Origin of the sequence: Aliiroseovarius sp. Z3, from assembly GCF_029105185.1 — a bacterium.
Classification (GTDB): Bacteria; Pseudomonadota; Alphaproteobacteria; order Rhodobacterales; family Rhodobacteraceae; genus Aliiroseovarius.
The window spans coordinates 111,881-167,687 of the sequence record NZ_JAFMZK010000003.1 but is presented as its reverse complement, the minus strand read 5'-3'; the positions used below and the strand labels follow the sequence as shown (position 1 = coordinate 167,687).

Here is a 55,807-nt window from a genome sequence, read left to right as displayed (position 1 = left end):
CCAATTCGCGCATGAATAGGGTCGAAACCCGTTGTGAAACCGCCTTGCGGCTTGCGATGTGGGAAGAACATGTCGTCCAACCTGCTGCACGCGAAGTGCTGGGCAGCGAAGTCGCCGCGATCACCCAGATTGGCAGCTATAATTGCCGCAAGATGCGCACCAGCCGCGGCACAGAAGGGCGATGGAGCAGCCACGCCAAAGCAAATGCGATCGACATCACAGGCGTGCGACTGGCTGACGGTCGCCAGCTATCATTGTTAAAGGATTGGGATGGTGACGGCCCCGAAGCTGCGTTCCTTCGGCGCATCTGGCGTGGGTCATGTGATTGGTTTCGACTGGTGCTTGGACCGGACTACAATCAACTGCACGCCGATCATTTCCATCTGGAGAACACAGGCTGGGGATATTGCCGATAGGATGGCCCCACATCATCTCGGATGCAGGGCCAAGCTGGGTTAGTCACCAAACCCGAAGGTTTCGGTCACATAGTCGATGTCCTTGTCACCGCGCCCTGACAGGTTGATCAGGATCGACTTGCCCGGATTTTTCGGGGCTTCCCGCATCGCAAAGGCAACGGCATGGGCGCTTTCCAGCGCCGGGATGATGCCCTCGTGCCGGCTTAGCGCGAAGAACGCGTCCAATGCCTCTTTGTCATTTGCAGCAGTGTAGTTGGCCTTGCCGATGCGATGAAGGTGGGCGTGCTCTGGCCCAACGCCCGGATAGTCCAGACCCGAGGCGACGGTGTGCACGGGGGCAGGTTCACCGTTTTCGTCTTTCAGAACCATGGTGCGGAAGCCGTGAATGTCGCCGTCTTCGCCGAAGGTGATGGTCGCGGCGTGTTCACCCAGTTTCGACGAGGTGCCCATTGGCTCGACGCCATAAAGCGCCACATCATCATCGTCGATGAAGCCCGAAAACAGGCCCATCGCGTTTGATCCGCCACCGACGCAGGCGGCAACCATATCGGGTAGACCGCCGGTCATCTCGACAAACTGCTCGCGCGCTTCGACACCCACGACGTGCTGGAAGTCGCGGACCATCATCGGGAACGGGTGCGGACCCACGACGGATCCGATGGCGAACAACGCTTGGTCGGCTTGCTCCATATAGCTGCCGAAACAGCTGTCCACCGCCTCTTTCAGCGAACGTCCGCCGAAGCCCACCGGCACGACCTCGGCGCCCAGCAGCTTCATGCGGGTGACGTTGGGGGCTTCTTTGGCGATGTCGATCTCGCCCATGTGAATTTCACATTCCAAGCCGAAATAGGCAGCAGCGGTGGCCAATGCGACCCCGTGTTGCCCCGCGCCGGTTTCGGCCATCAGCTTTGTCTTGCCCATGAACTTGGCCAGAAGACCTTCGCCCATACAGTGGTTCAGTTTATGCGCGCCGGTGTGGTTCAAATCCTCGCGTTTGGCATAAATCTGCGCGCCGCCTGACAGGTTCGACAGGTTTTTCAAATAGGACACCGGCGTCGGACGCCCCTGGAAGTGCTTGCGGATGTGGCGAAGCTCGGCGATGAAATCGGCGGACTTCGAAATGCGATCATACGCTTCGCGGATTTCCTTGAAGTGTGGCTCAAGCGGCGGTGGCAACATAGCGCCGCCATAATCTCCGAACATGCCGTCACGGGTGGGGGTGGATTTCAAATAAGATGCCATCGACTTTCTGATCCTCGCTTGCAGGTTTCTGCGGATCAGACAGCGACTTGTCTTTTGCCACAAGGCGAAAATTGCCGCAGGGGTTGATTTTGCAAGCAAAAACGGCCCGCAGGTGAGCGGGCCGTTCTGAATACTATACGTCTGTCTTAGCCGGGGATGCGCAGGTTCTGGCCCGGATAGATCAGGTCAGGATCCTTCAGCATCGGCTTGTTGGCTTCAAAGATCTCTTTATAGCGTGCGCCGTTGCCAAGTGTTTTCTCGGCAATCGCCCAAAGCGTGTCACCTTTTTCAACCGTGTGGAATGTCGGTTCGTTGTCCAGATCGGCTTCGACCTCGGCGACGCCTTCGACATTGCCGACCGCCAGAATGACCTTTTCGCGATCTTCCGCGCTCAGGTTTTCACCGCCTTTGACGGTAACCTTTTCGCCGTCTACCTTGATATCCAAACCGGATGTGTCGATGCCCAGATCAGCCACTTCCTTGTTCAGGCTGTCTGCCGAGGCTGTTTCATCCCCGCCACCGAACAGTGATTTTCCTGCGCCCTTCACAAAACTCCAAAGACCCATAGTTTCCTCCATTACAAAAAACATGCGATCGGTGACATCCTGCGTGAAATCGAACCAGATGCCTAGGGGGAATACGGCGGCAAACTTTTCCTTTGACCAATTTAAGATTGTGCTTAGTCTCGTTGACGAATTGGGCCTCGGCCTATTGGTAAAATTTATGGGAGACCAAAATGGGTAAACGTGACGAACTGATTGCTAAATATGCCGATGATCTGAAATCGAAATGTGGCATGACACCGGATATGGATCTTCTGACCAAGGTGACCATTGGTTGCGGCCCTGCGATCTATAATGCCGATGCGTCAACCGTTGCAGCCGGTCAGGACAGCGAGCTTGAGACCGTGAAAGACAATTTCCTGGTCAAGAAACTGGGGCTGGCCGATGGTCCGCAACTGATGGATGCAATCAACGCCGTTATCGACACTTATGGCCGGAGCGAGCGCAACAAGTATCGCGCCGTCGTGTATTACATGCTTGTCAAGCATTTCGGTAAGGAATCCGTCTACGGCTAAGCTGTAAAGACGTGATGCGAGGGCGCTGCCATTTCGGCGGCGCCTTTATTAATGAAGCATTAACTTATTGATTTCGAATAATATTGTATACAAAGCATGCTTGCGCGGTGATGCGCAGGCCGCTAATGTCCAACTGAAGGCTAGGATGGCTGGACCCGAATTTCAAAGTCGCTTGTGGTGCTGGGGAGCACGTGGGGTGGAAAGGAGGGGCCGAGACGTCAGCCCCTCCTTTCTTGTTTTTCAGAATATCAGAACAGGGCAAGCACCAACCCGATCACCGCACATCCGCCTGCGGCATAGCCACCGTCGATCCAGATCAGGCTTTTGTCGCGATTGCCAAACATCACATTGTTCGCGATCCAGGGTGCCACAACAAACAGACCCAGCCCCAAGCCTGTGATCAGGCCCTTCCCGACCGTATCAATGCCCGCCATGACGAATATGTGCCGCATCATTCCGGCAACGATAATCGCACTGATGAATGCAACGATGAACGGCACCGGTGATTTGTCGACGGGCTTTCCGTTTTCGTCGACAGCGATACCGGTCGCTTTTACCCACTGCTTGGCCAGCGCCATGTACCACACCGCACCAAACGCGTATCCCGCGATGGCGGCAATTAACACCTGCAACATAAACTCTCCTCCTGTGCGCGTTTATGGTGCGGATATGATTGCACAAAATCTATTCGCTGTCGCCGGAAAGCGAAAGAATGGTGTCCCATTCCTTTTTCGTCACGGGCTGAACTGACAGTCGGCTGTTGTTGACCAGTACCATATCCGCAAGGCGCGGGTCTTCTTTGCACATGGCCAGCGTCACCGGGTTTTTCAGCGGTCGCACGGCCTTGATGTCCACGCAGTCCCAACGCTCATCATCGGTGGTGCTGTCGGGATGGCTTTCGGCGATAACCTCGACGATGCCCACGATCTCTTTTTCCTTTTGCGAGTGATAGAAGAAGCCCAGATCGCCGATCTTCATGTCCCGCATATGGTTGCGCGCCTGATAGTTGCGCACGCCATCCCATTCTTCGCCTGCGTCACCTTTGGCGACCTGTTGATCCCAGCTCCAGGTCGAGACTTCGGATTTGAAAAGCCAGTATGCCATTAGCCCACCACCTTGTTCCATTGTTCGATGCGGACGTTCGAAAACAGGCCCGCCTTGGCATAGGGGTCGCCGTCAGCCCAGGCCTGCGCCGCGTCGCGGTCAGCGACATCCAAGATCACAAGCGATCCGCACATCACACCATCAGCGTCCAGAAACGGCCCGGCCTGTGCCACAACGCCGGTGTCCTTGATATAGGCCAGATGGGCGTCGCGGTTGGCTTTTCGGATATCAATCGCACCGGGTTTGTCGGTGCAAATTAGCGCTGTCAGCATGTTATTCCTCCTTCAAGGGCCGCGTCAGCAACATGTCCGCAGCTTCTTTCACAGTCAGATGTTTTTCAAGAACGGCGACGACCATATCGGCAATGGGCATGTCCAGACCCAGCGTTTGGGCAAGGTTAGAGACTGCTTTTGCTGTTGCCTTGCCTTCGACGGTCGTGCCTTCGGGCACCGGTTCGCCCCGACCAAGGGCAAGGCCATAAGCGAAGTTTCGTGATTTTTCGGATGAACAGGTAAGCGCAAGATCACCAAAACCTGACAGTCCAGATAAGGTTTCCGGTCGGGCGCCGCGTGACAGGGCAAGTCGCTGCATCTCGGCGAAGCCTCGTGTCATCAACGCGGCGTGGGCACTCTCACCAAGCCCTGCACCAAGCGTAATGCCACAGGCGATGGCCACCACGTTTTTCAAGGCGCCACCGATTTCGACTCCGATCAGATCCGAGCTGCGATAAAGGCGGATGTTTGGGGTGGACAGGGCAGCTTGCAGCGCGTGTCCATCTTCGACCGCCAGTGTCAGCGCCGTTGGCAAGCCAGCGGCGATGTCGACGGCAAAGCTTGGCCCCGACAAGATGGCGGGGATCGCTGCGGGGCAGGTGCGGCGGATGATCTCGGCCGGACCAAGGCCCGTGGTCAGGTCAATGCCTTTACAGCAGGCCACAAGGGTCTTGCCGTTCAGAAGCGCTGCGTGCTCTGACAGGAACCCGGCAAGGGATTGCATCGGGACCGCCAACAGCAGGATGTTGGAGTGGGCAGCGTCAGACAGGTTGTCTGTGACGTCCAGTGTTTCAGGAAAGGTGAAGCCCGGCAGGCGGCGGGTGTTCTCGCGTGCTGTGTCCATTCCGGCCAGATCGCGCGCCCACAGCGTCACCGGTTGCCCGGCGCGCGCCAGTGAGATTGCCAGGGCGGTGCCGAAGGCGCCCGCGCCCAAGACTGAAACACTCATGCTTTTGCCCCTTTCTTCCCCGATCCAAGCATGGCGGGGGCGTGCTGGTCCAGAGGCCATCTTGGCCGGGCCTGCAGGGTCATATCGTCGCGCGCGCCTGTGCGAAACCGTTCGATCCCGGCCCAGGCGATCATCGCGGCATTGTCCGTGCACAAGGCAAGCGGTGGGGCAAGAAATGCCACGTTGGCTTGATCACAAACAGTCTCTAACGCACCACGAATGGTCATATTAGCGGCCACACCGCCAGCCACGGCGAGCGTGGGAGAGGACGGCGCCAAGGTCAGATATTCTGTCAGCGCCCGGCGTGATTTTTCGGCCAGAACGTCGGTCACAGCAGCCTGAAACCCGGCACAAAGATCGGCGCGGTCGGTGCGGCGCAACCCGCCATGTTCGCTGACCAACCGGTCCCGTTCCCGCAGCAGGGCGGTTTTCAATCCTGAAAAACTCATGTCACATCCCGGCCGGTCCAACAGTGGGCGGGGGAACCTGAACCGTTCAGGGTCGCCGTTGCGCGCCTCGACCTCGACCGACGGCCCGCCGGGTTGCGGCAGGGCCAGAAGCTTCGCGGTCTTGTCGAACGCTTCGCCGGGGGCGTCGTCGATGGTGCCGCCGAGCCTTTGAAAGTCCTCCGGTCCCTTTGCGATCAGAAACTGACAATGGCCACCGGACACCAGCAGCATCAGGTAAGGAAACACGGTTTGATCCGTCAGGCGTGGGGTCAGGGCATGACCGGCCAGATGGTTTACGCCGATCAGCGGTAGGCCGGATCCGGCTGCCAACCCTTTGGCGCACATAACACCGGCCACGACCCCACCGATCAGCCCGGGCCCTGCGGTGACGGCGATCCCATCCAAGTCTCGCAGTTGCAGATTCGCCTGCAACAGAGCCTCTTCCACGCAAATATCCAGTTTTTCGGCATGGGCGCGGGCCGCGATTTCTGGCACAACGCCACCGAAATCAGCATGTAATGCGGTTTGCCCCGCCACGACGGACGACAAGATCTGTGGCGCTTGGCCGGGCATATGCCGCACCACCGCCGCCGCCGTGTCATCGCAAGAGCTTTCCAGCCCCAACAGGGTAATCGTGTCAGTCATCGCGGTCTGGTCCAAACGGGATTGGTTGCGGAACGGCCTTTGGTCGGGGTAACACCACAGGACAAATCAGACAATCCCGGCAGGCTTATCATGTCCACCCCAAAGACGCTGGTTCTGACCCGGCCTGAGCAAAGCGCCGACCAACTGTTGGATCAGATCAGAGAAACCTTGGGTCGCGATGTGCCGGTTGTTCGCTCTCCGATCATGAAAATCACGGCAACCGGGGACTGGCCCGACCTTACAGGTGCGGATGTCATCATCGCCACGTCAGCCCACGCAATTCACGGGCCCCTTGATGGCAGGCCTGTCCTGTGTGTCGGTGCGCGCACCGCCGAGGCGGCAAGGCAGGCAGGGGGCGACGTGCGCCATTGCGCGCTGGATGCGATGTCGTTGCTTGCCTGGATGGAAATCCAGCCCGATCCGGGTTTCGTGCTTTACCTACGCGGAACGCATGTGGCCACGGATATCCCGGACGCGCTGGCAAAGCGGTCGATCAAGGCCCGTTCCGTTCAGACGTATCAGCAAGAAGACCTGCCGCTGACCGATGCAGCCCGAACCGTTTTGGAGGGGGAGAGACCATCAATCCTTCCCCTTTTTTCGCCGCGTTCGGCACGCTTGGTTGGGCAGGCGGTTGATCGGGTCGGGGCCGATGTTCATGTCATCGCGATCAGCAGCGCTGTTGCCGAGGTCTGGCGCGCCGAGACAGGTGGACCGTGCGAAGTCGTTTCCTCGCCCACCGGGGCGGCGATGGCGGATCGGATAATAGCGGCCTGCGACACTGACCTTGCTTGAGCCACCGGGGGTCGCAAGTTAAGCTGAAACCACAGACGTGCCGTGTTTTTCTTTAAGAGATTCGAGAGGTTCCGAAATTGGCCAAATCCCGCAAACCAGCCAAGGACACGCCCGAAACGGTCGAGGATGCAGTTGTCGTTGACGAACCCCAAACCGTAGAGGCGGAGAAGAAGAACGAGGCGTCTGAACCCGATGCGTCGGATCAGGCAGGGTCTGACATTGAAAATCCAGGCGCGGACACATCGAAGCCTGAAACTGATCTAGAAGCGGTTGAAACCGATATCGACACTCAGCTTGCCGAAGACGCAACTGCCGAAGTTCACGAGCGGCCAGCCGCGCGCGGCGGATCGACATTTTTGCCGCTGCTGTTGGGTGGGGCGGTGACGGCGGCGTTGGGTTTCGGTGCGGCGCGCTATCCCGATCAATGGCCCTTTGTCAGCCAACCCGAAGTGGACCCGGTCGAGGTCAAGCTGACGGAACTGGGCGATCGGGTGTCGGGTGTCGAGGATACAGCGGCGACGCAATCCTCTGCGCTGACCGAATTGCAGAGCGATACCGGATTGGATCAGCTTCGTGGCGAAATGACCGGTCAACTGGACCAGCTGCGCGTCCAATACGATGCAATGTCTGAGAAGCTGACGGATCTGGAAAACCGCGTTCACACGGTCGAGAAACTGCCGCAAGGATCCGGCATGGAAGCCGCCGCTGCAGCGGCAGCGGCGTATGAGCGCGAGTTGCAGCAGATGCGCCAGATGCTGGACGCAGAGCTTGAGCGCATTGGGAATGCGCAGGATCAGGCACAAACGCTTGAGGTTAGCGCCGCCGAGGCTGCCAAAGCCGCGGCTGCACGGGCGGCGATGTCGCGTGTGTTGGCATCACTGGAAAGCGGGCAACCCTATGGCGATGCGCTGTTCGATCTGACCGAGAATGCGGGTTCTAACGCGCCTGTCGCCCTGTCCGCTCATGCGGAAACGGGGATCGTGACACTGGCCACCTTGCAGGCACGTTTTCCCGAAGCCGCACGCGATGCACTGGATGCGTCGATCCGGGCGGCTGTTGAGGGGGGTCAGATGGATCGTGTAACCGCGTTTTTACGCACGCAGCTGGGCGCCCGGTCGCTTGAACCGAAGGAAGGGGATGATCCAGACGCGATCCTGTCGCGCGCCGAAGCCGCGTTGAAGGATGGGCGGATCGCCGCGGCACTGACCGAGCTTGAGGCCATGCCAGACGCCGGCAAACCCGCGCTTGACGGCTGGATCGAGCAAGCCACCGCCCGCAAAGACGCGCTTGAGGCTGCACAAGCCCTGGCCCAGCAAGTGAACAGCAATTAAGGACGCGCCGATGCTTTGGTCTCTTTTCAAGATTATCCTTTTCGTGACTGCCATCGCCTTGCTGACACTGGGGGCTGGGTTCCTGATGGAAACCGAAGGCGGCATTCGTATTGCCGTTGGTTCAACAGAGTTTAACCTTGAGCCGCTTCAGGCTGTGATCGCCGGGGTTCTTCTGGTGGTGGCCATCTGGCTTGCAATCATTGTGCTTGGTCTGGTCGTGGCGTTTATCCGGTTCGTAAACGGCGACGAAACCGCAATTTCACGCTATTTTGACCGGTCGCGTGAACGCAAAGGATACGAGGCTTTGGCAGAAGGTATGATCGCGCTGGCGTCTGGCGAAGGCAGCACCGCCATGTCGAAGGCCAGCCGTGCCGAGAAATATCTGAACCGTCCTGAACTGACCAACCTTCTGACGGCGCAGGCCGCCGAGATGACGGGCGACAAGCGGAAGGCGGGGGAAGTGTATCGCCGTTTGTTGAAAGATGAGCGAACCCAGTTTGTCGGTGTGCGCGGCATCATGAAGCAGAAGCTGACCGAGGGGGACACCGAGACCGCGATGAAGTTGGCGCAAAAGGCGTTCGCTCTGAAGCCTCGCCATACGGAAACGCAGGATGTTTTGCTTGGCCTGCAGGCCCGCCACAATGACTGGTCGGGTGCGCGCAAGACGCTGGGCGCCAAGTTGAAATACGGCGACCTGCCGCGCGATGTGCACAAACGTCGCGATGCGGTCTTGGCGTTGTCCGAAGCCAAGGGGGTTCTGAACGAAGGCAATGACATCAAGGCGCGCGAAGCCGCGATCGAAGCCAATCGTCTGTCGCCCGATCTGGTGCCTGCCGCCGTCATGGCAGCCCGCACCTATATTGAAACGGGGAAGCCACGCTATGCCACGCGGGTTCTGGTCAAGGCCTGGACGGCCCAACCACATCCGGATATTGCCGCCGCCTTTGCCGAGATCGTGCCGGACGAAACACCCGCTGAACGGCTGGTGCGGTTCCGTGCGCTGACCAAGCATCGTGATGGCGACCCCGAGACGCGAATGCTGCTGACCGAGCTGAACATCGCGTCCGAGGACTACGCAGCAGCCCGTGCGGCGCTGGGCGATCTGCCGGATGTCCTGCCCAGCCAGCGTGCCCTGACGCTTCTGGCGGCGATCGAACGCGGTGAAGGGGCCGATGATCAGACGGTGCGCGCGCTGTTGGCCCGTGCTGTTACAGCGCCGCGTGGTCCGCAATGGGTGTGCGAGAACTGCAATCATGTCCATGCGGCGTGGACCCCGATCTGTGATGGCTGTGAAGGCTTCGACACACTGGCTTGGAAACCCGCGCCGGAAACCGATCACGCAATGCAGGGCGGTGCCGAGATGCTGCCGATGATCGTCGGGGCCGATGAGGACGTTGATGACTCAGCCGAGCTTCTGGACCCGGATGACGGATCCGAAGATGCGGTTTTAGAGGCCGAAGTGCTTGAACCTGAAACGGCATCGGCAAGCGATACGCCAAAACCCCAGTGATCGTCGCTGTTGGATGATTGATGGTGTCGCATAAATCTGTTGCGACCCGTCTCGATTGCGTGAAATTCGCTTGCACAGCGCCTAACCCGCGTCTAAAACCCCGATCGCTGCTGCGTCGTATCGGCCCGGCAGCCATCTGTGGGCCGCTGTAGCTCAGCTGGTAGAGCACGTCATTCGTAATGATGGGGTCGGGGGTTCGAGTCCCTTCAGCGGCACCACCGGAATAGCCCAGACATCCTTAGCCCAGCTTTCAAGACATGAGCCGTTGCGCGAAGCCGTAGCAGCATGTTGCGTGTCGACGGGTGCCTGACGTCGCCGGACAGGACCAGTTGCCATTCCGAGTGGCATCTGCGGCTAGGATGCAGCGTGTAACGTGGTCTCAATACCCGTCACGGGCGTATCGCGAACCGATTCGTCAACCACCTTCCAGACGCCCGACTCACCCGCCGAGACTCATGATATGAGCAGATCATTCTCGCCAAACTAGAACGGTTGTTCTTCTGATTCGAAATGTGGCTACTTTAGGGCGAAATTGTGCGAAAAGCGTGGACTACCCTGTTTGATCGGTGCGATATACGGACAGTTTAGAGTTTCGTGGAGTTTGATTATGTTTAATAGAATTAAAGCATTAATACCAATTGTTGCCTTGGGAATGGCTGTTTCGCCGGTCATGGGCAACGCAGCGACAGTAATTAATTTCGAGTCTGGATATTTGGACAATCAGGTTTTGGGTGACGGCGAAGCATTGCTTGACTCCAATGGTGTCGCGTCCAACGTTCAAATCTCAACCGCTTCCAACAACACGATGTCGGTAGAAGCAAGTGGCGGTGCTGATGGCCAGCGCCAAGGGTTTATGAATGACCCGATGGGGGCCTATGATGCTGAATCTGCCTCTGCGACCAGCTCGTTGGGCGGCTTCTTTCTAAGATCGACGACCGCGCTCTCGGGCAATCTGGGGCAGGTCAACCCGGTCTTTTCGTTGACGTTCCTTGGTGGAGCGTCAAGCGTCACCGCCGAGATCTGGGACATTGACGGAAACAGGTCGCAAGGGTCCGAAGGTTGGGAAGTGGTCGCAACGCATAGGGATGGGCTCACGTCCAGCATCCTGAGCCCGACATTCATGAACACAAGCGACGCAAGGTCGCTGAATGGTCAGGCTTGGTCATTTTCCTTTGACGCTGCCGAAAACAGCATCATGTCGATGGATTTCGTGTTCACCGGTACCAAGACGCGGGGTATCGGTGTTGCCTTTGACAACCTCACTGTTGCACCCGTGCCGGTGCCCGCGGCTGGTCTGATGTTGATCGCAGGCCTGGGCGCACTTGGTGCGCTTGGCCGCCGCCGGAAAGCTTAGCTTCCCGACACAACACAAATTAAGAAGGGGCTGACATAAGTCAGCCCCTTCTTTGTGACTGTCGGGCAATGCCACGCGCAGCTCAAAACCCTGGAAGATCAGAAATCCAGATTTTCGACCGACAGGGCGTTTTGCTGGATGAATTCGCGGCGTGGTTCCACGACATCGCCCATCAGTTTGGTGAACAGATCGTCGGCATCCGCCAGATCTTCCACCTTCACTTGAAGCAGTGTGCGGGCTTCGGGATCCAGTGTGGTTTCCCACAGTTGGTCCGGGTTCATCTCGCCCAACCCTTTGTATCGCTGCAGCGTCAAACCTTTCTCGCCTTCCGCCAGAATGGCCTGCAACAGGTCGATCGGCCCCTGCACAAGAACCTCGCGGTCCTTGCGAATAAGGTTAGAGCTGTTGCGATAAACATCGCGTGTCTCTTTCGAGACTTCGGACAGGCGGCGTGCCTCGCCCGAACGAAGAACAGCACCGTCCAAAGTGCGGATCTCTTCGACCCCGCGCAGGATACGTGCCAGACGAATGCCGTGGTCTTGGGTGATCCGACCCTGCCAACCGCGTTCATACTCCACAGCCACCTTGTCCAGTCGTGCCGCCACGCTTTCAGCCACGGCTTGCAGGTCGGCATCGGCGCGACCGGGGTCGAACCCGCCGGCAAGGGCGGCCTGTTCCAGAATGTTGCGCGGATAATGGGTGGGGAAGGCGTCCAGAATGCGGCGGAAGCTGCGTGCGGCTTCGACCACGCGGGTCAGATCGGCACCGGCGATTTCTTCGCCGTTCGCAAGCCGCAGGACTGTCCCGTCGATGCCTTGCGTGATCAGGTAATCTTCCAGTTCGACCTGGTCTTTCACATAGACCTCGGACTTGCCGCGGCTGACCTTATAGAGCGGCGGCTGCGCGATATAGAGGTATCCGCCTTCGATCAGCTCTGGCATCTGACGGAAGAAGAAGGTCAGAAGCAGGGTGCGGATATGCGCGCCGTCCACGTCCGCATCGGTCATGATGATGATCTTGTGATAGCGCAGTTTCGAGATGTCGAATTCATCGCGCCCGATGCCAGTGCCCAAAGCGGTGATGATGGTGCCGATTTCCTGGCTGGACAGCATCCGGTCAAACCGCGCGCGTTCGACGTTCAGGATCTTGCCGCGCAAGGGCAAAACAGCCTGATTGTGGCGGGATCGACCCTGTTTTGCCGATCCACCGGCGGAATCCCCCTCGACCATGAACAACTCGCGTTTCGCCGGATCACGCTCCTGACAATCGGCCAGTTTGCCGGGCAGCGAGGCCACGTCGAGCGAGGATTTCTTGCGCGTCATTTCGCGCGCCTTGCGGGCGGCTTCGCGGGCCAGTGCGGCTTCGATGATCTTGCCGACGATCATCTTGGCGATGTTCGGGTTTTCGTCGAACCACTCCTGCAACTTCTCGTTCATCAGCCCTTCGACCGCGGGCCGCACTTCGGAACTGACCAGCTTGTCCTTGGTCTGGGACGAAAACTTGGGATCGGGCACTTTGACTGACAGCACGCAGGTCAGACCTTCGCGTGCGTCGTCACCGGTGAAGTTGACCTTTTCCTTCTTCGCCAGCCCCGTCGAATTGGCATAGAGGTTCAGGGTCCGCGTCAGCGCACCGCGAAAGCCTGCAAGGTGCGTGCCGCCATCGCGTTGGGGGATGTTGTTGGTGAAGGGCAGGACGTTTTCGTGATAGCCGTCATTCCACCACATCGCGACCTCGACCCCGATGCCGTCTTTTTCGCCGGTGACGAAGATCGGCTCGTCCATCAGCGGTGTTTTTGACCGGTCGAGGTATTTGACGAACTCCTTCACGCCGCCGTCATAATGCAGTTCGGTGCGCAGTTTCTCGGCGGGGCGTTCGTCTTCGATGATGATCTTTACGCCCGAGTTCAGGAAGCTCAACTCGCGCAGGCGGTTTTCCAGCGTCTTGAACTGGTAATCAAGGTTCGAGAACGTATCGGTCGACGCCAGGAACCGAACCTCGGTGCCGGTGCGATCGCCGCAATCACCGACCACCTTCAGGTGTTCGACGGTTTCGCCGCGTTCAAAGCGGGCCACGTGCTCTTTGCCACCACGCCAGATGCGCAGCTCAAGCCAGTCGGACAGCGCGTTCACCACGGACACCCCAACGCCGTGCAAGCCCCCTGATACCTTGTAGGAGTTCGAGTCGAACTTACCGCCAGCGTGAAGCTGGGTCATGATAACCTCGGCGGCGGATACGCCTTCTTCCTGGTGGATGTCGGTGGGAATACCCCGTCCGTTATCGGACACCGAGACCGAGTTGTCCGCATGAATTGTGACATTCACGGCGTCCGCGTGACCGGCCAGGGCTTCGTCAATGCCGTTGTCCACGACCTCGTACACCATGTGGTGCAGGCCCGACCCGTCATCGGTGTCGCCGATATACATGCCCGGACGCTTGCGAACCGCCTCTAAGCCTTTGAGAACTTTAATGGATTCGGCGCCGTACTCGGCACCGTTCTGCGCGTCATCAGCCATGAGGGCCTTCCTGTTATTTGTTCCGGAAAATATAGTGATTTTCAGGGGTGTTGTCACCTAGCCGACACAAGATTTGGTGTCAAACATACCGGTTTTCCGCTCACGTAAACGGGATGACGATTCCGACCAGAATCAGCATGCTGCCCGCCGCCATATTCATGCGGCGCAGGCTTGTCGGGGATGACAGCAATTTGCGGGCGCGGTCGATGAAAAATGCCATGGCGAGGTTGCCGGTGAGCGGCACGATAAACGATGCGGTGCCAATCGCGACAATGTCCGTCGTGGTCAGACGGGACAGATCAAAAAATCCGGGCAGGACACCCATGTAGAACAGAATGGCCTTCGGGTTGGCCAGGATCACGATCAGCCCCGCGACAAAGCCCGCCCAGATGCCCGGGCGCGTCAGCTTGCGATCCTTGGTGATCTTGTGATCGGCCGAGCGGATGATCGTGACGCCAAGCCAGATAAAGAACAGCGCCGCCACGATCTTCAGGACCAGCATCGCACCACCAAAGCTGGAGGCCACCCAACCCATGCCAAGCGCCGCCAGAACCGACCAGAAGATGTCCCCTATGGCGACGCCCATCGCCAGGGGCCAGGCCTGCGCAAACCCGCCAGCCATGACGCGCGCCACCAGTGCCACCCAGACCGGGCCGGGGGTCAGGAACAGGATGTATAGGCCGACGATGTAAAAGCCGAGCTCGGCCAGCGTTATGGTCATTTCAGATGGCCGTCCTCATCCAATTCCCAAAACGGGTTCATGGCGTATTCCCACAGATGTCCATCGGGATCGGCGATGTAACCGGAATAGCCGCCCCAGTTGGTTCTGGTGGGCTGCGTGACGACCGTCGCCCCTGCACCGACCGCTTTGGCAAAGGCGGCGTCGACCTCGGCTTCGCTGGTGAAATTCTGCGCCAGTGTCATCGCCCCGGTCTTCAGATCTTCTTTCGGGCGTCCGGTTTCATTTGCCAGCCCGTCGAGCGTGAAAAACCCCAACTTCATGCCGTTCATGTCGAAGAACGCAACCTCGGGCAGGATCTCTGACGGCTCCCATCCGATGGCCTGATAGAATGCGCAGGCCCGCTCGATGCTGTCCACGCCTAGGGTGATCAGGGTCACGCGGTTGGTTTTCATATCGTCACCTCATCAATGCGCGAGCTGCCGTCGGCTTCGCTGACTTCAAAATGGCTGGCGCGGTGGCCGAGTTCTGCAAATAATTCGGGGCCTGTGCCCGTCATGAAAGCCTGTGCCCCCAGCGCGCAAACCTCGTCATAAAGCGCGGCGCGGCGGCCTGCGTCAAGATGTGCCGCGACTTCGTCCAGCAGCAGGATGGGTGGTGCGCCAAAATCCCGCGCCAGCGCGCGGCTGTTGGCGAGGATCAATGACACCAAGAGCGCTTTCTGCTCGCCGGTTGAACAATCCCGCGCGGCGACACCTTTCGCGGAATATATGGCGGCCAGATCCGTACGATGCGGGCCGATCAGGGTGCGCCCAGCCAGCAGATCACGGGGGCGGCTGTCGGAAAACGCTCGCGCGAGATCGGTCTCTGTGTCCGGCAGTTCGGCCTCATCGGGCTGGATTAGAGACAATTCTGCAGCGGGAAAGGCGGTTTCGGCTTCGGCCTGCGCCGTGATCAACAGCGATAAAGCCTCACGTCGGTTCATGACGATTTCAGCGGCGGCACGCGCCATCTGCGCTTCCAGCGCATCGTACCAATGGCCGTCACGCTGTCCGTCTTTCAGAAGGCGGTTCCGCTCGCGCATCGCCTTCTCATAGGTCAGAACAGAGACTGCGTGTTGCGGCTCAAAGCTCATGGTCATCCGGTCCAGAAACCGCCTGCGCCCATCGGCACCTTCGACCCAGAGCCGATCCATCACCGGAACCAGCCAAACCATGCGGGCAATCCGACCCAGAGCGACCTGGGGGGCGGATTTGTCGTCAATGCGCACCTGCCGCGCGCCGCCCTGTTCGACCCATGTTTCGACTTCGTGCATCTGGTGCAGGCTTTGCAGCGTGGCGGTGACCTTCCATCCGACGCCTTCGGGGCGTCGGATCATCTCGTCCGCCGTCGCGCGCCGCAGTCCGCGCCCCGGTGACAGCATAGATATCGCTTCAAGGATGTTGGTCTTGCCGGCCCCGTTACGGCCGTGGATCGCGACAGGGCGACCGTCAAGCGTCAGTCGTGCAATCCGGTGGCTTCGAAAATGGCTGAGTGTCAGCTCCCGCAAGGCCAGCATCACTTGCCCCGCCCTAATGTCTTACCGGACAAAGCCCCGGTCGGGGCATGGGATCGTGATCTGATTCCGGTCACACCCGCATCGGCATGACGACATAGACCGCGCTGGTGTCATTGCCTTCCCGCATCAAGGTCGGGTCGCCGGACGAGTTAAACATGAACACAGCGTTTTCGCGGTCCACCTGGCTGGCGATCTCAAGCAAGTATTTGGCGTTGAACCCGATTTCCAGCCGCTCGTCCCCATAGGCAACGGCCAGCTCTTCTTCCGCGGCGCCGGCGTCCGGTGCGTTCACGGACAGGATCAGGCGATCCTCGTCCAGTTGCAGCTTTACCGCGCGCGAACGTTCGCTGGACACGGTTGCGACGCGGTCGACGGCCTGAGCAAACTCGGTCGCGTCGACCTCAAGCTTGCGGGTGTTGCCCGTGGGGATGACGCGGGTGTAGTCGGGGAAGGTGCCGTCAATCACCTTCGACGTCAGTGTGATCGCAGGCGTTGCAAAGCGGATCTTGGTTTCCGACACCGACACGGCGATGGTCGCATCGTCATCATCCAGCAGCTTACGCATCTCGCCCACGGTCTTGCGCGGCACGATGACGCCGGGCATCCCCTCGGCGCCTGCGGGCAGGTCGGCGTCGATGCGGGCAAGACGATGCCCGTCGGTGGCCACGCAACGCAGCACCTTGCCACCCTCGGCATCCGTGACATGCATATAGACACCGTTCAGATAATACCGCGTCTCTTCGGTCGAGATCGCAAATTTCGACTTGTCGAACAGTCGGCGCAGAACCGGTGCGGGGGCCGAAAAATTAGCCGTATACTCTGACGACGCCATCACCGGGAAGTCTTCTTTCGGCAGCGTCGCCAGCGAGAAGTTCGAACGCCCAGCTTCGACCGTCAAGCGACCCGTTGCGCCATCATCGGTCAGTTGCACCAAGGCGCCATCCGGCAGCTTGCGCACAATCTCGTGCAGTGTCACGGCGGAAACGGTGGTGGCCCCGGCGCGTTCGACCATGGCATCGGTCTTGTCGACCACTTCGATGTCCAGATCGGTGGCGCGGAACGACACGCTGTTGCCTTCGGCTTCGATCAGCACATTGGCAAGGATTGGGATGGTGTTCCGGCGTTCAACAACAGATTGCGCCTGTGACACGGCCTTAAGCAGCGCGCCGCGTTCGATACTGATCTTCATGTCCCACTCCTGACAGATACCGGGGCGGGGAACATATCACGTTCGCCGCCCGGCTCAATTTGTTATTGGGAATGTCTGATTCTTTCGCGGGCGGGTCAAGGGGATAGGCCCCAAAACCCGCCGTTGTGGTGCCAATTCAGGCCTCAAGCGCACGGCGCAGAAGTTCAAGATCTTCGGCGATCTGGTCGTCGGCGCTTTTTAGTTCGTCAATTCGCTTCACCCCATGCATGACGGTGGTGTGGTCGCGTCCGCCGAACCGGCGGCCGATTTCCGGCAATGACCGCGATGTCATATGCTTGGCCAGATACATGGCAATCTGACGCGGACGGGCGATGGTGCGCACGCGTTTGGGGCCGATCAGGTCAGACAGCCGGATGTTGTAATGTTCGCTGACCTTGCGCTGGATTTCTTCCACCGTCACCTTGCGATCCGACGCGCGAAGGATGTCGCCCAGGCAATCCTGTGCCAGCTCCAACGTCACTTCGCGTCCGACAAGCGAGGCGAAGGCGAACAGACGCATCAACGCGCCTTCCAGAACCCGCACATTGGTTGAAATGCGGTGGGCGATGAATTCCAGCACCCCATCTGCGATCACCAACCCATTATACTGTTCGCGATACGCGTTGAGCTTGTTCTGAAGCACACCAAGCCGCAACTCATAGTCGGTCGGGTGCAGGTCCACTACAAGGCCGCATTGCAGTCGGCTTTTGATACGGTCTTCCAGGTCCTTGATCTCGCCGGGTGCGCGGTCGCCGGAAATGATAATCTGCTTGTTCTGGTCCACCAACGCGTTGAATGTGTGGAAGAATTCCTCTTGCGTGCTGTCTTTGCCCGCGATGAATTGCACGTCATCCACCATCAGAACATCGACCGAGCGGAACAGCTGTTTGAAATCCATCATCTGCTTTTCGCGCAAAGCCTGCACGAAGCGATACATGAATTGCTCGGCGGAAAGATAGACCACACGAAGGTCCGGGTTGCGGGTCGTCATCTCGTGCGCGATGGCGTGCATCAGGTGGGTCTTGCCCAATCCGACACCGCCATACAGGAACAGAGGGTTGAATGTGACGGGGCCACCTTCGGCAACACGACGGGCGGCCGCGTGGGCCAGTTCGTTGGGCTTGCCCACCACGAAATTGTCAAAGGTAAACCGATCATAAAGCGGCGCGCCGGGCAGGTCGCCCTGATCTGTTTTGGTAGACTTCGCGTGATCTGATGCCGAGTCGGAGCCGTCTACCGTCGAAGCCGGTTTTGCCGTGGCTGTCCGTGATGGAACCTCGAAATCCAGTCGCGAGACCTTCAGGCCTTCCCCCACCATCTGATGCAGAATTTTGTCGCCGAAGTTACGATCTACCCAATTGCCCATAAAATTGGTTGGCACCAGAAACGTGGCCACGCCGTTCTTCAGATCAGCAAATTCCAGCGGTTCAATCCAATTGGTATAGTTGTTCTGCCCGACTGCCTTCTGCAGCTTGTTTCGAACAAGACCCCATTCTTCGTTCGTCATGTCACCTCGACCCGGTTTCTTAAACAGGCTGTTCATTGGCAGCCTTTGTTACCCAACTTTCGACCCTTTAAGCGCGCAAACGCTTAACAATTCACAGCAACTGTGTACGCCGCTTCACCAAGGTGCCCGGAACCGCAGAATGCACACTGCGTCAGACCAGAGTCGTTTGCAGAGGCACCCTTTCGGGCAGGGAGACATAACAATAGGATTAGGCGCCGGGCCAAAAATGGTCCGACAAACACTGATTGACGCTTGCACTCATCCCGACCCCCAAGTCGGAAACAAAAACTTGCGTCGATTGCACCGGACAGACTCCGATTCAATCTTCAGGTCAAATTTTAACCTAATTTTTCAAGGGCTTACCCTTGATTGTATCATAGTCCCAAGTCGGCGATGTGAATCGCTGAAGGCAAACTAGCAACCCGCCGATGGATCACGCAATAGAAACTCGTGCTTGACTCATCCTTTCCGAAAACGAATCCCAAGCCGCTTGCACTAATGCAATTTTTGCCGCCGAAAACGAGAACGGAGCGTGCCTTTGAGGACACGCTCCGTCTGTTTTTCAAAACCGGTCTTCTGACCAGAATCGGATCAGCCCAGGGCTTTGACCCGTGCGGCCAGGCGAGACACTTTCCGGGCTGCGGTGTTCTTGTGATAAACGCCTTTGGTCACGCCGCGCATCAATTCGGGTTGTGCGGCTTTCAGAGCTGCCGACGCAGCTTCTTTGTCGCCGGATTCGATTGCTTCTTCGACTTTGCGCAGGAAGGTGCGGATGCGCGAACGGCGGGCTTTGTTTACAGCGAAACGGGCTTCGCTCTGGCGAGCGCGTTTTTTGGACTGGGGCGAATTTGCCATGTGTCTGTTCCCTTCATCGGGTGTGGTTTACGTTTCAATAGCTGCGCGCCAGCACCCGACCGGGTTCAGAACCGGTGATTCTGGCCAAAGCGGGCCTCACGCGCATGTATGACGGCACCCTTTACGGAAAAACCTCCGCAAAGGGAACCCATAAAAAGTGTTACCTGTCGCGGAACTGCGGTTCGCGCTTCTCGGTAAAGGCCGCCATGCCTTCTTTCTGGTCCTCGGTCGCAAAGAGCGAATGGAACAGGCGGCGTTCAAACAGGATGCCTTCGGTCAGCGGCAGTTGCTCGGCACGGTTCACCGATTCCTTGATCGCCATAACCGTGATCATCGACTTTTCAGAGATCTTGGCCGCCGCGGCCATGGCTTCGTCCATCAGCTTCTTGGCGGGTACGACGCGGCTGACCAGCCCCGAACGCTCTGCCTCTTCCGCGTCCATGAAACGGCCGGTCAGGTTCATGTCCATGGACTTGGCGCGACCGACCAGCTTGGTCAGGCGCTGGCTACCGCCCATGCCAGCCATCACACCAAGGTTCACCTCGGGTTGGCCAAACTTGGCAGTGTCGGCCGCAATGATAAAATCACACATCATGGCCAGCTCGCAGCCACCGCCCAGCGCATAGCCGGATACGGCTGCAATGATCGGCTTGCGAATGCGCATGATCGCGTCTTCTTCTGGTGTAAACAGGTCACCGGCAAAGACATCGACGAAGCTTTTCTCGGCCATCATCTTGATGTCTGCCCCGGCGGCGAAGGCTTTTTCGGATCCGGTGATCACGATGCATCGTGCCTTGTCATTCTTCTGAGCGTCCGCCAAGGCGTCACCAAGTTCGCCCAGCAGGTCAAGATTCAGCGCGTTCAGTGCATCGGGTCGGTTGAGCTTGATCAGACAGATGTGATCTTCGATCTCAACGATAATATTTTTATAGGCCATGGTTCCCCTGCCATTGTCCGTGGTGGTCGAAGCGGAGTCGTAAGGGTGCCCGCCCCAGTGATCAAGTTATCTTTGGCATTGCGCACAATAGAATGTTGAACGCCCGGATTGCGTGATTCGCCGTATTTTTCCAGCACAACCCTGCGTCACGCATGGTTGGCCCTCGCGTCCATAAACCCGGAAATTGTGTTGGAAATAGCCCAGTTCGCCGTCTGCCTGCCGGTAATCGTTCAACGACGACCCGCCACTTTCAATCGCCTCACCAAGCACATCGCGGATGACCGGAACGAGCCGGGAAATCCGGGCAGAAGACAGCCGTGACGCTTTGCGCGCCGGGTGTATGCCCGCCCGAAACAACACTTCGCAGACGTATATATTGCCAAGCCCGGCGATGATTCCCTGATCCAGAAGTGCGGTTTTGATGGGGGAGTTCCTGTGCTTGAGGGCGTCAACCAGATAGCGTTCATCAAACGCATTGCCCAACGGTTCTGGACCCAACACACGGATGAGCTTGTGGCCCTCAAGCCCGGATGTTTCGCACAGGTCCATCGCGCCAAAGCGTCGTGGGTCGTTGAAGGTCACTCGCGCGCCATTACCCATGTCCAGCACAACGTGATCGTGTTTTTCGGGCGCTGGATGGTCGTGATGAAACTTACCCAGCGGGTGGCCCGAGATCAGCAGCCGCCCCGACATACCCAGATGGGTGATCAAGGTCTCGCCCGTATCCAGATCGGCCAGCAGGTATTTCGACCGACGTCCCAAACGCTGCACACGCGCCCCGGTTAGACGATCCGCCATCCGGTCGGGAAAGGGCCAACGCAACCCCTCACGGCGGATATCGGCCCGAACAATCTGCGCGCCTTCCATCACGGGGGACAGGCCGCGACGAACCGTCTCGACCTCTGGTAATTCGGGCATATCGGGCGCCTCTCCATTGTGCGTGGGTATTCGTCGGGATATGAGGGATCAATCTTAAGGAATGGGCAAGCCCGATGAGCACATCCAAGACAAAAACAACCCATTTCGGGTTCAAGACCGTGGCCGAGGATGACAAGGCCGGGATGGTCCATGGCGTTTTCACCAATGTCGCGTCGAAATATGACATTATGAATGATGTCATGTCGGTCGGCATTCACCGGGTCTGGAAGGACGCGATGATGGATTGGCTGGCCCCCCGGAATGGTCAGCGGCTTCTGGACGTCGCAGGTGGCACCGGCGACATCTCATTCCGCTTTCTGGACCGCGCGCCGGAAGGATCGGCGGTTGTTCTGGACATGACCGAGTCAATGCTGGTCGAAGGTCGCAAACGTGCCGATGCCGCCAACAAGGCAGATCGGCTGGATTGGGTCGTTGGCGACGCGATGGCCCTGCCGTTCGAAGACAACAGCTTTGACCGCTACACGATCAGTTTCGGCATTCGCAACGTGACGCGGATCGCTGATGCCTTGTCCGAGGCTTATCGCGTGCTGAAACCCGGCGGTCGACTGATGGTGCTGGAGTTCAGCCAGCTTCCCAATGACGGGATGCAGAAGCTCTATGACCTTTATTCCTTCAACGTCATTCCCCGCATGGGCAAAGTGATCGCGAATGACGCCGACAGCTACCAATACCTGGTCGAGAGCATCCGCAAGTTCCCTGATCAAGAGACGTTCGCGCAAATGATCCGGCAAGCCGGGTTCGAGAATGTGAAATACCGCAACCTGTCGATGGGCATCGCCGCGCTGCATTCGGGGTGGAAAATCTAGGATGCGCGGACCTCACAACATCTGGCGGTTGATCCGCACTGGTGCGACCTTTCAGCGGACGGGCGCGATGGGGGTCGTGCTGGACGCCATGAACGCGCCGCCGATGATCCGCATGGCTGCCCGGATCGTGGGCTTTCCGTTCGCGTGGCTGGGTAAAAAGGGCGACACATCCTTGCCGCCTTTGACCCGCGCAATCACCGCGCTTGGCCCCGCCTATATCAAGTTCGGCCAGATCCTGTCGACGCGCCCGGATGTGGTCGGCGCCGAGCTTTCCGATCAGTTGCAGTATCTTCAAGACAAGCTGCCCCCGTTCCCGTCTGCCGTGGCCCGGCAGATGATCGAGAAGGAACTGGGCATCAAGATCGACGATGTGTTTTCCGAATTTTCAGAACCTGTCGCCGCCGCGTCAATTGCGCAGGTGCACCGGGCCCGCATCGCTGCCACGGGGGAAGAGGTCGCGGTCAAGGTTCTGCGCCCACATATCGAACGCGCCTTCCGCACCGATATTGACGCTTTCCATTTCTCGGCCGCCGTGATCGAGTTCCTGTTGCCCTCGACCCGCCGACTGCGCCCCGCCGACGTCGTCGAACATTTCGAGGGCGTGGTGATGGGCGAACTGGACCTGCGGCTGGAAAGCGCCTCGGCCAGCGAGTTTGCTGAAAACACCGCCCATGATGCCGGGTTTGTCGTGCCCAAGGTCAACTGGGGCCTGTCCGCACGAACCGTCATGACTTTGGGGTGGGGCGAGGGGATACCCGCAAACGACCTGCCGGCGATCCGTGCCTCGGGGCTGGATATGGATGCGCTGGGCGAACGCGTGCTGCAATTGTTCCTGTCCCACGCGTTGCGCGATGGGCTTTTCCACGGCGACATGCATCAGGGCAACCTGAAATTTGCGGCAAACGGCGACATCATCGCCATTGATTTTGGCATCATGGGGCGGATCGACGAATACACCCGCCGTGTCTATGCCGAGATCCTGTATGGTTTCATCAACCGTGACTATCGCCGGGTGGCCGAGGTGCATTTCGAGGCCGGTTATGTGCCTGCCGACCGCAATGTCGAAGAGTTTGCCCGCGCCCTGCGCGCCGTGGGTGAACCGATCTTCGGTATGGATGCCACGCAGATTTCGATGGGGCGGCTTCTGTCCTACCTGTTTGAAGTGACCGAGAAATTCGGGATGGAAACCCGCACCGAGCTGATCCTGCTGCAACGCACGATGGTTGTCGTCGAAGGGGTGGCCCGGTCGTTGAACCCGAATATCAATATCTGGCAGGTCGCAAAGCCGGTGGTGGAAAGCTATATCGCCAACTCGATTGGCCCCAAGGCATTGTTGAGCGATCTGGCCCATACCGTGCGGGTTCTGGCCCGGTTTGGACCGCGTCTTCCAGAGCTGGCCGAAGCGGCCCTGATCCGACAATCGACGCCACCGCCGGAAACCGACAAGGCGCGTCCGGTCCGGGCGATGGGATACGTGACACTTGGGGGCGGATTGGCCCTTGTTGCCGTGTGGGTTTCAAGCCTGCTCTAGCGCGTCCAGCTCAAGTGTGGCGACGCGGGCATAATCCCGATCACCCCGCGTGCTTTTCCAAAGGCAATACGTCGCCATGCGCCAGTGATACAGCGGGGCGAGGGCGCGATAGCGTGCGACAGTCTGGGAGTCGCCGCTCTCCACTTGGTATGCCGACAGAAAAAGGTCGATTTCGGTGCTGCTTAGGGCGCGGTGGCCATAGAGCACCTGCATGGCCGGAGATAGAAAAATCGCGATATCGGCACTGGGGTCGCCAATGGAGGGGCATTGCCAATCGATCAGCTGCAACCCATCCGAAGTGTCCAGCAGATTTCCGGGAACGATGTCGCCATGCAGAAACGCACGGCGCGCATCAGGCAGGCTTTGGGGAAGGGTCGGCGGTAAGATCAGGCCCGAAGGCGCCATGTTATGACCATCGGCGATCAAGGAATTTGGTGTGACGGTCTGTTCCGGCAATCCCTCGGGCAAGCCGCGCGCGTGAAGCCGTGCCATCACCCGCGCAACAGTCACCACATCGCCACCCCATGGCAGGCCGTCAATGTGTCGATAGATTACGGTTTCGCCAAAGGTGCTGTCCTGAAAGGCCACCAGCTCTGGTGCAATGTATGACCCGGCAAGGGCGCGCAACGCCAGCGCCTCGCGGGTGCCATCGTTGGCGAAAAGCGGTGTCGCGGTGTTCGGACGAAACAGTTTACACACCAGGGACGACCCGTCAGGCATATCGACACGCCAGATCAAATTGGTGCGCCCGCCCGTCAGCAAAGACCAATCCGCGCTGTCAGGGATCACGGATGCATCTGACCAGATACGCCTCAGATGATCCCGTTTTGACCGTGTCAGATTCTCGTCCATTCCAGCGCCACCTGTTTACACCGAAGACAAGTTAGGGCGGCGGGGGATCAAGGGCAACCGTATCAATCAGGGTTCGCGTATCGCCGACACCGAATCCGCCTGCACCCTTTGCCCGGATTCAAGGATCAGCCAAAGTTTGCCATCGGCATTCTGGCTTTCGGTGATCTTGCTAAACGCCTGCACCGGTTCGGTGGAAAGGTGAACACCGTTACCAGAGCTGACCAGATCAAACGAATAGACGCCGCGCGGGAAGGGATTGCCTGATTGGTCCACGCCCGCCCATTGAATGGGATCGGTCGAGGTGGGGATAATTTTGTTTTCGACAATATCACCCGCTGCGTTCTTGACGACCAGTCTGGTTTCATCGGCACCGATTGCCGGCTGTGGCACCAGAGTGACCGGTGTTTGGTCGAACAGAACCGGGGCGGCAACGCGTGCTTCCATCCCGACCCAGCCGGCAATATCGGACAGCCCCATCAGGCCGAGCTTCGTACCGAGACCGTCCAGCAAATCATTTGTCCGCACCTGTTGTTCGACACCCGAGAAGGTGGCCAGCTGCACAGCGTAGTCGGATGATTCAATAGGGTTGAGGGGATCCTGGTTTTCCATCTGCGCGGTCAGCATCTTCAGAAAAGTCTCGAAATCGGACGAGATTACGGCGTCGCCGTTCTTCGTCCCTTCGGAATATTGGGCGGGGCCAGCCGTCAACGCGGCGGGCATGGTCGGAGAGACGTCCATCGGTTGTCCTTTCTATATCCTAATGTCGATGCCCGTGGTGTTACCCACCTGGATCTGAACCACGTCCTGTCCCAGATGGGGGTCCGAGGTGTCGGCGCGGGGGTTTTGCTGTTGCGGGGCGGGCAGGGACTGTCCGTTCGAAGCGGCGTCTTGCTGCTGCTGTTGGAACGAGAAGCTGACCTCGTCATAGCCCAGCTCGTGCATATCCTGCGCCAATTGCTCGATGTGACGGCGCATCAGGTCCAGCGTCTCGGGACGCTCGACCTGAACGAACACATTCAGCGAAGCCGCCTCGGTCTGAAAACTCATCCGCACGCGGCCAAGCTCTTCGGGGTTTAGGGTCAGTTCGACCGGTTTGTCAGGGTTTGATCGCACCACATCAGCCAGTTGCGCGGCGATCAGACGTGGCAATTCGGGCGGTGCACGAACGGTCGGAGCTGACTGGCCCACATCGCGAAAATGGGGCGCGGTCATTTCTGGCAGAGGTTCATCTGACGCCACAAACGTCTCGGCAGTTGTGAACGTGTCATCCACAGGATGCACTGCCGCTATGGTTGGATTTGGAGACCCAACCGAAGCTGGTGTCGCAGTTAACGACAGCATCGGTGTCGATTGCGGATGCGAGGTTTTGGCTCCGCCATTTGTCGATCCATCCAGTGACCGTTGCTCTGATCCTGTTGGCTGCGCCGGATCATCCAACACTTGTGCGTGAGGGGCCGACCTCAAACGGCCGTCCATGGTTACGTTTGGTGTCGCTGTGACCGCCTTTGGTTCGGGCAATCCAGTGGAAGCATGGACCAACGGTGTCGGCGCAGGATCGCGAATTTCTGGATTGGCAGTGACGGGGGGTGTCAGCGTCGTTTGAGCGGCCGGAGTCATAAAAGAAGGCTTGTTTTCAATTGGATGCGGAGGTTGGGGCGGAGGTGAAGAGGGGGTGCCCATAGGTGCAGACGAACGATCCGTGACCGGCGCCGTATGGCTTAATTGTTGAATGTCCCTTGGTTGGGATGTCACCTGTAGAGGGTCAGTTGTCAGTGTTGGAGTGGGAGATTGCATCGTTGACAAGCTGCCCAGCTCCACCAACGAGGTCATCGTTCCCGGCGGCGGTCGATGCATTGCACCGGTATTCAGCGCCACGCCCTCGACAGATCCTGAAGTCTCGTGTGTAACCTGCTTGTTGACTTCGCCCGACTCCGAAGTCGTGCCGGTTGGATCGGAATAGGATGCAGCAAGCGTTGGAAGGTCGGGCGTCGGCAGGCCAGTACCTTCCTGCCCTTCTGGCGCTTCGATCTTGAGGTCGTTGGTTTCTGTCTGAATCCTGATTTCCGGGTCTTCTTGTCGCCTTGGTGTATCTACATGCGCGCGAATGGAAACAGCCGGGGGCGACGCGGAAGAGTCTGTTTCCGCCCACGATACCGACATGTCGCCACCCAGAGAGAAGGACACGCTTGTGTGCATATCCATACCCGGCGTCGCCGGCCGTTTCGCCAGTTTGGGCGTTTGCCGAAGATCGCTGTCGACGGGACCATTTGTCGAAATGGTAGGGATGATCTGCATGTCATGATCCGGGTGTTCTGACTCCGATGCGATGATCATGGCAGCCGCAAGTTACCAGTTCTTTACCGCTTGCTGCGATAACCAGGAAAATTGTCATCAAAAGGAGAGGAACATGGATTCAGTTGGACCCACCCAGTTGGCGGGCGCACCGTTACGTGCTGAGTCCACCGGGCGGAATGATGCCCGCCTGATGGATGTCGCACGCAAGCTGGAAGCCAGTTTTCTGTCTGAGATGCTGAAATCCGCAGGAGTCGGCAAAACCCCGGACGGTTTCGGAGGTGGTGCGGGCGAAGATCAGTTCGCGTCGTTCCTGCGCCAGGCGCAAGCCGAGGAAATGGTGAAGTCGGGCGGAATTGGATTGGCTCAATCCCTGTTCGAGGCACTGAAGGAGCGAGATCATGGCGGACACTAATCCTTTGAAAGCAATCCGCGCTATCGAAGATCTGCTGAAGCGAGAGCGGGCCGCGATTCTTGCGGGTGATATCGACAAACTGGCCGTGTTCGCCCCTGAGAAAGAGCATCTGCTGAGCCGTTTGAGAACACCGGAAGAACCGCCGCTGGCGCTTGAAAAACTGCGTCAGCAGGCCGATCAGAATCAACAGTTGCTGGCGGCGTCTGCCAAGGGAATTCGGGCCGCCAGGCAGCGGCTGGAAGCATTGATATCAGGTCAATCAGAACTGCGCACCTATACGCCGGAAGGGCGGGCGCGGGATCTGTCGAAACGGGGGTCACGGCTTGAACGAAAAGCCTGACCAGAAAAGAATTGTCTCAAATTGAAGGCAAGCGGGCCGGTTGGATTCAGACTTCCTTTAGATCATCCGGGCCATTTTCGATCTGCATCCCAAGGGGTGGCGCGTGCCGTGCAGATGGCAACGCAAAGGTCAGAAAGACTTGCCGATCCGCCTTTGGTGGCGGTTACGAAATCTGGCGCAAAGCGCCAATGACTAAAGGAAATATCGAATGTCCAGTATTCTGACCAATAACAGTGCGATGGTCGCACTTCAGACACTGAAATCAATCAACTCGAATCTTGCCAGCACGCAGGCGGAAATCTCGACCGGCAAGGCCATCGGGTCCGCCAAGGACAATGCGGCTGTCTGGGCGATCTCTAAGGTGATGGAGGCTGATGTCAAAGGTTTCAAGGGTATTTCAGACAGCCTGTCGCTTGGTGAAAGCACGGTAGCGGTCGCGCGGCAGGCGTCGGAGACGGTGACCGACCTGCTAACGGAAATCAAATCCAAGATCGTGGCCGCACAGGAAGACAATGTTGATCGCGGCAAGATCCAAACTGACATCGTTGCGCTGCGCAACCAGATCACATCCGTTGTTGGTGCAGCGCAGTTCAATGGTCTGAATCTTGTCGATGGTTCGCAGACCGGGACCAATGCCAATGGCAATACCGGCGTCGATGTCTTGTCGTCGCTCGACCGCAAGGCCGACGGGTCGATTGTCACAAGTTCGATCGGCGTAGATGCACAAAACCTGTCGCTGACAGCTGGCACGGCGCTGGCCGCCGGGGCCGCTTCGGTTGGTACTGACACGGGCACTGCCGGTGTGATCGACGCCAATGATGGCGGCACCAACGATTCGATCACGCTGGATACGTTTGCGTTCCTTGATGCCTCTGGCGGTGCGACGGCCACTGCGGCGGTGATGCCGGATGCGGCTGGTGTGGACACAACGGTAAACACCGGTCTGGTCGTTGGCGATCAGCTGTCGCTGACCATCGGAACCGTGCAGGGGAACTATGTCATCAAAGAAGGTGACACGGCGGAATCCGTTGTTGCAGGCATGAAGAACGCGATGGTCGCACAGGGGCTTGATGGGAACAGCTTCAGCATGGACATCGACACCAATGCGGCGCAGCTGGTGATCACGAACGAAACCAATGCTGATGCTGCCTTCTCGTTCAGCGCATCGCGCGGTTCGGGTGGCCTTTCAGGATTGGCGACAATGGATGTGTCGACCGGTGGCGGCGCCGACGCAGCCCTTGGTGCGATTGAGAACATGATCCAGACGTCGATTGACGCCTCTGCCGCCTTTGGGTCGGTCGAAGGTCGGATCGAAATTCAATCCAACTTCGTGGGCAAGCTGTCGGATTCGCTGAAAGCCGGCATCGGTGCGATGGTTGATGCTGACATGGAAGCCGCTTCGGCACGGCTGCAGGCGCTTCAGGTTCAGCAACAGCTTGGCACGCAGGCGTTGTCGATTGCCAACCAGGCGCCGCAGAACATCCTGTCTCTGTTCCGCTAATCTGGCACGAGGGCGCCAAAACGGCGTCCTCACCCATCCATCGTAAGTTCCCCGTCACTGGAAGGAAATCCCCGTGAACGCAGTTACCTTGGCCAAAAAGGCCTATAGCACATCCTCCCGCGCACCTTTGCGGACATCCCGCGGAACCGAATATGACGCTTTCGCGAAGGTCACACATCAGCTGGACCGGGCGCAGACCACCGGGTTCGCCGATCTGGCCGCCGCCCTTCACGAAAACCGCCGTCTGTGGACTTTGCTTGCCGCCGATGTCGCCGATGATGGCAATGCACTGCCCAATGAATTGCGAGCGCGCATTTTTTTCCTGTCTGAATTTACGGCGGATCACAGCCGAAAAGTCCTGTCCGAGGGCGAGGATGTTTCCGTCCTTGTCGATATCAACACAGCCATAATGCGGGGATTGCGCCAGACCGGAGGCGCATCGTGAGTGGCCTTGTTCTGAAACTCAGTCCGAAAGAGCGTGTTTTGATCAATGGCGCGGTGATCGAGAATGGTGATCGCCGGTCACGCCTGTCCATCGTGACACCTGATGCCAACATCCTGCGTCTGCGGGACGCGATTCACCCCCAAGAGGCCAATACGCCGGTTCGCAGGGTATGTTACATTGCGCAGCTCGTTCTGTCGGGGGATGTCGCCAAGGAGGATGCGCGCCTGCAACTTTTGCGCGGGATCGAACAGTTGAGCCAAGTGTTGACAGACGTGGATAGCCGCGACCTTCTATCCTTGGCCACCTCAGCCGTGCTTGAAGATCAGCACTACCTTGCGCTGAAGCAACTAAGGGCATTGTTGCCGCGCGAGGAACGTCTGCTTGGCGCGCGCCTTTCATGAGCTATCGGCCCGTTATTCCCATGGGCGGCGCGGCGGGCTGGGCTTTCCTTCAACGCACACAGGCTGCCCAACAGGCCGCATTTAACGCCTCGCCCGAAATTCAGCGGGACACAGGGTATTTCGAAAAGAAGATCGACTCGGTCCAGACCAGCGATGATCTGATCGGGGATCGCCGCCTATTGCGCGTCGCTTTGGGTGCCTATGGGTTGGGTGACGATATCAACAGCACGTATTTCGTGAAGAAGGTGTTGGATGACGGAACGCTGGACGCGGGCGATCTGGCCAATAAGCTGTCCGACAAACGATATCTGGAATTTGCCAAGGATTTCGGATTTGGCGACTATGACATCCCGCGCACGCAGATCTCGGATTTCGGGTTCAGGATCGCCGATGCCTATCGGCAGAAGCAGTTTGAAATCGCAGTGGGTGAGCAAGATGCCAACATGCGGCTGGCGATGACACTGGATCATCAACTGTCTGATATTGTGGGTGGATCCGGTTCGGATGATACGAAATGGTTCAAGATTATGGGCAACCCCCCGCTGCGCGAAGTGTTTCAAACGGCCTTTGGCTTGCCCAGCACCTTCGGGGCCCTCGATATCGACCAACAGCTTGAAACCTTTCGCGACAAAGCCGATCAGTATTTGGGCGGCAGAATGGTCGATCAGTTTGCGGATCAGGATAAAGTGGATGAACTGAACCGGCTGTTCCTCGTGCGATCACAAATCGCTTCGGGCACGGCGTCAATGTCCAGCGGCGCGATTGCGCTCAGCCTGTTGCAGGCAGGTTAGCGTTTCGCGCGGATTTGGCCAGTTAGTGCGCCATACAAGCTGCAAGGCGCTGGAAACTGGCGGCGCTGTCTTTTACTTCAGCCTGGGTCAGAAAGGCATCAAGGTCGGGCCAAGCCGCGATCGCTTGATCCAGGGCGGGGTCAGACCCGGCTGTGTAGAGGCCGGACTGGATCATCATTTCCGACTTGCTGTAGTGTCCAAGCAGTTTGCGCCCCTGCGAGATCAAGGCGTTTTCTTCATCCGTCGCGGCCTCGGGCAGCGCCCGCGATACCGAGCGCAGCAAATCGATTGCAGGAAAACGGCCCCGTTCGGCAATGTTGCGATCCAGCACAACATGCCCGTCCAGCACACCGCGCAGAATGTCGGCAACCGGCTCCTCCATATCCGACCCGGCCACAAGAACGGAAAAAACGGCCGTGATGTCGCCGGCCGTGCCGGCGCCCGGTCCTGCCCGCTCGCACAGCGTTGTGATTTGCTGAGCGGTCGATGGGGGGAAGCCCCGCAGATTTCCGCCTTCGCCTGCCGCAAGTGCAATTTCGCGATGCGCTTCGGCGTAGCGGGTGATGCTGTCAGCCAGAAGCAAGACATGCAGACCTTGATCACGGAAGTGTTCGGCGACAGTCATCGCAGCCCACCCGCAACGACGCCGAACCATGGGCGACTGATCTGACGTGGCTGCGACCACGACTGCACGCTTCATTCCTTCGGCGCCCAATACACGATCGACAAACTCCTTCACTTCGCGCCCGCGTTCACCAATCAGCGCGATCACAACAACATCGGCCTGCACACCACGCGCAAGCTTTGCCAGCAACGTGGACTTTCCGACACCTGACCCGGCGAACAAGCCGATCCGCTGCCCACGGACGATGGGCAGGAAAGTGTTGAAGGCCGCCAGTCCGGTTTCCAACCGTCCACCCAAAGCGCGCCGCTCGGTCGGGTTTGCGGGCTGTCCGCGTAGCGGTGCGGCTTGGGTGCCCCGCAGAATCGGCCGCCCATCCATGGCCTGCCCCATCGGATCGATGACCCGTCCGATCCAGCTATCTTCGGGTGCGATCTCGGCACGTCCTTGTAGAATGACCTGATCGCCGATTTGCAGCCCCTCGACATCTCCGTCCGGTAGGATCGTCACGGTATCGGCGCTTAGATTCAGGATCTCACCCATGCGCGGGCGCCCGGCTCTGGGGCGAATATCGACAAGGTCGGCTTGTGCCGCGACCGATGATAAACCGCGCACCCGCACAGTTCCCCGGCCAATCTCAACGATACGCCCGACATCGCAGACGGTGCGAACAGACAAGACTTCGGCGGCCAATTGTTCAAATCCGATCTGGGTCACGCTGTATCTCCAATCAATTGCTGAAACTGTTTTTAAAGGAATCAGGGTTAAGCCTTGGTTGAAGCCAATCGAGGGAGAAGCCCCGATGTTTGAAAAAATGGATATCCTGACCAAAGCCGTGGGGCTGGCACAACACGCTGCCGCCCGGCAATCTGTCATCGCGCAGAACGTCGCGAATGCTGATACACCCGGTTATCGCGCAAAGGACATCGCGTCATTTGCGGACACATTTCGTGACGACAATCGCGTGGCGATGCAAGCCACGCGTGCCAGCCACCTGAACGGATCAGCAGGGCAGACAGCTCCGGATCAGCAGACAGTTCATCGTGCAGGGGCGATGTCGCCCAACGGCAACTCGGTCGCGTTAGAGACCGAGATGATGGCGGCCGCCGAAGCAAAGCGTGACCATGATCTTGCTTTGACCGTCTATAAAACCTCGCTGGGCATCATGCGCACAGCGCTGGGCCGCAGGTGAGGTGACGCAACATGAATGATCTGAAATCTTCAGTCGCCGCCGCCGCATCCGGTATGCAAAGCCAGGCCAACCGCCTGCGTCATGTGTCGGAGAACATCGCCAATGCTGATACGCCCGGATACCGCCGCAAGCTGGCCAGTTTCGAAGCGGTGATGGACGGTGGGCAGTCCACCGGTGCGGTGCGGTCGGGGCGTGTGACGCTGGATCAAACCGCTTTGCCCGCAATCTATGACCCTGCTCACCCAATGGCGGACGAAACGGGTCACTATCAAGGATCAAATGTTGATCTGGTGATCGAGATCGCGGACGCCCGCGAAGCACAACGCAGTTACGAAGCCAACCTAAAGATGTTCGATCAGGCCCGGCAGATGTCGCGCGGCCTGCTTGACCTTCTTCGCCGATAGGAATTTGCGCCATGGATATCAGATCAACCCTTGCCGCCCAGCAATACGCCGCGTCCCGTCAGGCCGCGACGCCAGCGCCGCAAAATGAACAAAGCGCGAACCCATTCTCGACCGTCGCCACCAGCTTTGCCGAAACCGTCCAGCAAGGCGAGAAGACCGCGATGGCCGCCTTGTCGGGCAATGCCGACCCGCACGCGCTTGTGCAGGCCTTGGCGCAGACCGAACTGGCCGTCGAAACCGCTGTAACGGTGCGGGACAAGGTCGTCGAAGCCTATCAGGAAATTCTGAGGATGCCGATCTGATGATGGAGGAAATGGTCTTCTACGACACATTGCGGGCGGGTCTCTGGATCGCGGTGATGATCTCGCTGCCGATCCTGACCGTGGCGCTGCTGTCAGGTCTGATCGTCGGCCTGTTTCAGGCGCTGACGTCGATCCAGGAAATGACACTGACCTTTGTTCCGAAACTGATCGCGATCCTTGTCGTGTTCTGGGCCAGCATGGGGTTCATGACTGAAACCCTTGTCGGATTTTTTCAGTTGCGGGTGATCCCGCTGATCGCAGGGGGATAGGCATGGACAATATCGGATATACCTCGCTGACCCGCCAATCCGGTTTGATGCGTGAAATGCAAAGTGTTGCGAACAACATCGCCAACGCTTCAACGACAGGGTTTCGACGCGAAGGTGTGGTGTTCTCGGAATATGTCCACCCGCTGGCACCGGGTGATCCGTCGCTGTCCATGGCCACAGCCAATGCCCGCGCGATTGATTTGCAACAGGGCGCGCTGACCCAGACCGGTGGCACATTTGATTTTGCAATCGAGGGCGCGGGTTTCTTTCTGCTCGACGGACCCGAAGGGCAGTTTTTGACGCGCGCGGGGTCTTTCACCCCATCGGCGGAAGGTGAGTTATCCACGCCCGATGGGCATCGCCTGCTGGACGGGGGCGGGGCGCCGGTCTTTGTCCCACCAGACGCGCAGGCGGTGTCGGTGGCCGCCGACGGCACATTGTCGATTGATGGCCGGGCCGTGGCGCAGATCGGGCTGTATGCCCCCGCTGACCCGAACGACCTTCTGCACCGCGATGGTGTCCGGTTTGAGGCACCGGGCGGGACCGAACCTGTATTGGAGGGCGCTGCCATTTTGCAAGGTTACGTGGAGGGGTCGAATGTCGATCCGATCTCCGAGGTGGCCCGGATGATCGAGGTCCAGCGCAGCTATGAGCTGGGGCAGAAGTTTCTTGAAAAAGAGGATGAGCGCATTCGCTCTGTCCTGAAAACGGTCGCCGGATAAGGGGATTTACCATGCGTGCATTGAACATCGCAGCCACGGGTATGCTGGCACAGCAAATGCGGGTCGAGACGATATCGAACAACCTCGCCAATATGTCCACCACCGGATACAACGCCCGGCGCGCCGAATTTGCTGATCTGCATTATCAGCAGATGGCCCGCGCCGGTACGATCAACGCGGCGGATGGCACCGCGTTGCCCACGGGGATCCAGCTTGGTCTGGGGGTGCGCCCGACATCGGTATCAATGCTCGTGCAGCAGGGCACATTGTCGCAAACCAACGGCAATCTTGATATCGCGATTGAAGGCAAAGGTTATTTCGAAGTGACCTTGCCCTCGGGCGGATCCGGATATACCCGCGATGGCGGTTTGAAACTGTCCGGGGACGGCCTGATCGTGACCTCGGATGGCTATGCCGTTGCGCCTGAGATCACCGTTCCAAGCGATGCCAGATCCATCTCGATCAACGCAGATGGCGAGGTTTATGCCTATTTCGAAGACGCCGTCGAACCCGAGCTGCTGGGCGCCTTTACACTTGCCGGGTTTACCAATGAAAAGGGGCTTGAGGCGATTGGGTCGAACCTGTTTCGTGAAACACCCGCCTCTGGCCCTGCCTTTGTTGGCGCGCCTGGCGAAGATGGTCGCGGCACGCTGCGTCAGGGTTATCTGGAAAACAGTTCCGTCGATGCCGTTCGCGAAATCACCGAACTGATCGAAGCCCAGCGAGGTTACGAGCTGAATTCCAAGGTGATTACCGCCGCCGACCAGATGTTGGCGGCAACGACACAGGTGCGGTGATGCAGGTGCTTGTTGGTCTGGTTCTTGTGCTTGTCTCAGCCGGTTTTGCCCGTGGCGATACCGTGGTCACCACGCGCAACATTCGCGCCAATGTGGTCATCACCGCACAGGATTTGAAACTCGTGCCCTCCGACTTGCCCGGCGGCTTTCAGTTCATCGAGGACGTGGTCGGGCAGGAGGCCCGCGTGGTGCTGTATTCCGGCCGCCCCGTCATGGTGAACGATATTGGCCCCCCTGCGCTGGTCGAACGCAATCAGATCGTGACCTTGGCCTATGTCTCGGGTCCGCTGACCATCCTGGCCGAAGGCCGCAGCCTTGGCCGGGCGGGTGTCGGCGACCACGTCCGCATCCTGAACCTGTCGTCCCGCACGACTGTCACCGGATCCGTTCTGGCGGATGGAACGGTGTCTGTCTCTCACACACGCAATTGAACCCGAAGGATACTCCATGCGTCCCGTCATTATCTTATTGCTCTCCCTGGTCGTTGTTTCCGCATGCACGCGTATGAAGAATGTCGGAAAGGCACCGGAATTAAACCCGGTGGAAATGAGTGCGGAACATGTTGCGATGAGCGCCACGGCCCTGCCGCGCACGGCCCCCGCGAAAAGTTCGCCGGTGCGAGCGTCATTGTGGAGCGGTGGGCGCCAGTCCTTGTTGGGCGACCGGCGGGCGCAGCAGGCCGGTGATATTCTGACGGTTGTCATCAAGATTGACGATCGTGCCGAGCTTTCAAACAGTTCAAAGCGGGCACGTTCCGGTTCCGAGGAAATGGGAGTGCCCAACTTCTTCGGCTTGCCGCAATCCATCAACAAAGACTTGCCCGACGGCGCATCAATGGGGAACGCGGTGTCGCTGTCGTCGAGCAGCGCGTCTAACGGGAACGGGTCTGTGAAGCGGAACGAGAAACTTGAGCTGCGTGTTGCTGCGACGGTGATTGGCACCCTTCCCAACGGTGTCCTGAAAATTCAGGGCACGCAAGAAGTGCGTGTTAATTTCGAACTGCGCGAACTTCTGGTCACAGGGTTCGTGCGGCCCGAAGATATCTCGCGCCAGAACGAAATCTCGTATGACAAGATTGCGTCAGCGCGGATTTCCTATGGCGGGCGCGGCCAGATAAGTGATGTTCAGCAACCTCGGTACGGCCAGCAGGTCACGGATATAATCCTGCCATTCTAAGGGGGCGACATGGGAAAAATCTTTCCGATATTGCTGGCTTTGATCGGGTTGGCGGCGGGCGGGGGTGCCGGGTATTTCCTGAAGCCTTCACCAGCACCAGAGATGTCAAACCCGTGCGGAGATGTCAGTGGTGCAGATGACGGTCACACCAAGACTGATGCCACCGCCCATGTGGATGTAGACAGTGAATTTGTTAAAATAAACAACCAGTTCGTCATCCCGATTGTGTCGGATGAAAAGGTGTCAGCGCTTGTCGTTTTGTCGCTTAGCCTTGAGGTTTCGACGGGCAATCGTGAAGCTGTTTATCAGCGCGAGCCGAAGCTGCGTGACGAATTTTTGCAGGTCATGTTCAACCACGCGAATACTGGTGGCTTTGATGGTGTGTTTACGCAGACAAGTCGTCTGACCCATCTGCGCCGTGCGTTGCGCGAAGTGGCAACCAGCATATTGGGCGAAGTGGTTCATGACGTCCTTGTCACCAACATCGTGCGGCAAGATCAGTAGCCGCTTCGGGGCCAATAGATCAGAACCGCGTGGCGGAAAATGGTGCAAGATCGACCGATGGTTCAGAGCCCCCGGCCAAGTCTGCGACCAGCTCCGCTGTGCCAGCCGATTGGGTCAGACCCAGATGCCCATGTCCGAAAGCATAGATCACGCGATAACCGGCGCTTGACGGGCTGATGACCGGCAGGCTGTCAGGCAGCGAGGGCCGATACCCCATCCATTGCGTCCCGTCCGACACGTCCAGATCGGGCATGAATGACTTTGCTTTCTGCACCAGAATCTCGGCGCGGCGATAGTTGGGGGGCAAGTCCAGCCCACCAAGTTCGACCGCGCCCCCGATGCGCAAACCGCCCCCGATCTTGGACATGACGAAGCCATGTTGGGCAAAGGTCAGATGGGTTTTCAGGTCAACAGAGCTATGCGCGAATGTCGTATTGTATCCGCGTTCAGTTTCAAGCGGGATGGAATCGCCGATCTTTTTGGCCAGCCGGTGTGACCATGCGCCAGCGCAAATGACCACTTGCTTGGCCAGCAGAACACCTTGGTTCGTCTTGATCTCCATGTGATCGGAACGGGGCGTCAGATCGCGAACCTCGACCGTTTCGAACAGGCCGCCGCGGTCGGTGTATTGACGGGCCAGCGACTCGGTCCATTTCTGGGGATCGGTGGTGTTAAACCAGCCGGGCGTGAAACCGGCATGGGTGAACGTCCGGCTCAGGCCTGGTTGAATGTCTGCGATGGCATCGGGATCGGTCAGCAGTGTAATGTCAATGCCAAGATCAGCACGGCGCTGCCATTTGGGCTTTGCCTGTTCAAAAGCCCGCGTACCTTCGTAAAGCTCCAATTGCCCGTCGCGGCGGACCATGTTCGCGTCCCCGAAACGGGAAAGCTGCCGTTCGAAAGCCGCTTTGCAATGGTGCATCAGGCTGGTTTGCGCCGTCACTGCCTGATCATATCGATCCGCCCAGCTGGCGCGCCAGAATTTCAACATCCAGGGCGCAATCTTCAACGCGTAAGCCGGTGGGATAGACAATGGCCCCAGCGGATCCAGCAGCCACATTGGCGCACGCCGCATGATGCCCGGCGTGGCGAGAGGCTCGACCTCGGAAAACGCGAAGGCGCCAGCATTGCCGCGCGACGTCTCGGCAGCGATGCCTTTCCGGTCGATCAGCAATGGGGTGCGGCCCCGCGCCTGAAGTTCAAGCGCCGTGCTGACCCCGATGATCCCCGCACCGATAACGACAATATCGATGGGCTTGTTTGTCATTCCAAACCTCCAATGGGCGGCGCCTTGTGTGACAGCCCGGCTTCAGCATTCGCGTTAATCGGCGCAAATGCCACCCCGAAACGGATCGGCGGTGTTGAAAATCAAGGTGGCTTCGGACGTCACGAAAGCCTGCCCCTGAACGGTGGCCACAATGCCACCCGACGGATGAGCCGCATAGCTACAGTCATAGCTGCTGCCGATCACACTTTCCTGTCGCCAGACAGCGCCTTCCGCCAACTTGCCGTCCGCCGCCAGACAGGCCAGCTTGGCCGAACACCCGGTGCCGCAGGGTGACCGGTCATAGGCCCCGCCCGGGCAAAGTACGAAGTTTCGGCTCTGCGCGGCGGCTGACTTCGGTGGGCCGAGCAATTCGATATGATCAATCTCGGCACCATCCAATCCCGTTATTCTGGCGCGTTGCAGTGCGGTGCGAATGCTGTTGGCTGTTTGAGTCAGGGCCGGAATGTTGTCTGGGCAAAGGTCAATCTGGTCAAACTCGGTCAGGAAAAACCAGTTTCCACCCCAAGCGATGTCACCGGTCACAGGTCCGATACCGTCGACATCAACCGTGACGCCAGCTTGCAGGCGGTAGCTTTCGACATTTGTGACACGCACGGTGTTGGCGTCCAACAGTTGCGCCGACACGACGCCGACGGGTGTCTCGATCCGGTGTGTGCCCGGGGCAAGTTGCCCCAGATGCGCAAGGGTCGCGGTCAGCCCGATTGTGGCGTGCCCGCACATGCCAAGATTTCCAACCGTATTGAAATAGATCACGCCGGTCACGCAGGTCGGATCGGTTGGCGGCACCAGAAGGGCGCCGACCATGGCATCATGTCCGCGTGGCTCGGCCAAAGTGGCGGCATAGAACCAACCGTGATCATTGCGAAGCCGTTGGGCACGGTCGGCAAGGCTGCCGGTGCCAAGATCCGGGCCACCCGACAGGATGACCCGTGTGGGTTCACCTTCGGTATGGCTGTCGATCACGCGCATTCGGAAACGATGCCGCCCTGCTTCGACCATGTTTCATACCAGTTGCGGAACAGGTGGAACTGGCTTTCGGCATAATGACGCTGCGCATCGGTCAGCGCATCGGTTTCATTGAAATGCGTGCGATAGGCATCATCGCCCGTCATTACCATCAGATGCTTGTAGTAGAGCACGAGATCGGGGCCTTCATCGAAGCTGGAAAGGACCGCCAGGGCGTTCTCAAGCTCTTGCGCCTTCACGCGGGCGTCGGGGTCGCCGGTGGCCGCTTTTTTGCTAAGGGCGACAAGGTGCAACACCTCGCGCGGCAATACGTTGCCGATGCCGGTGATTGCCCCGGTTGCTCCGCAATTCACATAGCCATGGAGAACGGTGGTATCGACACCGATCATCAGGGTGACATCATCGTCTTTCGAGGTGATGTTCTCGGCGGCATAGCGCAGGTCGTCTGCCCCCCCGAATTCCTTGAAGCCGATCAGGTTCGGATGCTCGGCCCGCAGCGCAAAGAACAGGTCAGCGCGGGTTGCGAAGCCGTAATAGGGACTGTTGTAGATCACCGCGGGCAGATCAGGGGCAGCCGACAGAATGGCCGCGAAATGGTTGCGTTGGGCGTCCGGCGACGATCCCCGCGACAAAACGCGGGGGATCACCATCAAACCCTTCGCGCCCACCTGCGCGGCGTGCGCGGCGTGGGCCACAGCCATCCTGGTGTTTACCGCGCCTGTGCCGACGATGACCGGGATGCCAGCGGCAGTCAGGCGGGCCACGCCTTCCATCCGCTCGTCATCGGTCAGAAGCGGCCAATCCCCCATGGACCCACAATAGACAACGGCGGACATGCCAGCGGCAATCAGCTCCAACCCCTTGGCCACCAGCGCATCGTAATCCGGTTTGCGGTCAGGCGTGCACGGGGTCATCAGGGCGGGAATGCAACCTGTGAAGATGTCGGTGTTCATCTGGGTCTCCTGCGGTCAGAAAGGGTGGTGCAGTGGCGTGAGTGGTGTGTCTTGCTGTTTTCGTCATATTGCAAATTGGATCCAATATGCAATAATAATCTGACACCACTTCAATGATCCGTCGCCACTTGCTAGGGTGCGCGCGGACAAGGAGGCTTTTGATGCAACTCAGATCTGTCGATATTTCCAAGACCGCGTCCGCCGCGACGATCATCTTTGATGCGCTGAAGAAAGCAATTATCGAAGGCGAGATCGAGGAAGGCGCGCCGCTGCGGCAGGATGAGATTGCCAAGATGTTCAACACGTCACGCATTCCTGTGCGCGAAGCGATCTTGCGGCTGGAAGAACATGGGCTGGTGCGGTCGCAGCGCTATAAGGGGGCGGTCGTGTCGTCTTTGTCATCGACTGAGGCGTCCGAGATTTTTGACTTTCGCGCTGTGTTAGAGCCGCATGTCATTCGCCATGCCGTGCCAAGAATGACACCCGAAATACTCGCGCGGGCACGGGGCTATTGCGAGGCGTTCCATTCTGAAGCGGACCCGATGAAATGGGGCGATCTGAACCGGCAGTTTCACGCGACATTATATAATGCCAGCGGTCTGACCTATCATCTTGAGGCGATCGACGGCGCGTTGAACAGGATCGACCGCTATCTGCGGGCGCAGCTTGTGTTAAGCGCCGGCATGTCGCGTGCGAACGACGAGCATGTGCAGATTCAAAGTGCCTGCGAGCGTGGTGATGCCGATGAGGCTGCTGCCCTGACCGAACGCCATATCCTTGGCGCACGGGACAGTTTGATCCTGCATCTGTCGTCGATCACGGGTTAACCCGCCTTCTCCCCAATCCGGGTCGTCAGCTGGCCCAATCCTTCGATGTCCACCACGCACACATCGCCTGACACAAGCGGGCCAACGCCTTCGGGTGTGCCGGTAAAGATCAGATCGCCGGGGGCTAGTGCGACAAGAGAGGATAGATAGGCGATCACATCGGCAACGGGCCAAATCAGGTCCGACAGGTTCGAAGACTGGCGCGGTTCGCCATTCACGGACAGGCTGATGGCTCCGCTTGTCGGATGGCCTGTGGACGAAACCGGGTGAAGCGGCCCACAAGGGGCCGAGTGATCAAAGCCTTTCGCCATGTCCCACGGCCGCCCGATCTTCTTGGCTGCTGCCTGAACATCGCGTCGGGTCAGGTCGTTGCCGACCGCATACCCCCAGACATGATCCAGCGCCTTATCGCGCGCAATGTTGGCACCTCCTGTGCCGATGGCGACCACAAGCTCGGCCTCGTGGTGCAGGTTGTCGGTGCCGGGCGGATAAGGAACCGTTGCCCCGTCGGCGACCAGCGCATCTGCAGGCTTTGAGAAAAAGAAGGGTGGTTCCTGATCGGGATTCGATCCCATTTCGCGCGCATGCGCGGCGTAGTTCTGGCCGACGCAGTAAATGCGACGCACTGGAAAACGGTCATCCGATCCGGCGATTGGCAGGAACGGTTGCGCGGGGCAGGGAATGGCCCAAGTCATGTCAGGAATACCTCGGCTTTCATGGTGTCAGGAATGGAAGCGCCCAGCCGTGACAGGATGGTGGGGGCGATTTGCAACTGGTCCAGCCGATCGTCGAAATCGGGGCCTGTAGCGGGGCCGAAATAATACAGTGCCGCATCCTGTTGCAGCTCCTCGCGCCCTCCGTGATGGCCACGGTCGGTCTGGCCATGGTCGGCAGTCACGATAATTTCGTACCCACTGGCACGCCACCGGTTGATGAACAGGGCCAACTGCTCGTCGGCTTGAAAACAGGCATGGTCCATTTCCCGGCATTCATGGCCGAATCTGTGGCCCATACAGTCCAATGTGCAGGTGTGCAGGATGCCGTAGTTCAGCCTGAACCGTTCACACAGCATGGTCAGCGTCGCGAACAGATCAATATCCGCAGGCGTTGTTTGGTTGATCAGCCCATAGCCTGTCATCGTGTGAAACCGACCATGGTTGATCGTCGGGCTGTCCGGCTCGTCATACTCTATGTCGCGCACCAGATCGAAGGGGGCACGGTTGAAGAACTCGGACCAGAAGCTGTGGGTCACCGCGCCGGTTATGCCGCCCGCCTTGCGCACTTGACCAAACACATCGGGCTGGGCCAGTCGGAACACGTTGTTGTTGCCTGTGCAGCCATGTTCCTGTGGTGTCACGCCCGTATGGATCGACGCATAGCAACTGGCCGAGGTCGACGGCAGAACAGACCGCACTTTCCAACGCTGCGCATCGCCGCTGTCGACCCAGCCTTCCAAGTTGCCGAACAACCTGCGCCAATTGCGCCACGGCACACCGTCCAGGATGATCAGAAGCAGCTTGCGATCCATGATGCGTGCCCCAAAATCTGCCGTCAGTTTCCGGCGCTTTCCATTTTGCGGTGTTTCACAACCTCTTCCAGCCAGCCAAGCCGCATTTCCGGAACCGAGCTGAGCAGAAGATCGGTGTAGTCATCAAACGGCGGTGACAAAACGTCGGCCTTGGTGCCGTAACGGACAACGCGACCCTGATACATCACCGCAATGCTATCCGCGATGGCGCGCACCGTGGCCAGATCATGAGTGATGAACAGATAAGCGACATTTTCCCGCTGCTGAAGGTTGTGCAACAGCCTGAGAATATCCTCGGCAACCAATGGGTCGAGCGCAGATGTCACCTCGTCACAGATGATGATCTTGGGTTTTGCTGCCAAGGCCCGCGCGATGCAGACCCGCTGTTTCTGTCCGCCCGAAAGCTCGGCCGGATAGCGGTCCTTGAACTCGGAGCCCATCTCGATATCGTCCAGAAGCTCCTCAATGCGTTTGCGCTTCTCGGCGCCGCGCATTCCGAAATAGAACTCCAATGGACGCCCGATGATCGTGCCAACGGTTTGGCGCGGATTCATCGCGACATCTGCCATTTGATAGATCATCTGGATCTCGCGCAATTCGTCACGCGACCGGCCAGCAAGGTCCGCAGACAGCGTACGGTCTTCGAACACGATCCGCCCTTCCCGTGCGGGCAAAAGCCCTGTCATAACGCGCGCGGTTGTTGATTTCCCCGAACCACTTTCACCGACCACCGCAAGTGTTTGGCCCGCATGCAGTTCCATCGACACGTCGTGCAAAACGTCAAAGTTGGTGCCTTTATAACGTGCCGTGACGTTTTCAATCGTCAGAACCGGATTGTCGGTCGGGGGCTTGCCCTCGTGAACCCTTGATCGGACCGAGACCAGATCGCGGGTATAATCCTCGACCGGCGCATTGATGATCTGATCGGTGGTGCCATGTTCGACCATGTCGCCCATTCGCAGCACCATGATTTCATCTGACACCTGTGCCACAACGGCCAGATCATGCGTGATGTAAAGCGCGGCAACACCCGTGTCGCGGATCGCGTCCTTGATCGCCATCAAGACGTCAATCTGCGTGGTCACATCCAGCGCGGTGGTGGGTTCGTCGAACACCACAAGATCCGGCTCGGGGCACAAGGCCAGCGCCGTCATGCAGCGTTGCAACTGCCCGCCTGACACCTGGTGAGGATAGCGATCGCCAATGGTTTCAGGGCTGGGAAGCCCCAATTTGGTGAACAGCTCAACGGCGCGTGCCTCGGCGTCTTTTTTCGAGAACTTGCCCGCGTGAACAGAGGCTTCGATAACCTGATCCATGATCTTCTTGGCCGGGTTGAAGCTGGCCGCGGCGGATTGCGAGACATATGTCACCTCGGTCCCGCGCAGTTTGCGCAGATCGCGCAAGCTGGTGTTCAGGATTTCACGTCCGTTGACCCAGACCTCGCCGCCCGTGATCTCGACCCCGCCACGACCATAGGCCATGGTGGCAAGGCCGATGGTGGATTTGCCCGCGCCGCTTTCACCAATCAGGCCAAGCACTTTCCCCTTCTGAAGGTCGAAGGACACACCGTGCACAATTTCGATATCATGCGGTTTTTCACCGGGCGGAAAGACGCGCGCCCCGATCTTGAGGTCGCGTACTGCCACAAGATTGTCGCTCATCCCCGGCCTCCTTTCAGGCTGGTGGTCCGGTTCAGCACCCAGTCCGCCACAAGGTTAACCGAGATCGCCAATGTCGCGATGGCAACGGCGGGCACAAGGGCGGCCGGGATGCCATAGACGATACCGTCTTTGTTTTCTTTCACGATACCGCCCCAGTCCGCGTTGGGTGGCTGAACGCCCAGCCCAAGGAACGAAAGGGTTGAAACAAACAACACCGCAAAGATGAAGCGCAGCCCCATCTCTGCGACCAGCGGTGACAGCGCATTGGGCAGGATTTCCCGAAAGATGATCCAAACACGCCCTTCACCGCGCAGCTTGGCGGCTTCAACGAAGTCCATCACGTTGATGTCCACGGCAACCGCGCGGGCCAATCGATAGACGCGCGTTGAATCCAGAAGCCCCATGACAAGGATCAGGATCGGCAGCGTTACCGGCATGACAGACAGCACGACCAACGCGAAGATAAGCGTTGGGATCGACATGACCAGATCGACAAACCGGCTGAGCACCTGATCAATCCATCCGCCGATCACGGCGGCGGTAAAGCCAAGAATGGATCCCATCGTAAAGCTGAGAATGGTGGCAGCGGTGGCAATGAAAATCGTTGTGCGCCCGCCATAGATCATACGGCTAAGCAGATCCCGACCGATATTGTCGGTGCCGATCCAGTGGTCTGCGGACCATGGTTCCCACACACCTCCGACAACTTCCGTCATCGTATAGGGTGCGATCCATGGCGCGAAGATCGCCATGAAAAAATAGAGGCCGGTGAAAAACAGGCCGAACAAAGCGGCTGGGGGAATTCTGGTCATTTCGGATGCCTCAGCCTTGGGTTTGCAAGGATCGACACAATATCGGCCACCATGTTCAGTCCGATATAGACCGCTGCGAAGATCAACCCACAGGCCTGCACCACAGGCACATCGCGTTTCGAGACGTGGTCGACAAGATACTGGCCCATGCCGGGATAGGTGAACACGACCTCGACCACCACAACACCCACAACCAGATAGGCGAGGTTCAACATCACCACATTGACGATCGGTGCGATAGAGTTCGGAAACGCGTGGCGCCAGATGATCGTGAACATCGACAGACCCTTTAGCTCGGCCGTTTCGATATAGGCCGATTGCATCACGTTCAGGATCGCGGCACGGGTCATGCGCATCATATGGGCCAGCACCACCATGGTCAGCACGGCAACAGGCAGCGCGATTGAGCTTAGCTTTTGCCCAAGGGTCATGCCGTCATGGATCATCGACACGGTGGGCGCCCAGCCCAGCTTCACGCCAATGAAATACATCAGGATATAACCGATCAGGAATTCGGGGACGGAAATCGAGGCCAGCGTGACCGCCGAAATCAGCTTGTCGGGCCAGCGTTCGCGATAGCGCACCGCCAGAAGGCCCAGGAAGATGGCTAGGGGTACGGCGACCACGGCAGCCCAGAAGGCCAGGAACAAGGTGTTTTTCAGGCGCGAGCCAAGGCTTGAGGCGATATCCTGACCCGAGGTCAGGGCAGTGCCAAGATTGCCTTGCACCAACCCGCCCAGCCAGTCGAAATAGCGGCTGATTGCAGGTTCGTTCAGGCCCAGTTCTTCGCGGATATTGGCCAACGCTTCAGGGGTGGCGGACTGACCCAGAATGGATTGCGCCACATCGCCCGGCAGGATGTTCGTTCCCCAAAAGATAAGGGCCGAGACCAGAAGCAGAAGAAGAAGGCCCAACGCGATGCGTTGGGCCAGCAGTTTTACAAGCAAGGGCATATCAGCCGACGACCCACATCTTCATCGGGGCGTACATGTTCATCATGTCGAAGCCCTTATGGTTCTCGACCCAGCCTGCGACGCGATTGGTTGTTCCGTCGATGAAGTCATTGAACATCGGGCAGATCAAACCGCCTTCATTGTGCACCAGTGAGCCCATATCGGCATACATCTGGGTCCGTTTGGCCTCGTCCAACTCGCCCCGCGCTGCCAGCAACAACTGGTCGAATTGCTCGTTGAAGAACCGGGTGTCGTTCCAGTCCGCCGTCGACAGATAGGCGGTTGAATACATCTGGTCTTGGGTTGGTCGTCCACTCCAATAGCTGGTGCAGAAGGGTTGAGCGTTCCAGACCTCGGACCAATAGCCATCGTTCGGCTCGCGCTTGATATCAAGCGTGATCCCTGCCGTGGCCATCGATTGCTGGAACAGCGCCGAAGCATCCGGCGCACCTGGGAAGCTGTTGTCAGACGTGCGCAGCAGGATCGCTCCATCATGCCCCGATTTGTCAAAGTGGAACTTGGCCTTGTCGGGATCGAACGTGCGCTGTTCCATTTCGGTGAACAGTGGGTAAGAGCTGTTGATTGGTGTGTCATTCCCGATCGAGCCATATCCAAACAGGATTTTCTCGACCATCTCTTCGCGATTGATGCCGTATTTCAACGCAAGTCGCAGGTCGTTGTTGTCAAACGGAGCGGTGTTGCAATGGGCGATAAATACGTAATGACCCGGTCCAGGTGTCGAATAGACATTGATGTTGGGTGCGCGGGCCACAAGATCGGCAGTCCGTGGCGGTACGCGTGCAGCCAAATCGACCTGTCCGGACTGAATTGCCGCCATGCGTGCGGTGTCGTCGTTGATCACCACCACCTCGATCGAGTCTGCATGGCCCAGATCACCCCAATAGTTGGGGTTCTTTTCGGCCACGAAGCGCACGCCCATATCCACGTCTTTCAGAATATATGGGCCGGTGCCGATCGCGGCTGCGGGGTTTTCTTTGCCGCCGTCCGGTTGGATCATCAGGTGATAATCGGTCATCAGGTACGGCAGGTCGGCGTTCGGCGTTTCCAGTTCAACGATGAACTTGTCGCCATCGACGCTCATCCCGGTGATGCCGCGCATGATGCCAAGTGCGCCAGATTTCGTGTCTTCCCCCGCATGGCGTTCCATCGTTGCCAGCACGTCGTCGGCAGTTAGTGTTTTACCATTTGAAAATTGAACACCCGAGCGGATCTTGAATGTCCACACCTTGGCATCTGTCGAGGCGGTCACTTCCTCTGCCAGCTTATATTCGAGCCCTCCATGGGGTGCGAGCTCTACCAACGGCTCGCCCCACAGGCGGCTGACCATCGTGCCGGTCGTGTTGGTTGTGGTTGCGGGATCAAGACTGTCGGTGGTCGAACCGCCCGGAAGGCCGACACGGATCGTGCCGCCTTTGACCGGCCCTTGCGCATAAACGGCTGACGACAGCATCGTGCTTGCCCCTGCGGCGGTCATGCCGAGTGCCGCCGCACGGCCCATGAAATGGCGACGCGACAGTTTGCGCGCGACAAACTGTTTTGACAGATATTCTAGTTCTTTGGACATTGAGGACTCCCTGTGTGAAGCGTTCGAGCCTTGTTCGGCCCGTTTTCTGGATCGACCCCAAGGTTCACCAGATGGTCGGATTTCGCAAGGTTTTATACCGACCGTATATCACGCATTTCCGACACTTATCCTATGTCCGGGCCGAAATTGCCACCCTGTCCACAAAGAAAAAGGGCCGGTGCAGACACCGGCCCCATCTTGCGCGTGTATGAACTTGCTTAGAAATTCAACGATATATCGCGATGGCGTGACGAACAGGATGCCATGGCCAAGGCTTGTTCGCGGGTAAAGCGATCCTGAACGCGGATGCCAAAGCTGCCGCGCATCGTGTCCACATAGCTTGTCAGACCGGGGCGCAAAGATGCGTCTGCCTGCCCGCGCCATGCGATCTGTGCTTCGAATGCGGACAGGGCTGTATTATAGGCTTCCATTGCCTCGGCCCGGTCTGGCTTGCTGCCTTTCAGAGCCTTCGCGGCGTCTTTCAGGGCGTCTTCGACATCATCCGCGCCGTCAATCTTGCCGAAAGCCTTGGACAGCTCATCGACCAGCTCTTCCGCATCGGCTTCCGGCGTGGTGTTGATCGTTGCCTCCAGGTCGCGCAACTGTGGCTCCATCGCGGTAAAGGCCTCGGTCGCCTCGAGAACGGCGAGAACATCCAGCGCGTCCTCATAAGCACCATCGGCGGCCCGGCGATAGCGTGTCCGCGCCGCGTTTTCGGCGTTGGTCAGACCCTGGAACGTTTCGTGAACCTCTTTCCAGCTTTCAGGGATTTGTTCGCGCAGATGCTCGACCTCTGAGGTCAAAGCGGCAACGTCGCCTTCCAACGCGGTCCGTGCCGAGGTCTGACTTTCGTCACGCATCCGACTGATCCGCGTTTGCAGTTTTTCGATCTCGCCATTCGCGCTCCGGATCTGTTTCTCGATCCCGCGCACCAGACGCAACTGCGGGCGATAGTCATCGGCAGCAGCCTCTACATCGCTTGCGCCAGCGAACGCGGCCTCAAGTTCGGCTACGGCTGTGTCCGCAGACTCCAACGCGTCGGTAAAATCGTCCGACAGATCTTCGGGCAGAACCGCCAGATCGAAGTTGCGCGCGGTTGCGATCGCGTCCTGAATCTCGGTGCTTTCCGACAGCTTCTGCCCCACATATTCCTCAAGGCAGATTTGAAGCCGGGGGTTGCGTGGCGGCGGGCTGGTTTCAGACAGGAAACTGACCCGGTTCGGCAGATAGTTCACCAGCGGAGGATATGACCCCACGATCGCCAGCGCCGTCAATTGCAACAGGATGAAGGCAACTACGCCCTTATACATTTGCACCGTTTTGACGATGGCCGGGGCCACCCCGCGCAGATAGAACAGGGCAAATCCGAACGGTGGTGTCAGGAAGCTGGTCTGGATGTTCAGACCAATCATCACACCCAGCCAGACGGCGGTGATGTTGGCTTCTGGATCGGCCAGCAGAATGGGCGCTACGATTGGCACCACGACCACGGCGATCTCGATGAAATCAAGGAAGAAGCCAAGGATGAAGATCACCAGCATCACGATCAGGAACTGGGTCCAGAACCCGCCGGGCAGGCCCAACAGGAACTCACGCACCAGCTCTTCGCCGCCAAAGGCGCGGAAGGCTGCGGTCAGCATGGCGGCACCCAGAAGGATGATAAACACCAGCGAAGTTGTCTTGGCCGTTTCCAGCATGACGCCCGCCAGCGTGTCTTCAATCTTGAAGATGCGCCAGCAGGACCAGCCAAGCGCGACAAGCAACATGATGGTCGCGATGACACCCAATGTGATGCCCAGCTGATCGGTGCTGTCGGTCACGCCTTTCACATTCATCTCGAAGTTGGAAAGAGCGAACCCGGCAAGGACCAGGGCGGCGATTGCAAGAAGCGCGGGATAATAAAGCGATCTGCTTGGTTTGGGCAGACGATACCCGGCCATGATCATGGCGCCCGCGGCACCGATGGCGCCTGCTTGGTTCACCGTTGCGATGCCCGCAATGATCGACCCAAGAACAAGGAAGATCAACGCAAGTGGTGGCACCAGCGTCAGCAGAACATTTCTCAGGAAGTCGAGGTTATAAGCACCCTCGTAATGAACGGCTGGGGCATGTTTCGGGCGCAAAATGGCATAAAACAGGATGTAGAGCATATACAGCCCAACAAGCAGGATGCCCGGAATGAAGGCCCCCAGAAACATCTCGCCCGCCGAAGTGGACACCACGTCGAACATGGACGGCATGGACAGCTCGCCCGTGGCTTCTTTGTGCAGGATTTTACGCGCGGTGCCCGCTTGGTCGGTGGCGGATGCCAACTGGTCGGCCAGAATGATCAACACGATCGACGGCGGGATGATCTGCCCCAATGTGCCAGATGCCGCGATCGTGCCGGTGGCCAGCGACTGTGAGTAATTGTTACGCAACATGGCCGGCAGCGAGATCAGGCCCATTGCGACCACGGTCGCACCCACGATCCCTGTCGTGGCGGCCAGTAGCGCGCCCACGAACACGACCGAGATGCCCAGACCGCCCGGCACGGGGCCAAACAGTTGCGCCATCGTCACCAGCAGGTCTTCGGCGATCTTTGACCGTTGCAGCATGATGCCCATGAAGATGAACAAGGGAATGGCGATCAGCGTGTCTCGCTCGACCTCCCAATAAACCCCTCTGAGGTTGGTCACCCCTGCAGACAGCCACTGGTTCGGGCCACCGCTGTGGAAATAGGCATCGGTTGACCCGGCAAACATGTAACCAGCGCCAGCCGCAAGACCGATGGTGATGATCGCAGCACCGGGAAGGGCGAAGGCGACCGGATAACCGGACCCCAGCGCACCCGCCATGATCACGATCAGCAGGAAAAGAAAGAAAAGTTCCATGTGTCAGACCTCAGTGCGCGGAAGATTGGGCAATTTCGCGGTGGCCGGGTTCATCCCGTTTATCTGCCACGGCATCGAAGAAATAGCTGACGAACTGGATCAGCATCGTGATGGCGAACAGGCCTATGAAGGCGGCCATCTGGTATTTGGTATACAGACCGAAGGGGCCAGCCTGCGAAATTTCGAAGCTGCTGACCGGGGCGTTGATAATGGACTGCTTGCCACCGAACCCGACGGCCAGAATGACCCATGCGGTCGACATTCCCAGCAAGATCGTCCCGATCCCGTTGACGATGCCGCGGGTTGTTCGACCGAACCCGGCATACAGAACGTCAACGCGCACATGCCCTTCGTCAAAAAGCGTATAGGCGGATGAGAACAGGAAAAGCGCAGCATACCAATAGCGCACAAGATCGCCCATCAGGGCTTGTTCATAGCTGAACATGAAGCGCGAGATCACGATCAGAAGCTCGGCAATCACGATCAAGAAAGCCAGCCAGAAAAATCCAAGTGTTCGTGTCACGGTCGCTATGCCAAACGCGATGACAAGCAGCGGAATATGCACGTAAGATCCCACCCAGCTTGGGCGGCTGAACAATCTGGCGTTTGAGGCCCCCAATAGCGGCTCGATCAATCCCTCGGCTCGCATGAACGCAATTGTCGCGTCGGCGATTCCAATCAGGAACACCGCCCAAAACAAGGCACGGATGAGATAGACGTTAAAGTTATGGACCCGATGCGCATCCCAGCGCAGTGACGTTGTTTTGTCGCGCAGGACGATGGCCACAGCCGCGACGATGGCTGTCACATACAGCGCAAGGTGAACCCATCCGCCCGGTGCTGCACCGCTTACGATGGATTGTGTGCCAGGATAGCCAAACCCGACGATCAACACGTTGTTGATCAGGAACGCCGCCAATATGGTCAGCGTGCACCAGCCGAACAACCGCGCTAGGATCGCGGGGTCACCGTGTCTTGGAATCTCTGGATGGGTGCTGTCTTGTGCCATATCGCCTCCCGAACGGCCGTCGGATCAGTATTTTGGGTGATCCTTTGGAAAAGGACGGGGAACCCTCCCCGCCCTTGGTTTTTTGGTTCGTCTATGGAACTGCTTACAGATCCAGGATCCGGTTACGCTGGTTCACGAACTGACCTTCGAAGAGCGAGATACCGCGACCGATTTCGCGCATCTTGGCCTGAACGGCATCGTTCACTTCGGCGGCCAATGCGTCATAGCTTGCGGTTTCTTCGAACACTTCCTGAGCGGCTTCGCCCATGGCGTCCCATGTATCCTCGTCGAAGCTGCGCACTTCCACGCCTTGCTCGTCAACGAGTTTGGTCAGGTATTCACCGTTCAGAGCCATCGCCTCGAAATACGAGTTCGAGTTCTCTTCAAGAGCGGCTGCGGTGATCACCGAACGCTCCCAATCCGACAGGCTGGACCACCACGACTTGTTCGAGGTCAGCGACAGCTGTGCGCCGGGCTCGTGCATACCGCCGGTATAATAGTATTTGGCGGCTTCATAGAACTTCATGAAGTAGTCGTTATAGGGGCCAACCCACTCGGTCGCGTCGATGGTGCCCGAGACGAGGTTTTCATAAATCTGGCCACCCGGCAGCGATACGGTCGACGCGCCCAGTTTGGCCAGAACCTGACCGCCAAGACCCGGAATGCGCATTTTCAGACCTTTGAAGTCGTCGGCGCTTTCGATTTCCTTGTTGAACCAGCCACCGGCTTGGGTGCCGGTGTTACCTGCGGGCAGACCTTTCAGACCGAATTGATCCTGAACCTTGTCCCAGATTTCCATGCCGCCACCATACAGGATCCAGGCGTTGATCTCGGCGTAGGACATACCGAAGGGAACAGCGGTGAAATAGGCCAGCGCGGGGTGCTTACCGGTCCAGTAATAGTCGGCACCGATATAGGCTTGGCTGTTGCCCGACGCGACTTCGTCAAACACGTCCAGTGCGCCAACACGTTCGCCCGCGGCAAAGTATTCGACGTTCAGAGCGCCTTCGGACAGCTCGCCGATACGTGCTGCCAGACGTTGGGCCGACACACCGAGACCCGGAAAGTCGCGTGGCCAGGTCGACACAATCGTCATTGTCTTGCCACCTTGCGCCAGTGCCGGCGTGGCAAGGGCAGTTGCGCCAGCACCAATTGCTGCGCCTTTTAGAAACTTACGGCGTTCCATGTCTTAAATTCTCCTCCGAGTTTTCGATTTTTTTCTTGATCGAACGCGGGCCGACCAACGGTCAACTTTACGCTGCCACGCAATTACTACGTAGATAAAACCAGATTTCAATTGATATTTCGCAAACTGGTAATAATTTTTTACCAATTTGCGTTATGCGAGGCAATTGGCCGCGACGCGAACGTGCGGTGACAAGTGGCTAACGCGCTGATGATTGCGGAGGAATTTCTGCAACGCAATGTAAACTGGCAGTTTACGTCGGGGCACCATTGAGTTGCGCGGCACGCGGGCTGGTGTCGTACGCTAACGGCGAGAAAATTATTTTTAGTACTGGATATTTCAGAAAATGAAATTTATAGAACCGCCAACGCGACTCACGCAGTTCATTCCATGACCCATCCAGATGAAACCAACCATTCACATGATGCACCGATCGAACCGGAGCTGGGTGCCTTGCTGGGCGTTTTTGCCCTGCACGGTTTTATCGAATCGCTGATGGAAGACGTCGACCGCAAGGTCGACAGCAAGATTGACGTGCCCTATTTTGAACGGAAGATACTGGTCTGGTTGGATCACCCAAAAAGGCTTGGCACGCTGGCACGCGAGTTGAATGTGCTGCCCTCGACCATGACAACCGCTGCCGATCAGCTGGAAGCGCGCGGTCTTGTCGTGCGCGAGCGTGACCCTGATGACCGTCGGGCATGGCTTTTGAAGCTGACGGGCGACGGTGCAAATCTGCGGTCTGCGATGGTGGTCATGGCGCGCACCTTGCTTTGTGAAACACTGGAACTGACCGACGACGAGCTGAACAGTTTTGCCAAAACGTCGTTGAAGATTCATCGTAACATACAAAAATACACCACCTGCTAAGGACATCACATGCCCGTATTCATGCGCCTTTTGGCAGCCGCCGCCGCTGCGATCATCGCCACCACGTCCGGTGTTTTCGCCGAAGAAGCTGTGAAGCCCGTGAAGCTCATGACAGTCGCGGCGGATGATGACACGCTAAGCCGTGTTTTCTTCGGCAAAGTGGTCGCGCGGCAAAGCGTCGACATGGCCTTTCAGGTGGGCGGTCAGATCGTCGAATTCCCTGTCATCGAAGGGCAGTTGGTGTCCGAAGGCGATATGCTGGCGCAGCTGGATCAGGAACAGTTCTCGTTGGCGCTGGAGCAGGCTGCGGTTCAAAAGGATCTGGCAGAGCGGACGTTGGACCGTCTGACCAAATTGCGCGGGAATACCGTCAGCCAAGTGGCATTGGATGACGCAACAACTCAACTGAACCTATCCGATATCGCTTTCCGGCAAGCCGAGCGGAACCTGAACAACGCGACACTTTATGCCCCGTTTGATGCGCTGGTCGCAGCGCGGGATGTCGATAACTACGTTACAATCGGTGCCGGCGCCCCCGTTGTGCGATTGCATGACATGAGCGAGATCCGGATCGAGATCGACGTGCCGGAAATTCTGTTTCAAACGGCATCCAAGGAAAAAAACGTCAGGTTCGTTGCCGAGTTTCCGGCCCATGAAACGCCTTTCCCTGTCGAGATCCGTGAATTCAATGCCGAAGCTGCCACGGCCGGTCAGACCTATCGCCTGACCTTGGGCATGGCCCCACGTGACGAGCTGAACGTGCTGCCCGGATCGTCGGTGAATGTGCGGGTGTCAGCGGCCCATGAAAGCCCCGGTATCCTGATCCCTTCAACAGCCATTGTCGCAGCCCCCGACGGGGCCTTGTCGGTCATGCGTTTCATTGGCGGAGACGGTGATTTGGGGAATGTCAGCGCAACACCCGTGACGGTTAAGCCCGCCCCCAATGGCGATTTCGAACTGTTGTCCGGTCTGTCGGCGGGCGATGTGATCGTGGCGGCGGGCGCATCTGCGCTGCGTGATGGTGACGCTGTGCGTCGCTTCACCGGCTTCGCGAACTGAGGGGGCTGTCATGCCAAACATAGCCCGTGCCTCGATCGAAAAGCCGCTTTATACATGGCTGATCATCCTCACCATGCTGTTGGGCGGCATCTGGGGGTTTCTGAATCTCGGACGGCTGGAAGACCCGGCCTTTACCATCAAGCAAGCGGTCGTTGTGACACACTATCCCGGCGCAAGTGCTGCGCAGGTTGCGACCGAGGTGTCCGAGCCGCTGGAAAGTGCGCTTCAAAAAATGGAAGAGGTCGAAAAGATCACATCGACCAACCGACCCGGCGAAAGCCGTATCGATGTCGAGATCAAATCGACTTATCCCGCCGACGCGCTGCCGGACATATGGACCCGATTGCGCGCACGCGTGCGCGACACGTCGCGTCAATTGCCGGACAATGCGCTTCCGCCCTTTGTGAACGACAGTTTCGGGGATGTGTTCGGCCTCTATTACGCTGTCACCGCGCCCGGATTCACGGACGCCGAAAAGTATGATCTGGGCACTTATCTGAGGCGAGAGCTTCTTGTCGTTGATGGCGTTGCCGACGTTGATCTGTCGGGATTGCCCGAGGAAGCGATCTATATCGAACCCGACATGACCCTTTCGGTCAATCAGGGTATTCCGCCGAACGCCATCATTGGCGCCGTGTCCACCGCCAATTCCGTGACCTCGGCCGGGTCGCTGGACAAAGACGGTGCGCGTCTTATGTTTCAGGCGCCGGAAGGGTCTGAAACCGTATCGGACATTGCCTCGCTCAGCATCGGTGTGAACGGGCTTCTGCTGAACATTGCGGATGTGGCAACGGTCAGTCGTCAAAGGGTCGCAACGCCCGATCAGATCATTCGCTTCAATGGGGAAGAGGCGTTCACAATTGGGATCGCCGGGCTGGATACCGAAGACATCGTGAAAGTCGGTCACCGTGTCGACGCGCGGTTGGCCGAGCTGTCGGCGGACATTCCGCATGGTATTGAACTGCACCCGATCTACCAGCAGCACCTTGTTGTCGAACAAAGCTCGAATGACTTTCTGAAAAACCTGGCCATGTCGGTCGGCATCGTGATTGTCGTCCTTGGTGCGTTCATGGGATGGCGTGCCGCCATTGTCATCGGGGCGACGCTGCTTCTGACCGTCGTGGGCACGCTTCTGTTCATGGCGATCTTCTCGATCGAGATGGAACGGATTTCGCTGGGCGCGCTGATTATTGCAATGGGGATGTTGGTGGACAACGCCATCGTTGTTGCCGAAGGGATGCAAATCTCGATGCTCAGGGGGCGCAATTCGCACGAAGCGGCGGATGATGCCGCGAAGAAGACCCAGATTCCGCTTCTGGGGGCCACTGTGATCGGGATCATGGCCTTTGCCGGGATCGGTCTGTCGCCGGATTCAACGGGTGAATTCCTGTTCTCGCTGTTCGCAGTGATCGGGATTTCCTTGCTGCTGTCATGGCTTCTGGCGCTGACGGTGACACCACTGCTGGGTCATTATCTGTTCAAGGTCAGCAATCAGGATGCGGGCGATGCCTATTCGGGCCGGTTCTTCGTGCTTTACAAGAAGATACTGGACA

59 protein-coding genes and 1 tRNA gene (2 of these 60 cut by a window edge) are annotated in these 55,807 nt (G+C 58.4%); 28 read left to right on the top strand and 32 right to left on the bottom strand.

Annotated elements, in window-relative coordinates; all coding sequences use genetic code 11:
- Positions 1–416 carry the 3' portion of an extensin family protein gene (locus tag J3R80_RS06490; RefSeq protein WP_275392950.1) on the top strand. It extends 334 nt beyond the left edge of the window, so only the last 416 of its 750 coding nucleotides appear in the window; its start codon lies off the left edge, out of view; its stop codon occupies positions 414–416.
- Positions 417–455: 39 nt separating this feature from the next.
- Here the strand turns inward: J3R80_RS06490 and trpB are convergent, their stop codons facing one another.
- Entirely contained in the window at positions 456–1,658 is a 1,203-nt protein-coding gene (gene trpB, locus J3R80_RS06485; protein ID WP_275392949.1) for a tryptophan synthase subunit beta, read from the bottom strand.
- Between the two features lie 146 nt (positions 1,659–1,804).
- Positions 1,805–2,224 (bottom strand): peptidoglycan-binding protein LysM, encoded by a 420-nt coding sequence (gene lysM / locus J3R80_RS06480; protein ID WP_275392948.1) that lies wholly within the window; start codon positions 2,222–2,224, stop codon positions 1,805–1,807.
- 170 nt (positions 2,225–2,394) lie between these two features.
- Here lysM and J3R80_RS06475 point away from each other — a divergent pair, with 170 nt between their 5' ends.
- Positions 2,395–2,736 (top strand): DUF2853 family protein, encoded by a 342-nt coding sequence (locus J3R80_RS06475; protein WP_275392947.1) that lies wholly within the window; start codon positions 2,395–2,397, stop codon positions 2,734–2,736.
- Between the two features lie 248 nt (positions 2,737–2,984).
- On the opposite strand, the gene J3R80_RS06470 is transcribed toward J3R80_RS06475, so the two are convergent.
- Genes J3R80_RS06470 through tsaD form a run of 5 tightly spaced genes read right to left on the bottom strand, consistent with a single transcriptional unit; the run spans position 2,985 to position 6,155 of the window.
- A complete protein-coding gene (locus tag J3R80_RS06470) occupies positions 2,985–3,371 on the bottom strand; it encodes a DUF1761 domain-containing protein (protein WP_275392946.1) in 387 nt (128 codons plus the stop codon).
- Between the two features lie 49 nt (positions 3,372–3,420).
- Complete coding sequence (locus J3R80_RS06465) at positions 3,421–3,840, bottom strand: EVE domain-containing protein (RefSeq protein WP_275392945.1); 420 nt, start codon at positions 3,838–3,840, stop codon at positions 3,421–3,423.
- Positions 3,840–4,112 (bottom strand): YciI family protein, encoded by a 273-nt coding sequence (locus J3R80_RS06460; protein WP_275392944.1) that lies wholly within the window; start codon positions 4,110–4,112, stop codon positions 3,840–3,842. The genes J3R80_RS06465 and J3R80_RS06460 overlap by 1 nt, the downstream gene beginning before the upstream one ends.
- Before the next feature lies 1 nt (position 4,113).
- Complete coding sequence (locus J3R80_RS06455; RefSeq protein ID WP_275392943.1) at positions 4,114–5,061, bottom strand: NAD(P)H-dependent glycerol-3-phosphate dehydrogenase; 948 nt, start codon at positions 5,059–5,061, stop codon at positions 4,114–4,116.
- Positions 5,058–6,155, bottom strand: coding sequence for a tRNA (adenosine(37)-N6)-threonylcarbamoyltransferase complex transferase subunit TsaD (gene tsaD, locus J3R80_RS06450; protein ID WP_275392942.1), 1,098 nt, complete (start codon positions 6,153–6,155; stop codon positions 5,058–5,060). The genes J3R80_RS06455 and tsaD overlap by 4 nt, the downstream gene beginning before the upstream one ends.
- A 90-nt stretch (positions 6,156–6,245) precedes the next feature.
- Between tsaD and J3R80_RS06445 the strand changes: the two genes are divergently transcribed.
- From J3R80_RS06445 to J3R80_RS06425, 5 genes are all read left to right on the top strand, one after another.
- Positions 6,246–6,947 carry a uroporphyrinogen-III synthase gene (locus J3R80_RS06445; protein ID WP_275392941.1) on the top strand — a complete coding sequence of 234 codons (702 nt, stop codon included), beginning with the start codon at positions 6,246–6,248 and terminating at the stop codon, positions 6,945–6,947.
- Between the two features lie 77 nt (positions 6,948–7,024).
- Complete coding sequence (locus tag J3R80_RS06440) at positions 7,025–8,278, top strand: hypothetical protein (RefSeq protein ID WP_275392940.1); 1,254 nt, start codon at positions 7,025–7,027, stop codon at positions 8,276–8,278.
- Positions 8,279–8,288: 10 nt separating this feature from the next.
- Entirely contained in the window at positions 8,289–9,788 is a 1,500-nt protein-coding gene (locus J3R80_RS06435) for a heme biosynthesis HemY N-terminal domain-containing protein (RefSeq protein ID WP_275392939.1), read from the top strand.
- 142 nt (positions 9,789–9,930) lie between these two features.
- Positions 9,931–10,006 (top strand) — tRNA-Thr (locus J3R80_RS06430).
- Between the two features lie 434 nt (positions 10,007–10,440).
- Positions 10,441–11,142 carry a VPLPA-CTERM sorting domain-containing protein gene (locus tag J3R80_RS06425; RefSeq protein ID WP_275392938.1) on the top strand — a complete coding sequence of 234 codons (702 nt, stop codon included), beginning with the start codon at positions 10,441–10,443 and terminating at the stop codon, positions 11,140–11,142.
- 98 nt (positions 11,143–11,240) lie between these two features.
- Here the strand turns inward: J3R80_RS06425 and gyrB are convergent, their stop codons facing one another.
- From gyrB to mutM, 9 genes are all read right to left on the bottom strand, one after another.
- Positions 11,241–13,658, bottom strand: coding sequence for a DNA topoisomerase (ATP-hydrolyzing) subunit B (gene gyrB, locus J3R80_RS06420; RefSeq protein ID WP_275392937.1), 2,418 nt, complete (start codon positions 13,656–13,658; stop codon positions 11,241–11,243).
- A gap of 100 nt (positions 13,659–13,758) precedes the next feature.
- Positions 13,759–14,379, bottom strand: a complete 621-nt coding sequence (locus J3R80_RS06415; protein WP_275392936.1) for a LysE family translocator — start codon at positions 14,377–14,379, stop codon at positions 13,759–13,761.
- A complete protein-coding gene (locus tag J3R80_RS06410) occupies positions 14,376–14,792 on the bottom strand; it encodes a VOC family protein (protein WP_275392935.1) in 417 nt (138 codons plus the stop codon). Before J3R80_RS06410 ends, J3R80_RS06415 begins: the two co-directional genes overlap by 4 nt.
- The gene (recF, locus tag J3R80_RS06405; RefSeq protein WP_275392934.1) at positions 14,789–15,895 is read right to left on the bottom strand and encodes a DNA replication/repair protein RecF; all 1,107 of its coding nucleotides are present in this window, start codon (positions 15,893–15,895) and stop codon (positions 14,789–14,791) included. Before recF ends, J3R80_RS06410 begins: the two co-directional genes overlap by 4 nt.
- 70 nt (positions 15,896–15,965) lie before the next feature.
- On the bottom strand, positions 15,966–17,084 hold the full coding sequence (gene dnaN / locus J3R80_RS06400) for a DNA polymerase III subunit beta (RefSeq protein WP_275392933.1): 1,119 nt from the start codon (positions 17,082–17,084) through the stop codon (positions 15,966–15,968).
- Between the two features lie 136 nt (positions 17,085–17,220).
- Positions 17,221–18,591: a chromosomal replication initiator protein DnaA gene (gene dnaA, locus J3R80_RS06395; protein WP_275392932.1), complete on the bottom strand. Its 1,371-nt coding sequence runs from the start codon at positions 18,589–18,591 to the stop codon at positions 17,221–17,223.
- A gap of 591 nt (positions 18,592–19,182) precedes the next feature.
- Positions 19,183–19,446: a 30S ribosomal protein S20 gene (rpsT, locus tag J3R80_RS06390; RefSeq protein ID WP_275392931.1), complete on the bottom strand. Its 264-nt coding sequence runs from the start codon at positions 19,444–19,446 to the stop codon at positions 19,183–19,185.
- Positions 19,447–19,606: 160 nt separating this feature from the next.
- Positions 19,607–20,383, bottom strand: coding sequence for an enoyl-CoA hydratase (locus J3R80_RS06385; protein WP_275392930.1), 777 nt, complete (start codon positions 20,381–20,383; stop codon positions 19,607–19,609).
- A 66-nt stretch (positions 20,384–20,449) separates the two neighbouring features.
- Positions 20,450–21,301 carry a bifunctional DNA-formamidopyrimidine glycosylase/DNA-(apurinic or apyrimidinic site) lyase gene (gene mutM, locus J3R80_RS06380; protein WP_275392929.1) on the bottom strand — a complete coding sequence of 284 codons (852 nt, stop codon included), beginning with the start codon at positions 21,299–21,301 and terminating at the stop codon, positions 20,450–20,452.
- 74 nt (positions 21,302–21,375) lie between these two features.
- Between mutM and ubiE the strand changes: the two genes are divergently transcribed.
- Together ubiE and ubiB are read left to right on the top strand one after the other, a co-directional pair.
- A complete protein-coding gene (gene ubiE, locus J3R80_RS06375; RefSeq protein ID WP_275392928.1) occupies positions 21,376–22,128 on the top strand; it encodes a bifunctional demethylmenaquinone methyltransferase/2-methoxy-6-polyprenyl-1,4-benzoquinol methylase UbiE in 753 nt (250 codons plus the stop codon).
- Between the two features lies 1 nt (position 22,129).
- Positions 22,130–23,659 carry a 2-polyprenylphenol 6-hydroxylase gene (gene ubiB / locus J3R80_RS06370; RefSeq protein ID WP_275392927.1) on the top strand — a complete coding sequence of 510 codons (1,530 nt, stop codon included), beginning with the start codon at positions 22,130–22,132 and terminating at the stop codon, positions 23,657–23,659.
- Here the strand turns inward: ubiB and J3R80_RS06365 are convergent.
- From J3R80_RS06365 to J3R80_RS06355, 3 genes are all read right to left on the bottom strand, one after another.
- A complete protein-coding gene (locus tag J3R80_RS06365) occupies positions 23,645–24,511 on the bottom strand; it encodes a phosphotransferase (RefSeq protein WP_275392926.1) in 867 nt (288 codons plus the stop codon). The genes ubiB and J3R80_RS06365 overlap by 15 nt on opposite strands.
- 66 nt (positions 24,512–24,577) lie before the next feature.
- Positions 24,578–25,249: a flagellar hook capping FlgD N-terminal domain-containing protein gene (locus J3R80_RS06360; RefSeq protein WP_275392925.1), complete on the bottom strand. Its 672-nt coding sequence runs from the start codon at positions 25,247–25,249 to the stop codon at positions 24,578–24,580.
- 12 nt (positions 25,250–25,261) lie between these two features.
- Positions 25,262–26,128: a flagellar hook-length control protein FliK gene (locus J3R80_RS06355; protein WP_275392924.1), complete on the bottom strand. Its 867-nt coding sequence runs from the start codon at positions 26,126–26,128 to the stop codon at positions 25,262–25,264.
- A gap of 868 nt (positions 26,129–26,996) precedes the next feature.
- Between J3R80_RS06355 and J3R80_RS06350 the strand changes: the two genes are divergently transcribed.
- From J3R80_RS06350 to J3R80_RS06325, 6 genes are all read left to right on the top strand, one after another.
- Positions 26,997–27,218: a rod-binding protein gene (locus J3R80_RS06350; RefSeq protein WP_275393259.1), complete on the top strand. Its 222-nt coding sequence runs from the start codon at positions 26,997–26,999 to the stop codon at positions 27,216–27,218.
- The gene (locus tag J3R80_RS06345) at positions 27,205–27,558 is read left to right on the top strand and encodes a hypothetical protein (RefSeq protein ID WP_275392923.1); all 354 of its coding nucleotides are present in this window, start codon (positions 27,205–27,207) and stop codon (positions 27,556–27,558) included. The genes J3R80_RS06350 and J3R80_RS06345 overlap by 14 nt, the downstream gene beginning before the upstream one ends.
- Before the next feature lie 208 nt (positions 27,559–27,766).
- Positions 27,767–29,059 (top strand): flagellin, encoded by a 1,293-nt coding sequence (locus J3R80_RS06340; protein WP_275392922.1) that lies wholly within the window; start codon positions 27,767–27,769, stop codon positions 29,057–29,059.
- A gap of 73 nt (positions 29,060–29,132) precedes the next feature.
- Positions 29,133–29,504: a flagellar biosynthesis regulator FlaF gene (flaF, locus tag J3R80_RS06335; protein ID WP_275392921.1), complete on the top strand. Its 372-nt coding sequence runs from the start codon at positions 29,133–29,135 to the stop codon at positions 29,502–29,504.
- Positions 29,501–29,905 carry a flagellar biosynthesis repressor FlbT gene (gene flbT, locus J3R80_RS06330; RefSeq protein WP_275392920.1) on the top strand — a complete coding sequence of 135 codons (405 nt, stop codon included), beginning with the start codon at positions 29,501–29,503 and terminating at the stop codon, positions 29,903–29,905. Before flaF ends, flbT begins: the two co-directional genes overlap by 4 nt.
- Positions 29,902–30,696: a DUF1217 domain-containing protein gene (locus tag J3R80_RS06325; protein WP_275392919.1), complete on the top strand. Its 795-nt coding sequence runs from the start codon at positions 29,902–29,904 to the stop codon at positions 30,694–30,696. The genes flbT and J3R80_RS06325 overlap by 4 nt, the downstream gene beginning before the upstream one ends.
- A gap of 22 nt (positions 30,697–30,718) precedes the next feature.
- On the opposite strand, the gene J3R80_RS06320 is transcribed toward J3R80_RS06325, so the two are convergent.
- Complete coding sequence (locus tag J3R80_RS06320; RefSeq protein ID WP_275393258.1) at positions 30,719–32,026, bottom strand: FliI/YscN family ATPase; 1,308 nt, start codon at positions 32,024–32,026, stop codon at positions 30,719–30,721.
- Between the two features lie 94 nt (positions 32,027–32,120).
- On the opposite strand from J3R80_RS06320, the gene J3R80_RS06315 reads away from it, so the two are divergent.
- Genes J3R80_RS06315 through J3R80_RS06275 form a run of 9 tightly spaced genes read left to right on the top strand, consistent with a single transcriptional unit; the run spans position 32,121 to position 36,684 of the window.
- The gene (locus J3R80_RS06315; protein WP_275392918.1) at positions 32,121–32,510 is read left to right on the top strand and encodes a FlgB family protein; all 390 of its coding nucleotides are present in this window, start codon (positions 32,121–32,123) and stop codon (positions 32,508–32,510) included.
- A gap of 11 nt (positions 32,511–32,521) precedes the next feature.
- A complete protein-coding gene (gene flgC / locus J3R80_RS06310; RefSeq protein WP_275392917.1) occupies positions 32,522–32,914 on the top strand; it encodes a flagellar basal body rod protein FlgC in 393 nt (130 codons plus the stop codon).
- A gap of 11 nt (positions 32,915–32,925) precedes the next feature.
- A complete protein-coding gene (gene fliE, locus J3R80_RS06305) occupies positions 32,926–33,216 on the top strand; it encodes a flagellar hook-basal body complex protein FliE (RefSeq protein ID WP_275392916.1) in 291 nt (96 codons plus the stop codon).
- Positions 33,216–33,485, top strand: a complete 270-nt coding sequence (locus J3R80_RS06300; protein ID WP_275392915.1) for a flagellar biosynthetic protein FliQ — start codon at positions 33,216–33,218, stop codon at positions 33,483–33,485. Before fliE ends, J3R80_RS06300 begins: the two co-directional genes overlap by 1 nt.
- A 2-nt stretch (positions 33,486–33,487) precedes the next feature.
- Positions 33,488–34,207 (top strand): flagellar hook-basal body complex protein, encoded by a 720-nt coding sequence (locus J3R80_RS06295; protein WP_275392914.1) that lies wholly within the window; start codon positions 33,488–33,490, stop codon positions 34,205–34,207.
- Between the two features lie 11 nt (positions 34,208–34,218).
- Positions 34,219–35,004, top strand: a complete 786-nt coding sequence (gene flgG, locus J3R80_RS06290; RefSeq protein ID WP_275392913.1) for a flagellar basal-body rod protein FlgG — start codon at positions 34,219–34,221, stop codon at positions 35,002–35,004.
- Positions 35,004–35,435, top strand: coding sequence for a flagellar basal body P-ring formation chaperone FlgA (gene flgA, locus J3R80_RS06285; RefSeq protein ID WP_275392912.1), 432 nt, complete (start codon positions 35,004–35,006; stop codon positions 35,433–35,435). Before flgG ends, flgA begins: the two co-directional genes overlap by 1 nt.
- A gap of 16 nt (positions 35,436–35,451) precedes the next feature.
- Positions 35,452–36,180, top strand: a complete 729-nt coding sequence (gene flgH / locus J3R80_RS06280; protein WP_275392911.1) for a flagellar basal body L-ring protein FlgH — start codon at positions 35,452–35,454, stop codon at positions 36,178–36,180.
- A 9-nt stretch (positions 36,181–36,189) separates the two neighbouring features.
- Positions 36,190–36,684: a flagellar basal body-associated FliL family protein gene (locus tag J3R80_RS06275; protein ID WP_275392910.1), complete on the top strand. Its 495-nt coding sequence runs from the start codon at positions 36,190–36,192 to the stop codon at positions 36,682–36,684.
- 19 nt (positions 36,685–36,703) lie between these two features.
- On the opposite strand, the gene J3R80_RS06270 is transcribed toward J3R80_RS06275, so the two are convergent.
- Genes J3R80_RS06270 through J3R80_RS06260 form a run of 3 tightly spaced genes read right to left on the bottom strand, consistent with a single transcriptional unit; the run spans position 36,704 to position 39,891 of the window.
- Positions 36,704–37,951, bottom strand: a complete 1,248-nt coding sequence (locus J3R80_RS06270; protein ID WP_275392909.1) for an FAD-binding oxidoreductase — start codon at positions 37,949–37,951, stop codon at positions 36,704–36,706.
- A gap of 54 nt (positions 37,952–38,005) precedes the next feature.
- The gene (locus tag J3R80_RS06265) at positions 38,006–38,941 is read right to left on the bottom strand and encodes a proline racemase family protein (RefSeq protein WP_275392908.1); all 936 of its coding nucleotides are present in this window, start codon (positions 38,939–38,941) and stop codon (positions 38,006–38,008) included.
- Positions 38,932–39,891, bottom strand: coding sequence for a dihydrodipicolinate synthase family protein (locus tag J3R80_RS06260; RefSeq protein WP_275392907.1), 960 nt, complete (start codon positions 39,889–39,891; stop codon positions 38,932–38,934). The genes J3R80_RS06265 and J3R80_RS06260 overlap by 10 nt, the downstream gene beginning before the upstream one ends.
- A 161-nt stretch (positions 39,892–40,052) precedes the next feature.
- Here J3R80_RS06260 and J3R80_RS06255 point away from each other — a divergent pair, with 161 nt between their 5' ends.
- A complete protein-coding gene (locus tag J3R80_RS06255; RefSeq protein WP_275392906.1) occupies positions 40,053–40,718 on the top strand; it encodes a GntR family transcriptional regulator in 666 nt (221 codons plus the stop codon).
- Here J3R80_RS06255 and J3R80_RS06250 read toward each other — a convergent pair.
- From J3R80_RS06250 to J3R80_RS06210, 9 genes are all read right to left on the bottom strand, one after another.
- On the bottom strand, positions 40,715–41,413 hold the full coding sequence (locus J3R80_RS06250) for a fumarylacetoacetate hydrolase family protein (RefSeq protein WP_275392905.1): 699 nt from the start codon (positions 41,411–41,413) through the stop codon (positions 40,715–40,717). The genes J3R80_RS06255 and J3R80_RS06250 overlap by 4 nt on opposite strands.
- The gene (locus J3R80_RS06245) at positions 41,410–42,246 is read right to left on the bottom strand and encodes an alkaline phosphatase family protein (RefSeq protein WP_275392904.1); all 837 of its coding nucleotides are present in this window, start codon (positions 42,244–42,246) and stop codon (positions 41,410–41,412) included. The genes J3R80_RS06250 and J3R80_RS06245 overlap by 4 nt, the downstream gene beginning before the upstream one ends.
- A gap of 23 nt (positions 42,247–42,269) precedes the next feature.
- A complete protein-coding gene (locus J3R80_RS06240; RefSeq protein ID WP_275392903.1) occupies positions 42,270–43,907 on the bottom strand; it encodes an ABC transporter ATP-binding protein in 1,638 nt (545 codons plus the stop codon).
- Complete coding sequence (locus tag J3R80_RS06235) at positions 43,904–44,719, bottom strand: ABC transporter permease (protein WP_275392902.1); 816 nt, start codon at positions 44,717–44,719, stop codon at positions 43,904–43,906. The genes J3R80_RS06240 and J3R80_RS06235 overlap by 4 nt, the downstream gene beginning before the upstream one ends.
- A complete protein-coding gene (locus J3R80_RS06230; RefSeq protein ID WP_275392901.1) occupies positions 44,716–45,672 on the bottom strand; it encodes an ABC transporter permease in 957 nt (318 codons plus the stop codon). Before J3R80_RS06230 ends, J3R80_RS06235 begins: the two co-directional genes overlap by 4 nt.
- Position 45,673: 1 nt before the next feature.
- Positions 45,674–47,257 (bottom strand): ABC transporter substrate-binding protein, encoded by a 1,584-nt coding sequence (locus tag J3R80_RS06225; RefSeq protein WP_275392900.1) that lies wholly within the window; start codon positions 47,255–47,257, stop codon positions 45,674–45,676.
- Positions 47,258–47,475: 218 nt separating this feature from the next.
- Positions 47,476–50,130: a TRAP transporter large permease subunit gene (locus J3R80_RS06220; RefSeq protein WP_275392899.1), complete on the bottom strand. Its 2,655-nt coding sequence runs from the start codon at positions 50,128–50,130 to the stop codon at positions 47,476–47,478.
- A 10-nt stretch (positions 50,131–50,140) separates the two neighbouring features.
- Positions 50,141–51,139, bottom strand: a complete 999-nt coding sequence (locus J3R80_RS06215; RefSeq protein WP_275392898.1) for a TRAP transporter small permease subunit — start codon at positions 51,137–51,139, stop codon at positions 50,141–50,143.
- Between the two features lie 103 nt (positions 51,140–51,242).
- Positions 51,243–52,325, bottom strand: a complete 1,083-nt coding sequence (locus J3R80_RS06210) for a TRAP transporter substrate-binding protein (RefSeq protein ID WP_275392897.1) — start codon at positions 52,323–52,325, stop codon at positions 51,243–51,245.
- A gap of 390 nt (positions 52,326–52,715) precedes the next feature.
- On the opposite strand from J3R80_RS06210, the gene J3R80_RS06205 reads away from it, so the two are divergent.
- The 3 genes in view from J3R80_RS06205 to J3R80_RS06195 are tightly spaced (at most 10 nt apart) and all read left to right on the top strand, a layout consistent with a single transcriptional unit that may run on beyond the window.
- Positions 52,716–53,195, top strand: a complete 480-nt coding sequence (locus J3R80_RS06205; protein ID WP_275392896.1) for a MarR family winged helix-turn-helix transcriptional regulator — start codon at positions 52,716–52,718, stop codon at positions 53,193–53,195.
- 9 nt (positions 53,196–53,204) lie between these two features.
- Positions 53,205–54,254, top strand: a complete 1,050-nt coding sequence (locus J3R80_RS06200) for an efflux RND transporter periplasmic adaptor subunit (RefSeq protein WP_275392895.1) — start codon at positions 53,205–53,207, stop codon at positions 54,252–54,254.
- Positions 54,255–54,264: 10 nt separating this feature from the next.
- On the top strand, positions 54,265–55,807 hold the 5' portion of the coding sequence (locus tag J3R80_RS06195) for an efflux RND transporter permease subunit (protein ID WP_275392894.1). It continues 1,508 nt past the right edge of the window; the window shows 1,543 of its 3,051 coding nt (coding positions 1–1,543); the start codon lies at positions 54,265–54,267; its stop codon lies beyond the right edge, outside the window.

Excerpts from the sequence above, each read along its gene's own strand:
- flgC (WP_275392917.1), top strand. The coding sequence starts at position 32,522 with ATGAATGATCTGAAATCTTCAGTCGCCGCCGCCGCATCCGGTATGCAA.
- J3R80_RS06260 (WP_275392907.1), bottom strand. The coding sequence starts at position 39,891 with ATGAACACCGACATCTTCACAGGTTGCATTCCCGCCCTGATGACCCCG.
- recF (WP_275392934.1), bottom strand. The coding sequence starts at position 15,895 with ATGCTGGCCTTGCGGGAGCTGACACTCAGCCATTTTCGAAGCCACCGG.
- flgA (WP_275392912.1), top strand. The coding sequence starts at position 35,004 with ATGCAGGTGCTTGTTGGTCTGGTTCTTGTGCTTGTCTCAGCCGGTTTT.
- J3R80_RS06295 (WP_275392914.1), top strand. The coding sequence starts at position 33,488 with ATGGACAATATCGGATATACCTCGCTGACCCGCCAATCCGGTTTGATG.
- J3R80_RS06340 (WP_275392922.1), top strand. The coding sequence starts at position 27,767 with ATGTCCAGTATTCTGACCAATAACAGTGCGATGGTCGCACTTCAGACA.
- J3R80_RS06235 (WP_275392902.1), bottom strand. The coding sequence starts at position 44,719 with ATGACCAGAATTCCCCCAGCCGCTTTGTTCGGCCTGTTTTTCACCGGC.
- J3R80_RS06385 (WP_275392930.1), bottom strand. The coding sequence starts at position 20,383 with ATGGCCTATAAAAATATTATCGTTGAGATCGAAGATCACATCTGTCTG.
- J3R80_RS06470 (WP_275392946.1), bottom strand. The coding sequence starts at position 3,371 with ATGTTGCAGGTGTTAATTGCCGCCATCGCGGGATACGCGTTTGGTGCG.
- J3R80_RS06205 (WP_275392896.1), top strand. The coding sequence starts at position 52,716 with ATGACCCATCCAGATGAAACCAACCATTCACATGATGCACCGATCGAA.
- dnaN (WP_275392933.1), bottom strand. The coding sequence starts at position 17,084 with ATGAAGATCAGTATCGAACGCGGCGCGCTGCTTAAGGCCGTGTCACAG.
- J3R80_RS06210 (WP_275392897.1), bottom strand. The coding sequence starts at position 52,325 with ATGGAACGCCGTAAGTTTCTAAAAGGCGCAGCAATTGGTGCTGGCGCA.
- J3R80_RS06360 (WP_275392925.1), bottom strand. The coding sequence starts at position 25,249 with ATGGACGTCTCTCCGACCATGCCCGCCGCGTTGACGGCTGGCCCCGCC.
- J3R80_RS06240 (WP_275392903.1), bottom strand. The coding sequence starts at position 43,907 with ATGAGCGACAATCTTGTGGCAGTACGCGACCTCAAGATCGGGGCGCGC.
- gyrB (WP_275392937.1), bottom strand. The coding sequence starts at position 13,658 with ATGGCTGATGACGCGCAGAACGGTGCCGAGTACGGCGCCGAATCCATT.
- J3R80_RS06425 (WP_275392938.1), top strand. The coding sequence starts at position 10,441 with ATGGCTGTTTCGCCGGTCATGGGCAACGCAGCGACAGTAATTAATTTC.
- J3R80_RS06435 (WP_275392939.1), top strand. The coding sequence starts at position 8,289 with ATGCTTTGGTCTCTTTTCAAGATTATCCTTTTCGTGACTGCCATCGCC.
- J3R80_RS06460 (WP_275392944.1), bottom strand. The coding sequence starts at position 4,112 with ATGCTGACAGCGCTAATTTGCACCGACAAACCCGGTGCGATTGATATC.
- ubiE (WP_275392928.1), top strand. The coding sequence starts at position 21,376 with ATGAGCACATCCAAGACAAAAACAACCCATTTCGGGTTCAAGACCGTG.
- flgH (WP_275392911.1), top strand. The coding sequence starts at position 35,452 with ATGCGTCCCGTCATTATCTTATTGCTCTCCCTGGTCGTTGTTTCCGCA.
- J3R80_RS06315 (WP_275392918.1), top strand. The coding sequence starts at position 32,121 with ATGTTTGAAAAAATGGATATCCTGACCAAAGCCGTGGGGCTGGCACAA.
- J3R80_RS06415 (WP_275392936.1), bottom strand. The coding sequence starts at position 14,379 with ATGACCATAACGCTGGCCGAGCTCGGCTTTTACATCGTCGGCCTATAC.
- dnaA (WP_275392932.1), bottom strand. The coding sequence starts at position 18,591 with ATGACGAACGAAGAATGGGGTCTTGTTCGAAACAAGCTGCAGAAGGCA.
- J3R80_RS06345 (WP_275392923.1), top strand. The coding sequence starts at position 27,205 with ATGGCGGACACTAATCCTTTGAAAGCAATCCGCGCTATCGAAGATCTG.
- ubiB (WP_275392927.1), top strand. The coding sequence starts at position 22,130 with ATGCGCGGACCTCACAACATCTGGCGGTTGATCCGCACTGGTGCGACC.
- J3R80_RS06445 (WP_275392941.1), top strand. The coding sequence starts at position 6,246 with ATGTCCACCCCAAAGACGCTGGTTCTGACCCGGCCTGAGCAAAGCGCC.
- lysM (WP_275392948.1), bottom strand. The coding sequence starts at position 2,224 with ATGGGTCTTTGGAGTTTTGTGAAGGGCGCAGGAAAATCACTGTTCGGT.
- J3R80_RS06410 (WP_275392935.1), bottom strand. The coding sequence starts at position 14,792 with ATGAAAACCAACCGCGTGACCCTGATCACCCTAGGCGTGGACAGCATC.
- J3R80_RS06245 (WP_275392904.1), bottom strand. The coding sequence starts at position 42,246 with ATGGATCGCAAGCTGCTTCTGATCATCCTGGACGGTGTGCCGTGGCGC.
- J3R80_RS06275 (WP_275392910.1), top strand. The coding sequence starts at position 36,190 with ATGGGAAAAATCTTTCCGATATTGCTGGCTTTGATCGGGTTGGCGGCG.
- J3R80_RS06350 (WP_275393259.1), top strand. The coding sequence starts at position 26,997 with ATGGATGTCGCACGCAAGCTGGAAGCCAGTTTTCTGTCTGAGATGCTG.
- J3R80_RS06325 (WP_275392919.1), top strand. The coding sequence starts at position 29,902 with ATGAGCTATCGGCCCGTTATTCCCATGGGCGGCGCGGCGGGCTGGGCT.
- J3R80_RS06215 (WP_275392898.1), bottom strand. The coding sequence starts at position 51,139 with ATGGCACAAGACAGCACCCATCCAGAGATTCCAAGACACGGTGACCCC.
- J3R80_RS06230 (WP_275392901.1), bottom strand. The coding sequence starts at position 45,672 with ATGCCCTTGCTTGTAAAACTGCTGGCCCAACGCATCGCGTTGGGCCTT.
- J3R80_RS06220 (WP_275392899.1), bottom strand. The coding sequence starts at position 50,130 with ATGGAACTTTTCTTTCTTTTCCTGCTGATCGTGATCATGGCGGGTGCG.
- J3R80_RS06365 (WP_275392926.1), bottom strand. The coding sequence starts at position 24,511 with ATGGACGAGAATCTGACACGGTCAAAACGGGATCATCTGAGGCGTATC.
- mutM (WP_275392929.1), bottom strand. The coding sequence starts at position 21,301 with ATGCCCGAATTACCAGAGGTCGAGACGGTTCGTCGCGGCCTGTCCCCC.
- fliE (WP_275392916.1), top strand. The coding sequence starts at position 32,926 with ATGGATATCAGATCAACCCTTGCCGCCCAGCAATACGCCGCGTCCCGT.
- J3R80_RS06265 (WP_275392908.1), bottom strand. The coding sequence starts at position 38,941 with ATGCGCGTGATCGACAGCCATACCGAAGGTGAACCCACACGGGTCATC.
- J3R80_RS06250 (WP_275392905.1), bottom strand. The coding sequence starts at position 41,413 with ATGACTTGGGCCATTCCCTGCCCCGCGCAACCGTTCCTGCCAATCGCC.
- J3R80_RS06475 (WP_275392947.1), top strand. The coding sequence starts at position 2,395 with ATGGGTAAACGTGACGAACTGATTGCTAAATATGCCGATGATCTGAAA.
- J3R80_RS06255 (WP_275392906.1), top strand. The coding sequence starts at position 40,053 with ATGCAACTCAGATCTGTCGATATTTCCAAGACCGCGTCCGCCGCGACG.
- J3R80_RS06270 (WP_275392909.1), bottom strand. The coding sequence starts at position 37,951 with ATGACAAACAAGCCCATCGATATTGTCGTTATCGGTGCGGGGATCATC.
- J3R80_RS06300 (WP_275392915.1), top strand. The coding sequence starts at position 33,216 with ATGATGGAGGAAATGGTCTTCTACGACACATTGCGGGCGGGTCTCTGG.
- J3R80_RS06355 (WP_275392924.1), bottom strand. The coding sequence starts at position 26,128 with ATGACTCCGGCCGCTCAAACGACGCTGACACCCCCCGTCACTGCCAAT.
- J3R80_RS06465 (WP_275392945.1), bottom strand. The coding sequence starts at position 3,840 with ATGGCATACTGGCTTTTCAAATCCGAAGTCTCGACCTGGAGCTGGGAT.
- trpB (WP_275392949.1), bottom strand. The coding sequence starts at position 1,658 with ATGGCATCTTATTTGAAATCCACCCCCACCCGTGACGGCATGTTCGGA.
- flgG (WP_275392913.1), top strand. The coding sequence starts at position 34,219 with ATGCGTGCATTGAACATCGCAGCCACGGGTATGCTGGCACAGCAAATG.
- J3R80_RS06225 (WP_275392900.1), bottom strand. The coding sequence starts at position 47,257 with ATGTCCAAAGAACTAGAATATCTGTCAAAACAGTTTGTCGCGCGCAAA.
- tsaD (WP_275392942.1), bottom strand. The coding sequence starts at position 6,155 with ATGACTGACACGATTACCCTGTTGGGGCTGGAAAGCTCTTGCGATGAC.
- J3R80_RS06455 (WP_275392943.1), bottom strand. The coding sequence starts at position 5,061 with ATGAGTGTTTCAGTCTTGGGCGCGGGCGCCTTCGGCACCGCCCTGGCA.
- rpsT (WP_275392931.1), bottom strand. The coding sequence starts at position 19,446 with ATGGCAAATTCGCCCCAGTCCAAAAAACGCGCTCGCCAGAGCGAAGCC.
- J3R80_RS06200 (WP_275392895.1), top strand. The coding sequence starts at position 53,205 with ATGCCCGTATTCATGCGCCTTTTGGCAGCCGCCGCCGCTGCGATCATC.